Source organism: Streptomyces sp. NPDC040718 (assembly GCF_055593565.1).
In genome coordinates, this window is the sequence record NZ_JBVIXO010000019.1 from 1 (window position 1) to 56,266 (window position 56,266).

Below are 56,266 nucleotides of genomic sequence, written 5' to 3' on the forward strand. Positions count from 1 at the left end.
ACCGCGACGGCTACGGCAACGAGGACCCGAAGATCGCCGCCGGGGCCGCGGCCGAACTCCGCGCCCCAAACCCGGACCCCGCCTCCGTCTCCCCCGGTCCGGTTGACTCCCCCCCCCCCCCCCCCGGGGCCGCTGGGTCAGCTGCCGGCCGAGAGGTTGCCGGACAGGACCGGGATGTTCTCCACGAGGTGCGAGAGGGGCTCGTCGCCCTTCGCCTGGGTGGAGTTCTCGGCGCACTGCTGGTTCTGCGGGTTCGCCAGGACGTTGACGTCCTGGACGCCGATGTTGACCGCGGCGAGGATCCCCTGGAGGTTGACCTTGGCCGGCAGGCCGACGCAGAGCTTGTTCAACGAGCCCTGGACCGCGGAGAGCTGCGGGCTCATCTTGCCCGAGGTCTCCTGGTTGCCGTAGATCTGGTCGGCGTTGTTGCCGTTGACCGTGTTGATCCCGTTGTCATTGCCGATCGCCATCGCCGGGGAGGCCGCGAGGGCGCCCGTCCCCAGGACGGAGGCGGTGACGGCGGCGGTGGCCATGAACTTCTTGAGCATCGTGAGGATCCTTCTGTCGCATCTGCTGTCCCCGGCGGGACGACCTGCCCAACTGCCTCCCGGCCCAGGGGTTATCGCCGGTCACCCGAGCGGCCCAACGGATCCGCGGGGGCGCAGGCGCCGCCACCCGCCCGGATCGCGCGCAGCGCGGCCGTGTGGAGGGCGCGGGGGTCGCCGTGGGCCACGGGGCTGCCCGTGAGCGTGTACCACTCGTCCGCGTCCGTGTACTGGACCTCGAAGCGGACCTTGCCGTCCGCCCCGCCGGTGGTGCGCAGCGTGAGCGGGCCGGTGATGACGCCGACCTCGTCGGTCATGGCGCCGCCGGGACCCGCGAGGACCCCGTCCTGCCACTGCCGGGGGGCGGTCATGAGGCGCAGGTGTCGATCATGGTGGTGAGCACGGCCCTTTCGGCGTCGGTGACGGTCAGGCCGTAATGGGACTTCACGGTGGTCCAGGCCCGCCCGTACTGGCACCAGCTCGACTTGTCCGTCGGCTGCCACAGGTCGGGACTCTGGTCGCCCTTGGACCGGTTGGAGGAGGCCGAGACCGCCAGCAGCTGCGGCCGCGTCAGGTCGTTGGCGAAGGCCTTGCGCTTCGCGGCGTCCCACCCGGAGGCGCCGGAGCGCCACGCCTCGGCCAGCGGCACCATGTGGTCGATGTCCAGTTTGGCGGCCTCGTTGACGGCGACGCCGTCGTACAGGCTCTTCCAGGCACCCGTCAGGGCGCGGCACTCGGAGTCCTGCGTGACGTCGCTCCCGTCCCGCTTGAGGACGGTCTCACGGGTGTCGCACTTGTTGCCCTGTTCGGCCCAGTGCGTGAACTTGTCCCGGCTGTACCCGGCCATGGTGCCCGGCTTGCCGGTGGTCAGCCCGGTGAGCTGGGTCCGGGCGACGGCCGCGCTGACCATCCCCGGCAGGACGTCCCCGGAGGCCGGCTTGGCATCGCCGGCGGAGGGGGCGGCCGATGGCGGGGGCGCGGGGGCCGAGGCCTGTGCGGAGGGACTGGCACCGGCCGGCTTCCCGGCCGGTTTACCGTCCCCGGAGTTCCCCGGCCCCCCGCACCCGCTCACCCCGAGCAGCAGCGCGAGCGCCACCACCCCGCCGCGCACACCTGTGTGACGATTCATGACCCCACCCCGGACGAGACGCTTCGCGAACTGACCCGGGAAGACTACCCATAAGCGGACATCCAACCACGCACCGGTCCTGCCGTCGGGAGCGGATGAGGAACAACCGGACGACGGTGCACGCCACTTGTCGGGTCCGCCGGGGGTGTCCCTTCGGATCAGGCCCAGGAGGCGGCGACCAGGGAGCGGTGGGCCGCCTCCAGGTGGGCGGACGCCGCCAGCCAGGCCCAGGCGTAACCCTCGGACGAGGCTTCGGTGAGCCGGCCGAAGGCGTCGCGGGGGCGGCGGCCGGCTTCCGCCACGAGCGCGCCGGCCAGGTCGGCCGCCGACCCGAAGCCGGCCCGGCGCAGGGGTCCGTACGCCGCGAGCGGCTCCGGACCCCGGCCGGTCTCCGCCACCGCCCGGCGCCCGCCGGCCACCCCCGTCTCCAGCAGCCGGCGCACCCGCCACAGCGGCGAGTCGGCCACCGCGTCCGGACCCGGCCCGTCGGCGGCCGCCGGCCCCGCGGGGGCCCCGTCGTCCGGGAAGTGGCTGCCCTGGAGCCGGTCGTAGCCCAGGTCGGCGCGGTCGCGCCACTCCGGCGGCAGCCGCAGCGTGTACGCCGCCCCGGGCACCGGCCCCACGGAGAGGGGGCTCAGGGTGGCGGCCCGGTCCGGGTCGGGGCGGCCCAGGACGCGCACCGCCAGCCCCGGATACCCGGCCAGGCGGCGCAGGTTGGCGGTGTGCGCCAGCTCCGGATGCGGATGCGCCGGGCGCAGCCGCAGCAGGGGCGCGTCCGCGCGGAGCTCCCGCACCAGCAGGTGCTCGCCGGCCGCGCCGACCACCTGGACGTCGCAGCCCAGCAGGCCCGGTTCGGCGTCCCGCGCCAGCAGCTCCCGTACGGCCTCGGCCGCCGGGCGGGCGAACAGCGCGGCCAGCGGCTCCTCGTCCCAGGCCGCGCCCGGCGCGGGCACCGCCCGGACACCGCGCCCGGCGCCGAGCCGCCCGTCGGCCGAGACCGTCGCCCCGGTGATGCGCAGTCCGGCGCGGGCGAGCCCCGCGTGGTCGAGGGCGGCTCCGCCCAGGGCCACGGAGGCCGCCCCCGCGCCCCGGGCACGGGCGAGCCCGCCGGGGCGGACGTCCGACAGGGTGTAGCGGGCGCCGTCCTCGCCCAGCAGGTGGGTGACCACGCCGCCGTAGCCGGTCGCGGTCAGCACGGGCTCCCGGCACAGGCCGTGGACGCGCAGGCCGCCCCCGGCGCCGTAGGCGCGCCGGCCGCCGCCGGTCAGTCCGGGACCGCCCGTCCCGGAGGCCAGCAGCGCGGCGGTGCGCAGCAGTTCCGCGAAGGCGGCGGCCAGGTCGGTGAGCCGCTGGCCGGCGCGGCGCTCCCGCGCGGCCCGCAGTCCCCGTACCACGCGCAGCGCGGCTGCCTCCGCGCGCGGCAGCCCGGCGAGGCGGGCGGTGTGCGCGGCGCGCAGCAGTTCGGCCTGGACCACCGCGCCCCCGGCGACGACCCCGGCGGCCAGGGCCTCTGCCGACACGGCCCACAGCGCGGCCCCGGCCCGCACCTGAGCCGGCGTCGGCGGTGCGTCCGCGTCGGCACCCGCCCCGGCGTCGGCACCCGCCCCGGCGGCGTCGACCGCCGCGGCGGCCACCGACGGCGTCCCGCTCCCGGGGTCCTGCGCCGACGGCTCCGCCGCCCCGGCAGCCGGACCGGCCGCCTCCCCGGCCGGCGGCACCGCCAGGGGTTCGGCCAGTGGCGCGGCCCCCAGCACCGCCGCCCGGTGCAGGCAGCGCGGCGCCAGCAGGCAGCCGCAGACGGCCTGCCCGGGTTCCGTGACCGCCCCCGACGGGCCCGGCCGCAGGGTGACCACCGCGTCCTCACCGAAGCGGACGGTGACGCCCCCGTCGTCTCCGGTGGCCGCCGGGCAGCTCTCGATCGCGGCGTCCAGCTTCTTGCGCAGCCGGGCGCTCAGGTTCTCGACCGCGTCCGCGACCACCTCGGCGGTGACGGGCGGCAACAGCGGACTGGTCATCGGGGCTCCCCACGGAGTCGGTCGCCCACCCAGCGGGCGAGGGCGAGAGGGCTGAGCGCGGCCACCGGCATCCCGGCGGCCACGAGTTGCCGCGCGACCGGCACCGAGTAGCGGGGCGCGCCCGAGTCGTCGAGCGCGGCACAGCCCAGCAGATGGGCGCCGGACGCGGCCAGCGCCCGCACCTCGGCGAGCAGGCCGCCGAGCGGGGCGCCCTCCTCGAAGTCGCTGACCACGACGACCAGCGTGCGGCTCGGCACCGTGATCAGGCTCCGGGCGTGCGCGAGGCCCGCGGCGATGTGCGTACCGCCGCCGACGCGGACCTCCAGCAGCAGCGAGAGGGGGTCGTCGACGCGGCCGCTGAGGTCCACGACCTGGGTGGAGAAGGCGAGGAAGTGCGTGGACAGGGTCGGCACCCCGCCCAGCACCGCCGCCGTCAGCGCCGACCAGACCACGGACGCCTCCATCGAGCCGGAGACGTCCACCACCAGGATCAGCCGCCAGTCCGCCTCCTTCGACGCCCGCGTGCTGAACACCGGACGCTCCGGGACGACCACCACCCGGCCGTCGTCCAGCCGCCGGGTGTGCGCCAGGTTGGCCCGCAGGGTGCGCGCCAGGTCGAGCGGTCCGCCCGGCCGGCGGGTCGGGCGCGGGGTGGCCACGCCCGAGAGGGCCGGTCGCAGCCGGGTGGCCAGCTCCCTGGCCAGCTCGTCGACGAGCCGCCGCACCAGCGGCCGCAGCCGGGCCAGGTGCGCCTCGGACATGCCGCCGGCCAGCTGGAGCACCGAGGTCAGCAGCTCCACGGAGGGACGCACCGCCGCCGGGTCGAGCTGGGCCAGCACATCGGTGCGTCCTGCCCCGGCGGCGTCGGCGAGCACCTCCTCGCGCACGTCGGCGCCGAACAGGGACTCCAGCTCCGCCGACCACTCGCGGGCCGTCGGGAAGGAGGCCTCGTCCCCGCCGGAGCCGGGCCGGCCCACGTCCGCGGAGCCCTCCCCGCGCCCGGCGCCGTACAGCTCGTCCAGCGCGCGGGCGTAGGGCCGGGCGCCGGCCGGGAGCCGGTCGCGCTGGCGGCCCAGCAGCAGCCGCCACCGGTCGGCGGGCGCCAGCCGCCGCCCGTCCGCCGCCAGGGCGGGGGCCGCGGGACCCGCCGCGTCGGCGGACGCCGGGACGGTGGCCGCGTCCGGCGGACCGCCGGGCAGCGGCAGCTCCTTCAGCGCGGCCAGCCCGGCCGCGTCGGCGGCGGCCCACAGGGCGAGCAGGGCGGGCGGCGCGTCCAGCGAGAGGTCGACGCGGTCGCCGAGCCGCTCGGTGACCGTGTCCAGCAGCCGCTCCCGGGCGGCCGGGGTCAGTACGTCGAACCCGGCGCGCAGCGCCGGCAGCCGCTCCAGGAACGCCGCGTCGGCCAGCGAGTCCACCCGGTCCAGCAGCGGGGTGAGGGCGGCCGGGGAAGCGCCCAGCAGCGGTCCGGCGGCGGTGAGCAGCCCGGTGAGGCGGCGGGCCAGCGCGCGCCGCCCGTCGGGGGTGGCCGCTCCGTCCACCCAGGCGGCGGCGCGGGAGCCGAGCGCGGCCGCCGGGTCCAGATCGAGCAGCACCCGCACGGCCAGGGCCGCGCCGCGCATCAAGGGGCCCGCGCCGGAGGCGAGTCCGGCAAGGGCGGCGTCCATGCGCAGCCCCAGCCGGCGGGCGGCGGCCCGGTCGGCGAGGGCCACCAGGGCGCCCGCGTCGGCGGGGTCGTCGCTCCCGGCGAGGCCGGGCAGGGACCGCAGCGCCGCGTCGAGCAGCTCGCCGGTCAGCTCCCCGGCGACGGCCCGAGCCGCCTCCCCCGTACCGGGCAGGTGGCCGCGCCGCAGCCCCTCCAGCAGGTCCACGGCCTCCAGGAGCTCCGGAACGGTCGCGGTGTCCGGCAGTACGGCCGCCGTCTCCTCCAGTCGTACGCCGACCAGTTCGGGCAGGTCGCAGCGCGCGGCGGCGTCGAGCCCGGCCAGCACCTGGGCCGCCGTCGGGCCGCCTTCGGCCGCCTGCCGGCGCGCGATGTCACGCAGCGTCCCGGCGGCCGCCTGGGCGGCGGTGACGCCGCGGACCCCCGCCAGGTCGAGCCGGGCGGGGACGGACGGGTTCCAGGACAGCCGCCACTTGCTCCCCAGGGCGGTGCCGTCGCCGGTGGCGGCCGTGCCCACGGGCTCCCCGTAGGAGGCCCCGCAGACCACCAGCCGCCGCAGCAGCACCTCCCGGCGCCCGTCGAGCTCGGAGCGCAGCGGGTCCAGGCGGACCTCGCGCGGCTCCGGGTCCCCGGGACACGGCAGCCGCAGCGCGGCCAGCTCAGCCTCCACGGAGGGGCCGAGCCCGGAGCGCGGGGCGTGCGGGGTGGTCCGGCCGCGTCCCGTGCCGACGAACACGGCCTCCAGGGCGCGGGCCAGCGCCCGCCCCCGGCCGAGGGGTTCGCCCTGCCCGAGCACCGTGGTGACGGCCTCCAGCAGCTCGCCCCGGCCGGGGGCGGGCAGCCCGCGCAGCACTGCCAGGTCGCAGGCCAGCCGCAGGGTCTCGGCGGCCTCCCCGGTGCCCGCCGTGTGCCCGGCGCGGCGCAGCTCCCGGCACAGCCGGGTGAGGGCGGCCGCGGCCGCCTCCCGCAGCCGGCCGGGGTCCCCGCCCGCTTCGAACACGGCCTGCTGCCACAGCGGGTCCCGGATCCCGGCGGGGTAGCCGGAGCGGGAGTCGAGCAGGTCGTGGGAGTAGGCCACGAACGAGGTGACGACGGCCTCGGCCTCGGCACCGGCACCGGCCTCGGCCTCGGCACCGGTCCCGGAACCCGCCCGAGCGTCAGCGTCACCGTCACCGTCCGCGCCCGCCGTGAGCGCCGGGGCGTGGAAGGCGCCGATCACCGCGGCGACCCGGCGGCCTGCGAACCGCGCGAGCACGCCCCGCATGTGGGACTCCCGGGCCAGGTCCACCGCCGCCACCGCGCCCGCGTCCGCCCGCAGCGCCCAGCCGACGCCGAGCGCGGCACGGCGAACCGCCTCGGGGGAGCAGCCCGGAGCCAGGACCTCGACGGCCCGGTCCCACAGGTCCTCGCCCTCGCGCCCGGTGCCCGACGCGGCGAGCGCGCCCGCGTAGGAGCGGCCCCCCGGGGGCCCGGGGGCGGCCGGCGCGCCCTCCGGGGTCCAGCCCCGGTCGGACAGCGGCAGGTCGCAGCAGACGACCTCCACGCCCCGCCCGCGCGCCCAGCGGATCGCCGCCAGCTCGGGGGAGAAGTCCGCGAACGGGTAGAAGGCGAGGCGCCCTTCGGCCCCCAGGCCCGCCAGCGCGACGGGGGCGACGGTCTCCGGGTCGGCCAGGTGGGGCAGCCACGGCCGGAAGTCGGCGGGCAGCTCCACGCAGACGACCTCGGGGTCGGCCGCGTCCAGCAGGGCGGGGACCACCGCGGCCAGCGCGGGACTGTGGTGGCGCACCCCCAGCAGGTACGGCTCGCGGCAGGCGGCCAGCTCCTCCACCGCCGCCCGCGGTTCGGCGGTGTGCGTCAACGCAGGCTCCCGCGCAGGTCCCACAGCCGGCGCCACATCGCCGAGCCGTCCTCGGCGCGGCGGCGGACCGGGCCGTCCCAGTAGCCCAGCAGCCGCCCGTGGTCGGCGGGGTCGTCCTTGCGCACCACGCCCAGCAGGTGCCCCGGCAGCAGGTCCAGCACGTCACCGCCCGGCAGGTACGCGGCGGAGACCCCCAGGGAGGCGGCCACCTGGACGGCCTCGGCGGTGGACATGACCGTCCCCGGCCGCTCCACGTCCCAGCCCTCGGCGCTGCGGCCCGAACGCAGGTCCCGGAAGACGGTGACGAGCGCGTCCAGGACGGAGTCGTCCACTCCGAAGGCGGCGCCGGCCCGCTCGACGGCGGCGACGGCCTGCCGGCGGATCAGCGCGGTCTCGGCGTCCGGGTCGGCGATCGGGCCGACGGTCTCGAAGTTGAAGCGCCGCTTGAGGGCGGCGGACATCTCCGACACGCCCCGGTCGCGCAGGTTGGCGGTGGCGATGACCGTGAAACCGGGCGCGGCCGAGACCACCGCGTCCTCGGTGGCGGTCAGTTCGGGCACGCTGACCCGCCGGTCGGACAGGATCGACACGAGCGCGTCCTGTACCTCGGGCAGGCAGCGGGTGATCTCCTCGACCCGGGCCACCCGGCCCGTCCGCATCGCGGAGAGCACGGGGGAGTCGACCAGGGCCTGCGAACTGGGGCCCTGGGCGAGGAGCAGCGCGTAGTTCCAGCCGTACCGGAAGGCGTCCTCGGTGGTGCCCGCGGTGCCCTGGACGGTGAGCTCGCTCGTACCGCACACGGCGGCCGACAGCAGCTCGGACAGCATCGACTTGGCGGTGCCCGGCTCACCGGTGAGCAGCAGTCCGCGCTCCCCGGCCAGGGTCACCACGCAGCGCTCCACCAGGGCGCGTTCGCCGACGAACTTCGGGGCGATCACCAGCTTCGACGGGAGTCCGGCACGGCGCTTGGGCAGGGCCAGCTCCTCGCCCGCGCTCCCGCACACGAAGATCACCACCGCGCGCGGGGTGAGTGCCCAGCCGGGCGGGCGGGGGCCGGTGTCCTGGGCGGCGAGGAAGGCGAGTTCGGCGGCGTACCGCTCCTCGGCGGGCATCGCCTGCCGGGCGGGCGCGGACTGTTCGGTGACGGTCATCGGGTCTCAGGTCCTCTGGTCGGCAGAAGTACGGAGGAAGTCAGGAGTACGGAGGAAGCCAGGAGTGCGGAAAGAAGTCAGGAGGGGCAGGAGTACGGAAAGGAGTGCGGGCGGGGCCCGGTGGGGGCGCGGCGGCCGTACCGCGCGCCCCCACCGGAGCCGCTCGCCAGGGCAGGGCGGGTCAGCGGCGGCGGGCGCCGGCGCGCTTCACCTTCAGCTCCTCGAAGCGCGGTACGTCGCCCTCGCGGACCCGGGCCCAGGCCCGCCGGTACAGGTCGGCGGCCGGCTCGGCGGGCACCAGGACGCCCAGCGCCGGATGGCCGCCCGCGGCCAGGGCGTACATGGGCAGCTTCCACGTCTCGACCGGCAGGACCGGCGAACCGGGCTCGGACCAGCCGCCGGGCAGGAACAGGGAGCGCCCCGCCCGGGAGCGGCTGGCCTCCACCACCAGGTCGGTGGCGGCCAGTTCGGCGCGGGCGGCCTTCAGCCGGGCCGGCTTCCAGCCCGTCCAGCGGGCCGTGTTGCGGTCGGTGGGGTCGGGCATCGCCAGCAGCGCCAGGTACAGCGCGGCCGCGTCGGCGCCCAGTCCGTACGCCCCGGACACCTCCGCCACCAGCTCCGGCACGCTGCGCGACGGGTCCTGCGGCCACCAGGTCCCCTCCTTGTCGAGGCCGCCCGCGACGGGGGCCCCGGGGTCGGCGAGCAGCGCGGCGAACGCCGGGTCCTGGACCAGCCGCAGCGCCGTCTCGGCCCCGGAGGGCCGCTGGTCGGTGCCGCGCAGCAGCGGCAGGTACGGGTCGGAGCCCGTCGAGTCCAGCAGCGCGGGCCGTACCGCGGGCCGGGGCTGCGAGTCGTGCGTGGCCAGCACCACCGCCCCGTACCGCTCGTAGCCCTCGCCGCTCTCGGTGGGGGTGCCGGCCGCCTTGCGGAAGTCGGGCAGCCGGATGTAGTGCCCGACGCTCAGCAGCAGTCCGGGGGAGGCCAGGCGCTGGCGCAGCGCGGTGAGCGCGGGCGGCAGGCAGGCCCGTACCGGGTGCCCGGCGGGCAGCCGGTGCGCGAGCCAGGCCGTGAGGGCGGCGGCCCCGGCCAGCACTCCCGCGTCGAAGGGCTGGGCCACCGGGACGGCGGGTTCCACGTGGTCGCCCTTGACCGTCCACGCGACATCGGTGGACAGCACCTCGGAGGACGCCGTGTCGAGGAGCGCGGGCAGTGCCCGGTGCGGGGCCCAGCCGCCGCGCACCTCCTTGGCGGCCTCGGCGAGCAGCCACTCGGGCACGGGCGTACGACGGCCCACGCGCTCGTTCCACACCCGCGCGGCGGCGGCCGCGTCCGGGCCGTCCGTCCACAGCCGCGCCGGGTCGGCGGGCAGCAGCGCCGCGACCAGGGCGCGCCGGACGTCCACGCCGAGCTCCTTCAGGTCGTCGCGGGCGTTCGCGGCGTCGCCGGCCTTCAGCCGGAGCGTGTCGCGCAGTCCGGCGGGCAGGAAGGCGCGTTCGTACGAGTCCAGGTACGGCAGGCCCGCGAGGACCATCCGGGCCACGGCGGAGGAGACCCCGGTGAGCCGCGCGAACTCCTCGGCGGCCTCCGGGAACCAGGGTGCCGGGCCGCGTTCCGCGGCCTCCTTCAGGAAGGCGGCCACCCAGTCCGCGCCGCGCTCCCGGTCGCCGACCGGTCCGGCCGCCCCGGACCCGGTGTAGGGGGAGGGCACGGCGAATGCGCCCGCCGGGTCGTGCAGCAGTGCGTCGAACTCGCGGGCCTTCGGGAACTCCAGGGTCTGCTCGTTGAGGGCGAGCACAGCGCCGCCGCCGAGCGGGACGACGGCCCGGTGCCGGCTGCCCCGGCCGCGCTCGCGGCCGTCGGTTCCCAGCAGGTGGGCGGTGTCGATCCGCACGCGCAGGCGCCGCCACCGCTCGGCAGAGGCCCCGGCCGAGACCAGTCCCAGGGCGTCCACCCGGGCGAGGACCCGCAGCAGCGCCGCCCGCTCCTCCTCGGTGGTCTCGCCGGTGACGACCGCGCGGTAGGCGACCGCGGCGGGGGCGTCCAGGAACAGACCGGCCCAGGGGAAGGAGGAGTGGGCGATCTTCGGCGTGTCCACATGGACCAGGCCCGGGACCGCCTCTGCGGCGGTGTCGGCTGCGGCTGCCGCGAGCCGGCGCAGGAACTGGTACGTCCCGTCCGCGTCCCCGCCGAAGTAGCGGTGGTACGGGGTGCCCGTCAGGCCGTGCAGCGGGCGGTCGAGCAGGAAGTCGGCCGGGCCCCGCTCCACCGGGGGCTTCGGCCGTGCCTCGGGAGCCGGCTTCAGCGCCTCCGCCACCTTGGCCAGGGCCTTGCGCTGGGTCAGCGCGGAGCGGAGCGTGTCGACCACCCCGCCGAGCAGCGCGGGCGCGCCGACGGCGGGCAGGGCCGCGCTGACCAGCGCGGGCAGGTCGGTGCGGTTCTCCGCCCGGGCGGCGGCCTCCAGCAGGGCCCCGGCGGCGCGCCCGTCCATCGCGCGCAGCGCCGCCGATCCCTCGGGGTCCCGGGGCCGCAGGCAGTACCAGTAGGCGAGCTTCGGGAGTTCGGCGTGGCCGGTCCAGAACAGGCCGCCGTTGTGGTCGGAGGTGACCTTGCAGGTGACCGCGCCCTCGGGGTCGGTGAGGGACAGGGTCCGCCAGTCCCGGGAGACGGCGCGCGGCCGGTCGTCACCGGGGAAGGCGACGGCCGCGCGCGGGAGGGGGCCGCCCTCGCGCACGGTGACGGAGCGTCCGGTGTTGTCGGAGCCGTGCCAGCCCCCGCCCCGGACGTACACGACCCGCCAGCCGAGCAGCCCGTCGACGGGCGCGCCCAGCACGGAGCCCTCGACGGAGGGCGTCGGCCGCAGCCAGTTCTGGCCGACGTGGTCGTTCAGGACGCTGCCGCCCGGATGGCCGTCCAGGGCCTCGGCGAGGAAGCCCGGCAGGGAGCGACGCCCCACCACGCCCGTGGCCGGGTCGTACTCGGCCCAGCCCCAGTCGCCCGGCCGGCCGCCCTGGTCCCACACCCAGTACGAGGTCCCGTCGGTGATGACCGCCTGCTCGGCCGGCAGCCTGCTGTCGCCCGCGTGCAGCGGGGCTGCGCCGCCGGTCGTACGGCCGCCGCCGGGCAGCGCGAGGGTCACGTGCTCGGAGCGCACCGACCAGTAGTTGGCGCCGGAGTCCAGGGTGAGGACGTCGTCGGGGGCGCTCAGCCAGTAGCCCTGGACCGGGCCGTCGTAGGAGGCCCAGAAGACGAGGAGGTCGCCGTCGGTGTAGTGGAACCCGTGGTTGTACCGGTCGCCCGGCGGGATCCGCAGGTCGTGGGTGAGCACGGTGGAGTCGGCGCCGATGACCCGGACCTGCGTGGAGTTGGCGACGATGACGTACGGCCAGGCGTCCATCACGGTCAGCCGCGTGCGGCCCCGGCCGGGAGACAGCTCGCCGACGGCGGCCTCCCAGGCCGGCCAGACCAGTTCCTCGAACAGGCCGCCCCGCAGGGTGCGGGCCAGGATCTCGCCCAGGTCGACGGAGGCCGCCCGGGACACCTCCTCGGGGGCGAGGGCCAGGGCCTCGGACGGCAGCCAGGTGAGCCGGCGCAGCGCCTCGGGCAGCTCCGGCAGGGCCGCCGCCGTGGACTCGCCGGCCACCCGGCGGACCCACTCGGCCACCAGCGGGGCGCTGCCGGGAGCTGAGGCGAGGTGCCGCACCGTCCCGCGGTCGCCCGACATGTTGGTGTTGAACCGGTCCAGGGTGCGGAAGAAGGCCGGACGCATCCGCTCGTCCGCGCACAGCGCCCGCAGGTCGCGCCGCTCGGCCGAACGGGCCCAGCCGTCCAGGCCCAGCACCTCGTTCGGCCCGGGCTCGACGACGGCCAGGCCGGACGAGAGCAGCAGGTCCAGCAGGTCCACGTCCTGGAGGCCCAGGCGCAGGCCCTCCTCCCGCCCCGGCAGGGCGAGTTCGGCCCGCAGCACGTCGGCGCAGCGGCCGATCAGGGGGAGCAGCGCGGGCAGCGGGGGCGGGGTGCCCCAGCCGGTGTGCCGGGCGGTGTGGAAGCGCTCCAGCCAGCCGGCGGTACCGTCGGCGCAGCGCTCCTCGGCGGGCAGGCCCGCGTCCGCCAGCCCGGCGGTGGCACCGGACTCCTCCAGCACCTCCAGCCACAGGGCGGCCAGTTCACCGGCGTCGCCGCCGCCGGAGGGGGTGATGCCGAGCAGGGTCCCGCGTACCGAGGGCACCCGCTTGGCCAGCGCGACGAGCGCCGTACGGTGGGCCTTCCACCAGCCGGCCGCCGCGCGCAGGGTGGCGGGCAGCGGCAGCAGCTCGGCGAGGTACTCCTGCTCGGGCGCGTTGCCGGTCAGCCCGGCCGCGCGGGCCAGCCGGCGCAGCTCGACGGCGGCCTGCGCGGACGGCGCGAGCCCGCCCGCGGTGCGGCGTACGCACAGGCGGCGGAAGCGCTCGAAGGCCTGGTCGGGGGAGACCCGCTGGGCCAGCTCCTTGCCGTAGCCGGTGAGCACCTTCACGGGCAGGGCGCCGGCCAGGGCGAACTCCAGGAAGACGGCGTCGAGCCGGTCCTCGTCGACGGCCAGGCCGTAGCGGGCCTCGCTGGTGCGGGCGCGGCCGAACAGCTGGGCCGCGTAGGTGGTGTTGTCGACGGCGAGGAAGACGCGGGCGGCCTGCTCGTAGAAGACGGGCAGGAAGTGCGGGACGGCGGCGGCGAGCCGGTCGGCCAGCTCGGTGCAGGCGTCGAGGGCGGCCTTGGGCTTGGTCTTGGCCTGCCGGGCCAGCCGGTCCAGTTCGGGGACCACGGCCAGCGCGTGGTGTCCGTCCTCGGGGTGGTGCACGAGCACCCACTCCGGGAAGCCGAGCGCCTGGCGCCGGCCGAGGCCGACGACCTGCGGCTCGCCGTCCGGTACGAGGCCCAGGAAGCCGGCGGCGAGGTCCTCGGCGGCGCCGAGTTCGGCCGCGGCGAGCCGGATCACGACGCGCTCGTCCCCGAGGGCCGGGTGGCGGTACGCCCGCGCGGTGAGGGGGACGGCCGAGGAGCCCGCCCCGGTGGTGCCGGCGGGCAGGACGGCGCCCGCCGCCAGCAGTTCGGCGCCGCCGGCCGGGGCGTCCCCGGCCGTGCTGGTGGTGCTCGTGGTGTCGGTGGTGCTCACGCTTCGTCCCCGCCCTCTTCGATCCTGCGCCCGGCGTACAGCGCCGCGGCCATCCGCATGCCCTCGGACCAGGCCACCGGTCCGACCTCGCCGAGGCGTACCGCCCGGCCGTCCTCGTCGTGCCAGTTCAGCGCCCCGGTGGCGGTCTCCTCGTCGTAGTAGGGCTCGCCGATCCACACCGCGGCCTCCACGGCCCGCCCCGAGTCGTGGACCTTGCAGGTGGCGTAGCCGCCGGAGACCCGGTAGCCGAGGCCCGTGGCGCGGGCCGCGAGGCCGAACCGGGTGGGGAAGACCCCGCCCGCGAAGTCGCGCACCTCGGTCGCGGCCGGCTCCAGGTCCGCGGGCTTCCGCCAGGTGGCCCGGTGGATCTGCTCGACCCGCTGGGTGATGTCCAGATCGGCCGCGAACTCCCGTACGTCGTCCAGGTCGGGCAGCAGGACGGGGTGCGGCAGGGTCACCGTGCGCGGGGAGAGGCGTACGGTCTCGCCGTCCAGGTTGACGACCTTCAGCTCGCCGCCGGCGGTCGCGTCGCGCAGGAAGCCCACCTCGTCGGGGTCGCTGTCGGGGACGACCGCGAGGTCGCGCAGCGCGGCCTGCCAGGCCTCGTCGGGCCAGACCCGGGCGAGGAGCTCGGTCGGCACCGGCAGCGAGGACACCATCCAGGTGTCCACCTGGGCCGCGCAGGCCGCCTCGTGCCGCTCCAGCCACTCGGCGAGCCGGCGCAGCCGGTCCACCTCGGGGTGGTCGCGCAGCGCCTTCGGCAGTGCCTTCAACTGCCGCCCCGCGGGCCGCCGTACCGCGACCCTGCCCTCCACGAGGGAGATCTCGTACCCCTCGTCCAACGCCAGCCAACCCATCAGCGCGCGCCCCTCCGCCTGTCCGAAAACGGTCTTGCGCAGCCCGGAACAAGGCGCGAGCGCCTGCTGAACTGCGGTATGCGGGGAGACTAGCGAGCCCCACTGACAACGCGGATGGGAGGGTTCCGAGTGAGGGCCCCGGACATGCCGCTGCCCCCGGTCCACGGGGACCGGGGGCAGCGGGGCGGGGGCTTGACGCGGGGTCAGACCGCGTCGGCGGTCTCCGCGGCCTCCGCGGCCTCCGCGGCCTTCGCCGGCGCGGCGGCCGGGGCGGCGGAGCGGACCACGCGCGGGCCGTGGCCGGAGCGCAGGCCGAGCCAGCTGATCAGCGCGACCAGGGCGAACGCGGCGGCCCCGATCCAGAAGGTGAGGGTGAACCCGGACTCGGCCGGCAGCGGCGGGACGCCCTTGGGCAGGTGCTCGATGGTCTTGGACGCCAGGATCGTGGTGACGATGGCGCTGCCGATCGCGCTGCCGGTGGAGCGGGAGATGGAGTTGATGCCGTTGGCGATGCCGCTCTGGTGGTGCGGGACGCTCGACATGATCACCGCGGGCATGGCGGCGTAGCCGAAGCTGACGGCCGCGCCGACGACGAGGCCCGCGCCGATCACCGAGAAGGTGTGGCCGTGGTCGAGCGCCAGCCAGCCGAAGCCGACGGCGCCGAGCGCGGCGGCCACGGCGAGCGCGAGGCGGGGTCCGCGGTGGCGCACCAGCTGGCCGCCGACGGGGGAGGCGAGCAGCGAGACGATCGCGCCGGGCAGCAGGAACTGGACGGAGGCGCGCAGGATGGACGCGTCGAAGCCGTAGCCGGTGAGCTTCTCGGGCATCTGGACGAGGTAGGAGACGCCCAGGAAGTTGGCGAACATGCCGAAGCCGACGAGGATGCCGGCCAGGTTGGCCATCAGCACCGGGCGGTGGACGAACATCTTCATGTCGACCAGCGGCTCGGCGACCTTGCGCTCGACCAGGACCCAGACGGCCGTCATCACGGCGGCGCCGGCGAAGCTGCCGAGGGTGCGGGCGGAGGACCAGCCCCACTCGTGGCCCTGGGAGATGGGCAGCAGGAGCAGCAGCAGGGCGATGCCGAGGGTCAGCGCGCCGAGGAAGTCGGTGCGTCCGCCGGTCTTGTGCCGGGTGGCGGGGACCAGGAACACGACGGCCAGCAGGGCCACGACGGCGAAGCCGGTCGCCATCCAGAAGGCGTTGCGGTAGTCGGCGCCGTCGCCGGAGGTCAGCAGGCCGGTGGCGACCAGCGCCAGGCCGCTGCCGAACGCGAGCGTGCCGCTGACCAGCGCCATGGCGCCCGGCAGCTTCTGCGGCCGGACCTCCTCGCGCAGTACGGACAGGGCCAGCGGGAAGATCGCCGTGGCGGAGCCCTGGAGCACGCGGCCCAGGATCAGCAGGGGCAGGGAGGTCGCCAGCGCGGCCACGACGGAACCCGCCACCATCACGCCGAGGACGGCCACCAGGGTGGGCTTCTTGCCGTGCTGGTCGCCGAAGCGGCCGAGCAGCGGGGTGAACACGGCGGCGGAGAGCAGGGTGGCGGTGGTCACCCAGCTGACGTTGGCGGTGGAGGTGCCGAGGTCGTTGCGGATCAGGCCCAGGATCGGTACGGGCAGGGTCTGCATCATCGACACGACCATGGCGGCGAGGCTCAGGGCGAAGACGATGACCGTCTCGTTCCCGTTCCTCGCTTCGGCGGGGGCGGATGCGGCGGAGCTCATGCTGGGGGACCTTCTCAATGCTTCAGGGCGCAGATGTTTTATGTCATCAAGTACTTCGACGAAGGTAGCCAGAGATGGTTAAGGTGGTCAAGTAAAAGGTTGATAATGTCAACGATTCTCGGCTAGGCTCCCGGTCATGAGCACCACCGCCCCGCACCGCCCCGCCAAGCTGGAACTGCTGGAACTCCTCGCGGCCATCGGCACCGCCCAGTGGCGCGACTTCGCGGCCGCCGCCGCCCGTCACGGGCTCACCTCCACGCAGGCCAAGGTCCTCGCCCAGCTCGACGGGCCCGTGCCGATGCGAGGCCTCGCGGCCCTGCTGGCGTGCGACGCCTCGAACGTCACGGGCATCGTGGACCGGCTCCAGGCGCGCGGGCTGGTGCGGCGCGAGCCCGCGCCGCGGGACCGCCGGGTCAAGAACGTCGTGGCGACCGACGAGGGCCGTGACGTCATGCGGCGGGTGCGTGAGGAGATGCAGGCCACCCACGGGGCGCTGGACGCGCTGGACGAGGCGGAGGGCGCGACCCTCTACGCCCTGCTGGAGCGCCTGCGCCCCGCCATGGAGCGCGACCCCGCCTCCTGATCCCGCCCGGCCGGTCCGGGGGGAGTGGCCGGTCAGTCCCCGGAAGCGGCGTCGGCCGACTCGACGGCGGCGTCCAGGGCGGCCGTGAGGCGGCCCAGGCGCTGCTGGAGCTCGCGGATCTCGGCGAGCTCGAACCCGGTCGCCCGCGCGATCCGGCGGGGCACCTCCACGGCCCGGTCGCGCAGGGCCGAGCCCTCCCCGGTGAGTACCGCGTGCACGGACCGCTCGTCCTCCGCGCTGCGCTCGCGCCGGATCAGGCCGGCCGCCTCCAGCCGCTTGAGCAGCGGCGAGAGCGTGCCCGAGTCCAGCCGCAGGTGCTGTCCCAGCTGCTTGACCGGCATCGTGCCGTGCTCCCAGAGCACCAGCATCACCAGGTACTGGGGGTAGGTCAGCCCCAGGTCCTTCAGGACGACCCGGTAGAGGCCGCCGAAGGCGCGGTTCGCGGCGCCCAGTGCGAAGCAGACCTGTCCGTCGAGGCGGAGGAAGTCCTGGTCGCGAAGGGGTTCGCGGAGGATGTCGGCGGGCTGCTCGGTCATGTGCCCCAGTGTACCGGAGGCTGCTTGCGAGCCATTGAGTTGTGCACAACTGAATTGTGTGCTCTATTTGTGGTCGAAGGTCGGCCACCGGCCGCCCCGCCCCTCTGAAAGGACCTCCGATGGACGCGCTGTACACCGCCGTCGCCACCGCCAACGGCCGCGAGGGCCGCGCCGTCAGCTCCGACGGCCAGATCGACCTGCCCCTCGCCATGCCCCCGGCGCTCGGCGGCAACGGCCAGGGCACCAACCCCGAGCAGCTGTTCGCCGCCGGCTACGCCGCCTGCTTCGCCAGCGCCCTCGGCCTGGTCGGCCGCCAGGCGAAGGTCGACACCGGTGACGTGTCCGTCACGGCGGAGGCCTCCATCGGCCAGGACGCCGGCGGCTTCGGCCTCGCCGTCACCCTGCGCGTCGAGCTCCCCGCCCACCTGGAGGGCGAGACCGGCACCCTGCTGGTCAAGCAGGCCCACGAGGTCTGCCCCTACTCCAAGGCCACCCGGGGCAACATCCCCGTCGAGCTCGTCATCGAGTAGCAGCGCCCCGGACGCCGTCAGGCGGTGCGCCGCGCGGCCACCACCGCGCAGGCCGCCGCCAGCGGCAGCTCCGCGGCGAGCGCCAGCAGCACCGCCGCTCCCTGCCCGGCCGTACCCGCCGAGGTGGTGACGTCGAGCCAGGCGTCCGCCGCCAGCAGCGCGGCCGTCGCCCCCGCCACCGCCGGGACCCGCGGATCGCCCGTGCGCAGCAGCACCCCCGTCCCGGTCAGGCCGGCGGCCAGCAGCGCGTCGAAGCCCACCCAGGCCGTGGACCAGTTGGACACCTCCGCCGTCCGCGGCAGCGTCCGCGCCAGCACCACCATCCACGGCAGCAGCGCCAGACCGGCCCCGATGAGCACCGTCGCGAGCCGCGGGGCACGTCCGCGCATTCCCCCGGAGCGGGGGCGGGCCGGGAACTGCGGGGCGGTGACGGCCATGGCTGCGGGCCTCCTTCCGGTCCGGCGGTCCGTCCGCCGGGCACACCACAACCCTGTCGGCCCGCAAGGGGAAGATCAGTAGCTCCACCGTCCCGACCCGAGGTGGTGCCAGGTACACCCCCGGCCGGACACCAGGGGGATGGCCACCCCATGATCCATCCGATTACCGTACGGACATGGCAACCCGCGGCGCGCTGAGGCGTACGTACACCTGGATCGCGTCGCACACCCCCTGGTCGGCGTGGGCCTGGCGCAACACGGCCTTCGCCACGGCCGCGATCCCGCCCGCCCTGCCCCTCGTACTCGGCGCCGTCACCCTGGTCGCCCTCCCCGGCCGCAGCCCCCTCCCGCTGGTCCTCGTCCTCGCGCTCCGCCCGCTGCTCACGCTCCTCCAGCGCAGCCGCTTCCGTACGCTGCTCGGTCTCGACGTGCCGCCCGTCGTCCACGAACACCGCTGGACGACACCACGCGGGCTCGCCGAGCGGCTGCGTTCCGAGTCGACCTGGCGCCAGTACGGCTACCACCTCGTCGTCAGCCCGCTCGCCGCAGCCGGCGCGGTCGTACTCGTCCTCACCTGGGCCGGCGGCGCCGCCGCGGCCTCCGTCTACGCCTGGTACTGGCTGCTCCCCACCGACGGCGAACTCCCTTCTCCGGGCTGGACGACCCAGTACGACGTCGCCACCGGCCTCGGCGTACTCGCCCTGCTCGCCGCCCCCTGGCTGGCGGCGGCCCTCACCCGGCTCGACGCCACCGCCGCGGCCGCCCTCCTCGGCCCCAACCGGGCCCGCGAGCTCCAGCGCCGCGTCGAGGACCTCGCCGAGAGCCGGGCCGGCGTCCTCGACGCGGCCGACCTCGAACGCCGCCGCATCGAACGGGACCTGCACGACGGCGCCCAACAGCGCCTGGTCTCCCTCGCGATGAACCTCGGGATCGCCCGCGCCACCCTCACCGACCTGCCCCCCGAGGCCAGGGCCGTCATCGACGAGGCCCACCGCGAGGCGAAGGAGGCCATCGAGGAACTCGGCAACCTGGTACGGGGCCTGCACCCGGCCGTACTGGAGGACCGCGGACTCGACGCCGCGCTCTCAGGGATCGCCGCCCGCGCCCCGCTGCCCGTCGAACTGACCGTGGACCTCGCCGAGCGGCCCGGCCCCACCGTCGAGGCCGTCGCCTACTTCGTCGTCTCCGAAGCACTCGCCAACGTGGTCAAGCACGCCCGCGCGAAACGCTGTTCCGTGCGCGTCACCCGCGTCGCGGGCGGCCGCCGGGGCGACCTGCTGCGCGTCGTCGTCACCGACGACGGCGTCGGCGGCGCCGACCCGGCGGGCGGCACCGGACTGACCGGCCTGCGCAAGCGCGTAGGGTCGGTCGACGGAACGATTCTGATCAACAGCCCCCTCGGGGGCCCGACCGTCGTCACTGTGGAGCTGCCGTGCGGGCTGTGATCGCGGAGGACTCCGTCCTGCTGCGCATAGGTCTTGTCAAAGTCCTGGAAATGGCCGGATTCGAGGTGGCCGCCGAAACCGGCGACGCCGAAGGCCTGCTGGCCGCCGTCGAGGAACACCGCCCCGACCTCGCGCTCGTGGACGTCCGGATGCCGCCCGGATTCACCGACGAGGGCGTCCGGGCCGCCCTGATGATCCGCAGTCAGCACCCGGGGACCGCCGTGCTGCTGCTCTCCCAGTACGTGGAGGAACGCTACGCCGCCGACCTGCTGTCCTCCCAGAGCGGCGCGGGCATCGGCTACCTGCTCAAGCAGCGCGTCGCCGACGTCGAGGAGTTCATCGACGCCCTGCGCCGCGTCGCGGCCGGCGGCACCGCCCTCGACCCGCAGGTCGTCGCCCAGCTCCTGCTGCGCCGCGGCGGCCCCGACCCGCTGGAGCGGCTCACCCCGCGCGAGCGCGACGTCCTGGCCCTGATGGCGGAGGGCCGCTCCAACGCGGCGATCGCCACCGGCCTCGTCGTGAGCGAGAGCGCGGTCGCCAAGCACATCAACAACATCTTCGCCAAGCTCGACCTGCCCCCGGCCGGCGAGGCCCACCGCCGGGTCCTCGCCGTACTGCGCTTCCTGGACGGCACGCCGTGACCCGTTCCGCCGCCGGGGGGCGCGGACCGCGCCTCGCCTGGTACACCGCCGCCGCGCTCAGTGCCGTCCTGGTCGTGACGGCGGCCGCCTGGCAGGCGGGGACCGGGGTCGGAGTGCGCAGGAGCACGGCCGTCGGGGGAAGCGGCGGCCGGGCGGTGACCGCCGTGGAGGTCGTGGCCGGCTCGTCCGACGTGGACGTCACCCCGCGCGGGGACGCGCAGGTCGGCTACCGGGCCGACCTCACCTGGTCGTTCGGGGAGCCGGTCGTCGAGGAGAGCTGGCTCGGCGACACCCTCAGGCTCACCCCGCACTGCCCGGTCGATTCCTTCACCACCGCCGCCGGGCTCGGCTGCTCCGTGCGGCTCGCCGTCACCGTGCCCGCCGGGGTCCCGGTGAAGGTCTCCGGCGGCTCCGGCCGGATCGGCGTGAGCGGCCTGGCCGGGACGGTCGACGCCGAGACGGGCGCCGGCACGCTGGTCCTGGCCGACCTGCGCGGGCCCCTGCGGGCGCGGGTCGGCGACGGCACCCTGCGGGCCACGGGCCTGACCGTCCCGCAGGCCGACATCCGCGCGGGGTCCGGCCGGGCGGACGCCCGGTTCGCGGCACCGCCGGAGCGGGTCACCGCACGGGCGGGGGCCGGCCGCCTGGCGCTGGTCCTGCCCCCGGACACCCGCTACCGCGTCGGCTGCCGGGCCGGCCTGGGGCGCTGCGAGGCGGACGACGCCCTGAACGACCCCGCCGCCGACCGGAGCCTGGACCTCGCCGCCGAGGCGGGCCACGCCACCGCGTCCTACCGCCCGGACGGCCCCTAGGCGGTCCGCTGGAGGACTCCCCGGACGTAGGAGGCCTGGCCCGCGTGCTGGAGGTCGTCCGTCAGGACGCTGACGAGGCGCACGCCCAGGCTGACCGGCGGGTCCCAGCGCTCGTCGACGATCCGCTCCAGGTCGGCGGCGGCCAGGCCCCGCACGAAGCGCAGGCTCTGCTCGTGGACCGCGTCGTAGTAGCCCAGCAGCAGCTCGGGGGAGTCGACGCGGACCTTGCCGACCTCGGCGGCGGTGTGGCCGTAGCCGATGCCGTCGGCCGGCAGCGGCAGGCCGAAGCGGTCGGCCCAGCCGCCCGCCCGCCAGACCTGGTCCAGCCCCGCGACCTCGGCCACGTGGTCGTCCTGCACCCGGGTCAGGTGCCAGACCAGCCAGGCGATCGAGTTCGCCGCCGGGTCGAGCCGGGCGTTCAACTCCTCGGCCGTGAGCCCCTCGACCGCCTCGTGCACCACCTCCCGGATGCGTCCGAAGCCGTCCGCCAGTACCTCCGTGGCCTTCATGAGCAGTCCCCAGCCGTGTTTCTCGTCGTGTACGCCGTCGAGCCGTTCCGGGGACCACCATGCTCGCCCGCCGCCGGGCGGGGCGGGCGACACTCCGTCAGCGGCGGGAGCGGCGAAGGAAGATGCCGGCCGCCGCGCCGACCAGGGCGATCCCGGCCACTCCGGCGGTGGTCCACCAGGCGCCGGAGCCCTCGGACGCGCCGGCCGGCGCGGGCGCCGGGGAGGAGGGGGAGGCGGGCGGAGCGGAGGGACCGGAGGGGCTCGCGGGTGCCGAGGGGGCCGGAGAGGGGGGTGCCGAGGGGGCCGGGGCCGCCGGGGCCGGGTCCACGGCCGGTACCGCCACCTCTCCCTGCGCGTGACCGAGCGAGGGGAAGCCCGCGTCGACGGTCACCTTCCACGTGCCGGGCGGGAGTGCCTCGGCCGTGATCCACCCCGCGGCCCGGCCGGTGTCGCGCAGCAGCCGCCACGGGCCCTGCGTACGGCTCCCGTCGGGGCTGACGGCGTTCACGGTGGCGGCCACGGCCTCCTCGACGGCGTCACCGTCGTTCTCCCAGGTGACGTCGGCGGTGACCCGGCCGTCCCGCTGACCGGTGAGGGCCACCTTCAGCGTGTCGCCGTGGGCGTGTGCGGGCCCCGCGGCGCCCATGGCCAGGACGAGGCAGAGCAGGGGGAGGGTGAGTGCGGCCAGGGCCAGCGCGGGGAGGTTCGGGAGGTGTCGGCGCATCGGCACGGTGCTCCAGGTGAGGGGAGGTGCGGGAGGGGAAGGCGAGGGGGCGGGCGGCCGTAGGGGAGTACGGCCGCCCGCCGGTTCGAGGGGTCGGGGGTGCCCGCGAGGCGGCGTCGTCCGCCCGGAGGGCGGGCGCTGCTTCGCGGACACCCCCTGGGTCAGCCGGCCTTGCGGGCCGTCCAGACCTGGGCCTGACGGCCGTCCGCGCGCTGGAGGTCGAGCAGCCAGGTCCCGTAGTAGGGGCGGTTGCTGACCGTGAGGGCGAAGCCGCCGCTCGGGTCGGTGATGGTCACCGCGCCGTCGCGGGAGGCCACCCGCCACTGCTGGGCGGCGGAGTTCCCGCAGGGCTGCTGCGCGACCCACATGCCCGCGGCGGGAGCGCCGCCGGGCTGGAGGCACTTGCCGGACGCCGCGGACTTGATCCGTACCGTTCCGTTGCCCGCGTCGTCGAAGTACCACTGCTGCTGCGCGTAGCCGTTGGACCGGTTCGCGACGAGCACGGTTCCGTCGGCGGTGCGTCCGCCCCACAGCTCGGCGGCCATGCCGCTGCTGCCGTTGCCGAGCACGTAGCGGGTGCCCGGGGTGGTGGCGCCGCCGCCCGTGTCGGCCGTGCGGAACGACGCGGCCTTGCCGGGGCCGCTGTCACGGCCGGAGCCGTCGCGGACCGAGACGGCGGCCGTGTACGCGGTGCCGGGCTTGAGGTTGTAGACGCGCAGGGAGGTGGACTGGACCCAGGTCAGGTGCTTGTCGTTCAGCAGCACCTGGTACCAGGCGGCGCCCTCCGTCTTCGGCCAGCTCAGGACCACCGAGTCGGACTGGATCTGGCCCGCCGTCACCGCCGGTGCGCCCGAGGGCTTCTTGGTGGGGGACGGGCTGGGCTTCGCGGTCGGCGACGGGTTCGGGCCGGGGTCCGGGTTGGTGCCGCCACCGCCGGCGTTCCGCATCAGGAACTGGTTGTCGGCGATGTTCCAGTGCGTGGCCAGGTAGCTGCCCGGCTTCGGACTGGTGTGGAAGTAGTCGTCGTGGTTGCAGTCGAGGATGTTCTCGGCCGCCTTGTTGGTGCAGATGTTGCGCATCTGCGGGTAGTACGGGGTGTCCGAGTAGCACATCACGTCCCACTCGTCCGTGCAGTGCGCGCCCCGGCTGGTGTTGGGCGCGCTGTTGTTGACCGCGCCCAGGTTGTGGCCGAGTTCGTGCGCGGCCGTGTGGCCGCCCCAGCAGCCCGAGTCGGTACGCCCGTAGGACGGGCCGAAGTTGCTCAGGTTGTTCTGGCCGGGCCGCTCGTCGCCGTTGAAGGTTCCGATGCCGCAGTACACCTGGGTGTCCGCGAAGATCATGTACTTGCGGTCGCGGCGGTCCAGGCCCTTGCCGGCCAGCGCGTTGTTGGTGGCGCTGAACTCCGAGAGCGCGGAGTCGGGGAGCTCGATGTTGAGCACCGACGGCGTGCAGTCGGCGGCCGTCACGTAGCGGATGTGCCGGACGCCGCCGGTCTCCTTGGCGCTCGCCGAGTAGATGAGGTCGGCGTCGGCGGCCCACTTGCGGAACGAGGCCACGTACTCGGCGTACCGGTCCCGCCCGGGGCCGTGCACGTACACGACCTGGACGCGGTTGCCGGTGCTGCCGTCGCCGTCGCACTGGACGGTCTGTCCGGCCGGCCCGGCGGCCACCGCCTGGCTTCCGGAGGCCGGCGGGGCCGGGGCCTTGGCGCTCGCGGCGCTGCGGGCGTCGGCGGCGGGCGCGTCCTGAGGACGCCCGCCGCCCTCGCCGGCCGCCGGGTCGGCGCTGGCCGGGGAGGCGGGGTCGGCCGCGGGGGCCTTGGTGCGGACGACGGGCTCGACGTCCTTCTTGATGTCGACGCCCCCGGGGGGAGCGTCGGGCCCGTGGGTGCACAGGCCCGCCTTCGTGCGGTAGACGCCGACGCAGCGGTCGCCCTTCGGGGCCGTCTCCAGCCCGTCGTAGACCAAGCCGCGCTCGCCCTCGTTCGCGGGCGCCTTGGCGAGGGGGGCCGGTTCCGCGTCCCGGGCCGGTGCGGCGGCCGGTTCGGCGGCCGCGGCGGGTGCCTCGGCCAGTGCGGTCGTGGTCGCCTCGGCGTCGCCGCCTATGCGGGAGTAGGCGATGCCTCCCGCGAGCACCGCCGCCGATGCCATGGCGGCGGTGAGGAGTATCAGCTTCCGGGGTTTGCGCCGGTGGCCGGGCTTGCGGCGCCGGCCGGGGGTTCGTGCTGTCATGCGCACCTCAAGTCCGTGTCAGGAGAGTGGGTGCGCCGCAGCTTGCCAGATGAGCGGCTCGGAGAATTCGGACAAACGGGAGACCGGTCCGAGAAATCTATCCGTTACCTTGGTGTCTGATTTGATGAACTGTCAATTCGCTTTGAAATCAAGCAAGTTACGCGCGTTGCAGATCAAAGGTCCAGGCCTTTTCCGGGATCTCGTTACCAAATCGAGATACGAGGCGGAACCTTGTTGACGGGAATTCAGTCAGGTATTCATTCAAAAACTACCTGCCGAATTCCCACCGTCACGAGCCGTGAAGCGGGAGGCCCAGGCGCGCGCCGTCATGGGTGCCCAGGCCGCCCGGAAGGTGCGGAGCCGGCTTGGGCACCCCGTACGGACTACCGGGCGGCGTCCCGCTCCCAGAGGTAGAACCGCTGGGCCATCGCGTCCTTCGGGCTCCGCCACGTCTTCGGGTCGTGGGGGCTGACGAAGGCCGAGAGCCGCTCGCTCAGGTCGACGAACTCCGGGTGCCGGGTCACCTGGGCGATGGCCGGCCCCGGTTCCCGGTCGGCCTCGATCAGATGCATGTACACGTCCCCGAACTGGAAGAGACTGCGGCGGCTGACCCCCACCAGGTGGGGCAGCTCACCCGCGTCCGAGGCGGCGAACAGGCCGGCGATGTCGGGCGCCGAACCGGGTGCCATACGGGCCACGATGAGGGCTTGGTGCATCGGGAGGTGTGCCTTTCGACTCGGGGAGGGGAGCGGTCGGGGAGTGCTCGCGGGAGGGGAGGAGCAGCCCTCAGCGGCGGCCGGCCGGGGCCTTGCGCCCGTCCCGCCCCTCGATCTTGTCCCGGATGAGTTCCATCTGGATCCGGGAGTTGAGGTTGATGCGGTCGGTCATCCCCGCGTCGTCGATCGGAGCGTCCGGCTTCATCGCGAAGTCCTGCACCCACCGCATCCGGGTCCCGCCCGGCACCTCGCCGTACTCCCAGTGGATGTCCATGTGCGCGAACGGACCGGTCTCCACGCGGCGGGCCTTCACCGTCAGGCCCGCCCGGTCCACCGTCCGCTCCGAGACCCAGCTCCACACCACGCCGTTCTCGTCCGGGTGCATGGCGAGCCGGAACCGGGTGGTGTTCCCGGTCTTCTCCAGGATCTCGATCGAGGCGTACTCGCTGAACAGCTTCGGCCAGTTGGGCAGGTCGTTCGTCACGTCCCACACGATGTCCACGGGCGCTTTGACGACGATCTCGTTGTCGGTGTGTCCAGGCATGTCAGGCTCCGGTCATGAGGCTGTTGTTGACGAGGTCGACGAACTCGCGCGGGCTCTTGCAGCGGTCCGCGTCCGTGGGCAGCGCGCGGCCCCGCCGGTTCTCCAGCTCACCGACGATGCCGAGCAGGCCCAGCGAGTCCAGGCCGTAGTCGTCGAACCGGGAGTCCGGGCGGCTCGCCAGCTCCGTGGGGTCGACGGTGATGCCGGCGGTCTTCATGAGCGTCGCCAGCTCTTCCAGGGTCAGTCGGTCGGACATGGTGCCTTCTCTCTCTTTCCTGCTTCCGGGGGCCGGGCCCTTGACCGCGCCCGGCCCTGACGAACGGGGGTACCGGTCACCGCGCTCCGGATCCGGGCCCCTTGCGGAGGACGAGGGCCGCGTTCGAACCCATCCGGCCCCGGCTCAGGACGAGCGCGGTCCGGAGGGGGGCGACGCGGGCGCTGCCGGTGACCACGTCGAGGTCGTGGCAGACGTCGAAGACGTTCGGGGTGGGAGGGACGACGCCGTGCTCCAGCGCCAGCACGGCGGCGGCCGCGTCGAGGGTGCCGGCCGCGCAGTACGCCCGCCCGGTACCGGTCTTGGGAGCGGTCACGGGCACCTTCGCGCCGTGCGCGCCGAGCGCCTCCCGGATCGCCCTCGCCTCCGCCGCGTCCGCCTCGGGCGTGCCCAGGGCGTCCGCGAAGACCACGTCCACCTCCTCGGGAGCCAGCCCCGCCTCCCGCAGCGCGCCGCGGATCGCGTGGGCCAGGCCCTCTCCCGACTCCTCCGGCCGGCCCGGCCCGGTGAAGGTGGCGGCGTGCCCGGCCAGCAGGGCCCGCACCGGCGCGCCCCGCCGCTCGGCCGCCGCGGCGTCCTCGACGGTGAACATCGCACCGCCCTCGGCCGGGACGAACCCGCACGCCTTCGCGGTGAACGGCCGGTAGGCGCGCTCCGGGTCCTCGGCCGTGCTGAGCCCCTCGTACCCGAGCTGGCAGACCACCGAGTACGGGGCGAGCGGCGCCTCCGTCGCGCCGACCAGCATCGCCCGGCTGCCCTGGCGGATCCCGCGGGCGGCGTGCGCGAAGGCGTCCAGCCCGCCCGCCTCGTCGCTCGCCACCACCCCGCAGGGGCCCTTGAAGCCGCGCCGGATGGAGACCTGGCCGGTGCTGGCCGCGTAGAACCAGGCGATCGACTGGTACGGGCCGACGTAGCGGGGGCCCTGCCCCCACAGCCGTTGCAGCTCGCGCTGCCCGAACTCGCCGCCGCCCGAGCCGGCAGCGGTGACGACGCCCACCGCGTACGGATCGTCCTCGTAGTCCGCCCGGCCCAGCCGGGCGTGTTCCAGCGCCAGGTCCGCCGCCGCCAGCGCGTAGTGGCTGAACCGGTCGGTCTGCACGAGGAACCGGTCCTCGACCAGCTCCCCGGGCTCGAAGCCCCGCACCTCGCCGGCGACGCGCACCGGAAGGTGCTCGCACCCCTGCCGGGTCACCCGGTCCAGGACGCTCTCGCCCGCCTGGGTCGCCTTCCAGAAGGCGGCGGCGCCGATCCCGTTGGGCGCGACGACACCGATGCCCGTGACGGCCACCGGCGCGCCGGCGGTAGGTCTGTTCACGTGCGTACCTCCTTGGGCTGGGTCATGACCACGGCGGACTGGAAGCCGCCGAAGCCGCTGCCGACGGACAGCACGCTGCGCAGGGTGTGACTGCGGGCGGTGCGCGGCACGTAGTCCAGGTCGCATTCGGGGTCCGGGGTCTCGTAGTTCGCGGTCGGCGGCACCACGTGGTGCTTCATGGCCAGCACGCAGGCCGCGAGTTCGATCGCCCCGATGGCGCCGAGGGAGTGCCCCACCATGGACTTGATGGAGGTCATCGGCGTCTTGTAGGCGTGGTCGCCGAGCACCCGCTTGACGGCCGCCGTCTCGTGGCGGTCGTTCTGCTTGGTGCCGGAGCCGTGCGCGTTGACGTAGTCGACGTCCGCGGCGTCGATCCTGGCCTGCGCCAGGGCGGTCGATATCGCCCGGGCCATCTCCAGGCCCTCGGTGGTCAGCCCCGTCATGTGGTGGGCGTTGCCGAAAGTGGCGTAGCCGCCGATCTCGCAGTAGACGCGGGCCCCGCGGGCCCGGGCGTGCTCCAGCTCCTCCAGGACCAGCACCGCGCCGCCCTCGCCGAGGACGAACCCGTCCCGGTCGGCGTCGAAGGGGCGCGAGGCGTGCGCCGGGTCCTCGTTGTTCGCCGAGGTCGCCTTGATGGCGTCGAAGCAGGCCACGGTGATCGGGGAGACGGGGGAGTCCGACGCCCCGGCGACGCACACGTCCATCCGGCCCTCCTGGATGGAGTGCACGGCGTACCCGACGGCGTCGAGCCCGGACGTGCAGCCGGTGGAGACGGTCTGTACGGGGCCGCGCGCCCCGGTCTGCTCCGCCACCGCCGAGGCGAGGGTGGCCGGGGTGAACGCGCGGTGCAGGAACGGGGAGGAGAGGCGGTGGTCCACGTCCCACCACGCCCCCCGCTGGCTGACCGCGACGTAGTCGTGCTCCAGCCGGGTGGTACCGCCGACCGCGGTGCCGAGGGAGACGCCCGTGCGCCAGGCGTCCTCGCCGTCGAGCTCCAGCCCGGCGTCGGCCATCGCCTCGCGGGCGGCGACCAGGGCGAACTGGATGTAGCGGTCGGCCCGGGCCGCCTCGTCCTCGGTGAGGCCGTGCTCACGGGGGTCGAAGTCGACCTCGGCGGCTATCCGGGAGCGGAACCCGGCCGGGTCGAAGAGGGTGATGCCACGGGTCGCCGTACGCCCGTTGGACAGCAGGTCCCAGAAGGCGGCGGCGCCGATGCCGCCCGGGGCGACGACGCCCACCCCGGTGACGGCCACCCGCCGGCGCGTCACGAGACCACCCCGGAGCGCTCCGGCGGACGCTCCGCCCACGCGGTGGCGTCCGGGTTCGGCGCCTCCTCGGTGTCCACGTGCCCGAGCTTCGGATCCGGGGCGAGGGGGCCGAGGTGGAACACCATCCGGGCCTCGGTGCCGCCGACGTTGCGGAACCGGTGGCGCACGTTCAGCGGGACCAGCAGGCCCTGGTCGGTGCGCAGCGGGTGGGTCTCGCCGTCGAGGTCGACCTCCAGAGAGCCGGCGACCACGTACACGAACTCCTCGGAGTACGGATGGTAGTGCTCGGCGATCGACTCGCCGGGGGCCATCACCGCCAGGCCCATGAAGCCGCTGGTCGAGCCCACCGAGGTCGGGGTGAGCACGGCGCGCAGGTCCCCTCCGCGCCTGCGGTTGGGCTGGGTCTCGCTGAGGTCGACGATGCGCGGCTGATGTCTGGTCATGCTGACTTCCTCCTGGCGGATCGGAGCCTTGGCGTGCGCGTGGGCTGCCGGGTGGTGACGGGAGTGGTGCGGGGTCCGGGTCCGGGGCGTGCCCGGGGCGGGCCCGTCCGGATCAGGACTCCACCGGAGCCCGGCGGTCGGTGATCAGGTCCATGGGGTGGGGCGCGGGGCCGGCCTTCCCGGCCAGCAGGCGGTTCAGCACCGCCGCCTTGCGGGGCCCCTCGATGCCGAAGCCCGCCGCGAAGCGGCCGTCGGCCGGGCCCTTGACGTCGAGGAGGCGCACCACCACGTCGTCGCGCTGGAAGATGCTGCTGCTCAGCACCGGGGAGGTGGGGACCTTCGCGGCCGTCTCGTCCTGGCGGGCCAGGAAGCGGGCGACGAGCGGCCCGCAGCCCGGCTTCGCCGGGTAGAACAGCGCGTGCCGGGTCACCTCGTCGGGCCGCGGTCCGTGCGCGGCCACGTGGTGGACGGCCGGCATGCCCGCGCGCATGAAGAACATCCGCGCCGACTCCGGGTCGGACAGGTCCCGGTCCTGCTCCAGATAAGGGTTGATGGCCTGCTCCACGGCCCGCACCTCGGGCTGCTCCGACACGTGCCGCAGCGCCGCCGTCAGGTCTCCCTGCACCTCCACGGCCCGCACGACCCGGTTGCCGTGCATGAACAGCGAGGTGCGCAGGAGCCGGGTGTGGTCGTCGACCCGGGCGGCCGGCGAGGAGTAGGAGGAGAGGATCTCGGCGACCTTCTCCTCGCTGCCCGGCTTCACCGTGAAGGTCAGCGCGTGCCGGACGACGCCCTCGCCCAGCCGCGGGGCGCCCTGGAGCCGGCCCGACGTCCGCTCCGGCGCCTCGTACCGCTTGCCGGTCTCGCGCAGGACGGTGAAGGTCAGCGGCCGCATCGAGCGGGCACAGGCGCCCAGCGGCTTCACCTGCGCGACGTGCTCCTCGCTGTTCACCCAGGCGAGGTACTGCGGGGCGCTCTCCCACTCGCTGGTGATCAGCCACTGGGAGGGGTTCGCGAAGGACTGGCAGAGCTGGTCGCCGAGGTGGCCGGGCACCGAGGCGATGTCGTGGCGAAGCTGCTCGTAGGCGTCGAAGAACCGCTGCTGGGCACCCTCGTGTAGGTCCATCAGCAGGACGACCCGCAGCATGGAGCCGTCGAACGCGGACTGAGACACCCGTTCGGACAGGGTGGTTGTCATCTGCTCACTCCTTCGTGAGGGCCCGGGACCGGCGCGTGGGCGGCTCGGTGCCCGTCGGCGGCGACGGCCGGTGGCGCGGGCCCCGCGGGCCTGCGCGGTGGGGAACGGCGGACGGTGTGGCCCAAGTGGGTCCGCCGCTGTCGCTCATCGTCATCCGGCCGGGTACGGATCGCGACATCTCCGGATCAAGCGGGTGACAAGACGCGACTCGCCAGGGCAAGAACCCTGATCGGGGGCATAAGGCGTCCACTGCCCCCCACACGAAACAGGAGTCCGCATCCGATGGAAGAGCATGCCGATGTCCGCGTACCGGTCCTCGTCGTGGGCGGTTCCCTCGTAGGCCTCTCCACCTCGCTGTTCCTGAGCCGCCACGGCATCAGGCACATGGTGGTCGAGAAGCACGCCGGGACCTCCGTCCACCCGCGCGGTCGGGGGATCAACGCCCGGACGATGGAACTGTTCCGGACGGCGGGCGTCGAACCCGCCATCCGAGAGGAGGCCTCCGCCCTGGAGGCCAACCAGGGCATCCTGCAGACGCAGGCCCTCGTCGGCGGCGAGCACAAGTGGCTCATCAAGGCCGTCGACCCCTCCGGCGCGCTGGCCCGCTTCAGCCCGACCGGCTGGTGCCTGTGCAGCCAGAACAACATCGAGCCGGTCCTGGCGGCGCACAGCCGCGCCCAGGGCGCCGACGTGCGCTTCGCCACCGAACTGATGAGCTTCGACCAGGACGCCACGGGAGTGACCGCCCTGGTGAAGGACCGGGAGACCGGCGAGCACATCACCGTCCGCGCCGACTTCCTGATCGCCGCCGACGGCCCGCGCAGCCCCGTCCGGGAGGCGCTCGGCATCCGCCAGACGGGCAACGGCGAGCTCTTCCACAACGTGAGCATCGTCTTCCGCTCGGAGCACCTCGCCGAGGCCCTCGGCGACCTGCGCTTCATCGTCTGCTACCTGATGCGTCCGGGCGCCGACGGAGCACTGCTGCCCGTCGACAACGAGACCCAGTGGGTCTTCCACGCCCCCTGGCACCCGGAGACCGGCGAGACCCTGGAGGACTTCACCGAGGAGCGCTGCGCCACCCAGATCCGCGAGGCCATCGGGCTGCCCGACCTCGACGTGGAGATCGGCGGCAAGGCCCCCTGGCACGCCGCCGAACGGGTCGCCGAGCAGTACTCCGTCGGCCGGGTCTTCGTGGTCGGCGACGCCGCCCACGAGATGTGCCCGACCGGCGCCTTCGGCTCCAACACCGGCATCCAGGACGCGCACAACCTCGCATGGAAGATCGCGGCGGTACTGAACGGCTCCGCCGGCCCCCGCCTGCTCGACAGCTACGAGGAGGAACGCCTCCCCGTCGCCCGCGCCACCAGCGAGCGCGCCTCCGCCCGTTCGGCCGAACACAGCCACCCCGGGTACGTGCCCCCGCCCACCATGGGCGGCGGCCCCGGCAGCGGGGTCCTCACCACGGCCATGGGCTACTGCTACCCGAGCGGCGCGGTCATCGGCGGCGACCCCGCGCGGCCGGTCATCCCCGAGGAGATGCGCCTCAAGGGGGACATCGGCACCAGGGCACCGCACATGTGGCTCACCCAGGCCGGCCGGCGGATCTCGTCACTGGACCTGTACGAGACCTCGTTCGTGCTGCTCAGCAGCCCGGGCACGCCCTGGCAGGAGGCGGCACGGCAGGTCGCGCGGGAACTCGGCGCGCACCTGGACGCCTACACCGTCGGCTCCGCGCCGGACGCCGACCTGGTCCAGCCGGACGGCGCTCCCGGCTGGTCCGAGCTCCACGAACTGCCCGCCGACGGCGCCGTGCTCGTCCGCCCCGACGGGTTCGTCGCCTGGCGCTCCGAGGGCCCGGCGGGCGACCCGCGCGCGGAGCTCATGGACGCCATGACGCGGCTGCTGCGCCGTTCCTGAAGCACACCGGGCCCCGCTCAGCGGCAGACCCAGCACCCCGCCCAGCAGCCGTGGCCCGCGGGCCGCGGCGGCGGGCGGTGGTGCGCGCCCCGGCCCGGCCGGGGCGCGGCCTGCCCGGCCCGGCCCGCGAGGCAGGCGACCACCACCGTGATCGCGGCCAGTTCCTCGGGTTCCGCGCTGCCCCGGTGGATCCGGAGCAGGCCGGCTATGGAGTCGTCGCTTCCCATCGGTACGGCCTCTCGTCGGGAGACCCCCCTGACCCGGTCCTCCGGATCCGTCCGGGACTGAGGCCCGGGTGCTGACGACGCTACGAGCCCCCCGGCGGCGTGTCGTGCCGGGGGGGCCCGCCGCACACCCATCCGGGCGACCCGCCCGGCGGACGCCCAGGTCAGGACGTCAGCGCAGGCCCAGCTTCACCCACTTGGCCGTACTGGGCACGCCGCGCGCGTCGAGCAGGAACAGCATGTAGTACCCGGGCGGGGCGTCCGCCGCGGTCGGCGGGGTCCGCAGCCCGATGGTGTCGCCGCGCACCCCGGTGATGGCCAGCTCCAGGTGCCGCTGGCTGGTGTTCACCGCGTGGGTGACCGTGGTCGGCGCCAGCAGGACGGCCCGCCGGACGACGGCGGCGGTGGAGCTGCGCACCTCGAAGGCGGCGCCGTGGGCGAGTTCGCCCCGGGGCGCGCGGTCCAGGGCCGGCCGGCCGCCGCCCTTGTGCAGGTACGCGGGCTCGTAGATCTCGATGCTGCCGTCCATCGAGTCCCGGATGTCGGGGTCGTTGGCGATCTGCTGGAGCTCGTCCCCGGTCACCATCACCCGCCCGTCGGGCATCACCAGGGCGTTGGAGTGGTAGCCCCGGGGCAGCCGCTGGGCCGGGCCGAGCCGCCACCGCCCGGCGGCGTCGCGCAGCTCGGTCTGCCGGTACTTGAGGTCGGCCTTCGGGTTGAAGGGGCCGTTCCCGTAGTCGCGGGTGCTCAGCGCCCCGTTGACGGTCAGCAGGGTCGCGTCCGGCAGGATCAGGGTGTCGTCCTGGGTGCGGCCGAAGGCCCGGGGCCGCTCGGTGGTCCACCGGCCGCCCGCGAGCCGGTAGGTGTTGGGATCGTGCGGGTCCCCGCCCAGCACCAGCACGGAGTCCGGACCGCGCAGCCCCGCGGGGAGCGGCACGGCGGATCCGTAGCCGCGGAAGTCCGCCGGGCGCCGGGGCAGGTCGCGGCGGGTCTCCTTGACGGGGTCGAACAGCCACTGCTGGTCGGCGTCCCGGCCCAGCCCGTAGATCATGCCGTCCCGCAGCGAGAACAGGTGGGGGTAGTCGTTGCGGAACGGCGCGTCCGCCCGGAACCGGTCGACCGCGACGTCCAGCGGGATGTCGAACGGCCGCCAGGGCACCGGCAGCCCCTTCGCCGGGAAGCGCTCCACCACCGGGGTGGGGGTGCCCGTACCGCGCTCGGACTGGCCGGACATGATGATCTGGCGGCCGTCGGCGCCGGTGACGGCCGACGGGTACCAGCGGCCCACCGACATGTCCCGGTTGCGGTACCAGAGCTCGGTCCACGGGTCGAAGACGAAGGACAGCTTCGCGCCGCTGCCGCCCTTGCCGCCGGTGTTGCCGCCGAAGACCGCGAGCATCCCGTTGGGCAGGAAGGCGTGCCCGGCGCAGAAGAACGGGGCGGGGCGCGGGGCGTACGTGCCGTCGGGCATCAGCACCGTCGGCGGCCGGACCTCCTTGAAGGCCCGCGCGCCGGTTCCCTTGGAGGGGTCCCAGAGGAAGGCGCGGCCCGCGTTGGTGCGGCCGATCCGGTCGGTGGGGCCGGTCTCCTTCGTGGGGTCGGTCTCGACCCGCTCGAAGGAGAAGAGCAGCACCTTGCCGGTCGGCAGCTGGGCGAGGTGGACCCCGAAGTCGGGGGAGGGGAAGAACTCCGCGAACCTCCCCGACTCGGCGGGGCGGAAGGCCTTGTTGGCCAGCGCCTGCGAATCGGCGAGCGAGGCCAGGCTCGCGGTCCGGGTGGTCTGCGGGTACTCGCCGGCGCCCCGGGCCGCCTGTCGCCGCTCGGCGTGGGCCCGGGCGTGCTCCTCGCCGATCAGGGCCGCCTCCCCGGCCGTGAGCTCGGCGTCGGTGTCCGCGCGGTCGTGGGCGGGGGCGGCCGCCGCGGCCGCGCCGGACGGAGCCGACAGGAGGACGGCCGCGGCCAGCGCGGCGGCCAGGGCGGCGGAGCGCGCGGCGGACCGGTGGGCTGCTCGGGACATGCGACTCCTCGGTGTGCGACGACCGCCGGGACGGGAGGGACGCCATGCTAGAAGATCAGGTGGATATCACTACATATGACGCGAACCGGCTGCCTCGTACGGGTGCCCGCCGCGGCCCATCCGCCCGTATCGGGACAATCGGCGGCAGCCCGCCCGGCTCCGGCCACCCGCGGGGCTTCGGCCACACCATGCGGCCGGGCGCCCCCGCACCGGCCGGCGACCGGCCCGGGAGCCGCTCCGCGCGGCCGTGATCACGCCAGCGGCGTACGGGTCCGTCCGGCGCGCCGGGCCGTAAGAAACATGCCACCGGCACCTGCGCGTCCTGGACGGGCGGATATGCCGCGTTGTTGGGTGATGTCGCGCTTCAGTTCCCAAAGGTCCCTTCGGTGAACGGGGCGCCCTGTCCGCATACTTGAGGAGCATCCATGCGCATGGTCCGATCCGCCCTCGCGCTCGCCGCCACGTCGCTCGTGCTGGCCGCCGCCGTCAGCCCGGCCTCCGCCGCGACCCCGCAGCCGGCCCCGAAGCCGGCCAAGTTCTGCGCCCTCGTCATCGACACGGGCGAGGGCGGCTGCTTCGCGACCGAGGCGGAGGCCGCCTCGCTCGGCGCGGCGGCCGAATACAAGGACCTCGGCAAGATATGGAGCGACGCGAACTCCGGCGGCAGCGAGTTCACCTTCCGCGGCAGCGTCGGCTGCGACTGGCGCTACCCGGAGTTCAACAGCCTCTCCAAGTGGGGGTGGAACGACACGGTGAGCTCCGCGCAGGGCATCGCATGCCCGATCACCCTGTGGGAGCACGGCGACTTCCGCGGTGCCCACCAGACCTACTACGGCTACAACGCCTACGTCGGTGACGGGATGAACGACAAGGCCTCCTCGGTCAGCTTCGACGTGCGCTGACCGGAGCGACATACCAAAAACGCCCCGGACGAATTGACGTCCGGGGCGTGCTTCCGCGTATATTCGATGGTTCACGCCCTCTTGCGAATGAGGGCGTAGTAAAGCTTTACGGGGACATCGTATCGCGCTGGGAGCGAAATTGTCAAACACCGAATTTCAGAGCGAGCAGGAATTCCTCACCGAGCTCTACGCGCGCCTCGAGCACCTGCGTGACCAGGCCGAACGGGCCGTTCAGGGCGCCCTGGGGGAGGGCGGCACCGGCTTCCAGGCACGGCTGGAAAGGGACGTCCTGGTCGCCGAGCAATCCGGTCTGCTTTCGGCCCTGAACTCCGCCGAACACGGTCTGTGTTTCGGCCGGCTGGAGTTCTCCGACGGCCGCGACCACCACATCGGCCGAATCGGGATCAGGCAGGACGACGCCGAACGCACCCCGCTCGTCCTCGACTGGCGCGCCGAGGCGGCCCGCCCCTTCTACCTGGCCACCGGACACGTACCGATGGGCCTGCGCCGACGGCGCCACATCACCACCAAGGGGCGGCGGGTCACCGCCCTGCACGACGAGATCCTCGACCTCGCCGACACCGAGCGCACCGGCTACGAGGGCGCCGACGCCGACGCCGTACTGCTCGCCGCCCTCGACGCCGCCCGCACCGGCCGCATGCACGACATCGTCCGGACCATCCAGGCCGACCAGGACCGCATCATCCGCTCCCCGCACCAGGGCGTCCTCGTCGTGGAGGGCGGCCCCGGCACCGGCAAGACCGCCGTCGCCCTGCACCGCGCCGCCTACCTCCTCTACGCCCAGCGCGAGCTGCTCGCCAAGCGCGGCGTGCTGATCGTCGGCCCCAACCCCGCCTTCCTCGGCTACATCGGCGAGGTGCTGCCCGCCCTCGGCGAGACCGGGGTGCTCCTCGCCTCCCCCGGGGACCTGTACCCGGGCCTGAGGGCCACCGGCACCGACCGCCCCGGCGCCGCGGCCGTCAAGGGCCGCGCCGCGATGGCCGACGTCCTCGCCCGGGTCGTCGCCGACCGGCAGACCCTCCCCGAGGCCGTGCCCGCCGGCAGCGGCGAGGACAGCTCCGTGGTCCCCGAGCCGGCGCTGGAGATCGACCACGACGACTACGGCACCCTCCTGCTCGACCGGACCATCGCCCACGCAGCCCGCGACCGGGCCCGCACCACCGCCCTGCCCCACAACCTGGCCCGCCCCTACTTCGCGTTCGCCGTCGTCGACGCCCTCACCGAGCAGCTCGCCGACCGGCTCGGCGCCGACCCCTACGGCGGCCCCAACCTGCTCGGCCCCGACGACGTCGCACAGCTCGGCAAGGAGATCGCCACCAGCTCCGAGGTGCACGCCGCCATCGACACCCTCTGGCCGCACCTGACCCCCGAGCAGCTCGTCGCCGACTTCCTCGCGGACCCCACCCACCTCCCCGCCGGGGACGCCGAGCTGATCCGCCGCACCTCGGGGGAGTGGACCCCGGCCGACGTCCCGCTCCTCGACGAGGCCGCCGAACTCCTCGGCGTCGACGACACCGCCCGCAAGGCCGCCGCCGAGCGCGACCGGCTGGAGCGCATCGCCTACGCCCAGGGCGTCCTCGACCTCTCCCAGGGCTCGGAGTCCTACGAGTTCGAGGACATGGAGAGCGAGTACCTCGCCGCCCACGACATCATCGACGCCGAACGGATGGCCGAGCGGCAGGAGGAGGCCGACCACCGCACCACCGCCGAGCGCGCCGCCGCCGACCGCACCTGGGCGTTCGGGCACCTCATCGTCGACGAGGCCCAGGAGCTCTCCGAGATGGCCTGGCGGCTCCTGATGCGACGCTGCCCCACCCGCTCCATGACGCTGGTCGGCGACCCCGCGCAGACCGGCGACGAGGCCGGCTCCGGCTCCTGGAAGCAGATCCTCGACCCGTACGTCGGCGACCGCTGGGAACACGTACGGCTCGGCGTCAACTACCGCACCCCCGCCGAGATCATGGAGCTGGCGGCCGGCGTGCTCCGCGCCCACCGGCCCGGCTTCGAACCGCCCCGCTCGGTACGCTCCACCGGCGTACGCCCCTGGGTGCGGGCGGCGGCCGACCTCCCCGGCGCCGTCGCCGCGGCCGTCCGCGACGGCGCACCCGCCGAAGGCCGGCTGGCGGTGATCGCCCCGCGCCCCCTGCACCCGGCCCTCGCCGCGGCGCTGCCCGGCGTACGGGCCGGGGAGCAGCCGGACCTCACCCGGCCGGTGGTCCTGCTGGACGCCCGCCAGGCCAAGGGGCTGGAGTTCGACACGGTGATCGTGGCCGAACCCGCGGACCTCGACCCCAGCGACCTCTACGTCGCCCTCACCCGCGCCACCCAGCACCTCGGGGTGGTGCACACCGGCCGCCTCCCCGACGGACTGCGCGACTGACGGAACGAGTCCGGCCACCCGCCCCGGAGGAGTGGCCGGATTCGCCCGTCTCCAGGGGGCTTTGGCCGTCGTAGTGTGGCCGGATGCCTGTAGTTGACATCAGTTCCAGCGCACCCGACTTCGACTCCGACCCCCACTCCTTCTACGCGGCGCTGCGCGCCGCCGGGCCGGTGCACCAGGTCAGGGGCGTCACGCCCGGCGAGGATCCGTACTGGCTCGTCGTCGGCTACGACGAGGCCCGCCAGGCCCTCACCCACCCGGACCTGCTGAAGGACTGGCGCAACTCCGGGCTGTATCCGGACATCGAGCCCAGCGCCTCCAACTCCAACATGCTGGAGTCGGACCCGCCCCACCACACCCGGCTGCGCCGGCTGGTGGCCCGGGAGTTCACCGCCCGCCGGGTGGAGGCCATGCGCCCCCGCGTCCAGCAGATCACCGACGAACTGCTGGACGCGATGGCGGCCCGCCCCGAGCGCTCCGCCGACCTGATCGAGGCCCTCGCGTTCCCGCTCCCCATGACGGTGATCTGCGAGCTCCTCGGCGTCCCGGACCTCGACCGCGAACGCTTCCGCCGGTGGTCGAACGACATCGTGGCCCCCCGCCCGGAGGCCACCAACGCCGACGCGCACGTCCAGCTCAGCCTCTACCTCACCGACCTCGTCGCGGAGAAGGCCAAATCCCCCGGCGACGACCTGCTCAGCGCGCTGATCCGCACCCGCGACGAGGACGGCGACTCGCTCTCCCCCGACGAGCTCATCGGGATGGCCTTCCTGCTGCTGGTCGCCGGCCACGAGACCACCGTCAACCTCATCTCCAACGGGGTACGCGCCCTGCTCGCGCACCCCGACCAACTGGCCGCGCTGCGGGCCGACCCGGACGGGCTGCTGGGCAGCGCAGTGGAGGAGATGCTCCGCTACGACGGCCCCGTACAGAACGCCACCTACCGCTACACCGCCAAGGACGTGGAGCTCGGCGGCGTGGTCATCCCCGCCGGGTCGGTCGTGCTCGCCTCGCTCTCCGGCGCCGCCCGGGACCCCGGCCGCTTCGCCGAGGCCGACGTGTTCGACATCCGCCGCGCCCCCGGAGGCCACCTCGCCTTCGGGCACGGGCTGCACTTCTGCCTCGGCGCCCCGCTGGCCCGGATGGAGGGCGCCATCGCGGTCCGGGGCCTGCTGGAACGGTTCCCCGGCCTGGAGACGGACCCCGACGGCGGCCCCCTGGAGTGGATCCCGGGCAGCCTGATGCACGGAGTGAGCCGGCTGCCGCTGCGCTGGTGACGGGCGCCACCGCCGGGCGGCACGCCACCCGCGAGCCGCCCGGCCGGGGCGGATACCGCCTGCCGGCACACGTTTTGGATTGGTGCCGGATCCTCAATACGATCCGGCGATGATCACAAGAAAACGACTGGCGGCAGGGGCCTGCGGCCTGTTCGTCGCCTTGACCGCGGGACTCCTCCCGTCGACCGCGGCCGCCGCCGACGGACCGGCGAAGGAGCCGCCGAAGGTCGAGCTCGTGCTCGACGTCAGCGGCTCCATGCGCGCGAACGACATCGACGGCCAGTCCCGCATGGCCGCCGCGAAGCAGGCCTTCAACGAGGTCCTCGACGCGGTACCCGACGAAGTCCGCCTGGGGATAAGGACCCTGGGCGCCACCTATCCCGGTGACGACAGGGCGCTCGGCTGCAAGGACACCAAGCAGCTCTACCCCGTCGGCACGGTGAACCGCACGGAGGCCAAGACCGCCGTCGCCACCCTCGCGCCCACCGGCTGGACCCCCATCGGGCCGGCCCTCCAGGCCGCCGCCCAGGACCTGGAGGGCGGCAACGCCACCCGCCGGATCGTCCTCATCACCGACGGCGAGGACACCTGCGCCCCGCTCGACCCCTGCGAAGTGGCCCGCGAGATCGCGGCCAAGGGCATCCACCTCGTCGTCGACACCCTCGGCCTCGTCCCCGACGCCAAGACCCGCGCCCAGCTCACCTGCATCGCGGAGGCCACCGGGGGCACGTACACCTCGGTGACGCACACCGCCGAACTCTCCGGCAGGGTCAGACAGCTCGTCGACCGCGCCGCCGACCCCGTCGCCACCCCGGTGGCCACCGAGGGCGCCAAGCAGTGCGCGAGCGCCCCGCTGCTGAAGGCCGGCCTCTACAGCGACCGCGAGACCTTCGGCGAGCACCGCTGGTACAAGGTCGACGTCCGCCCCGGCCAGGAGCTGCGCGCCTCCGTCAGCATCGGAGCCGACCGGGCCGTCAACAACGACTACGGCGTGCTGCTGCGCGCGACCACCGTCCACGGGCGGGAGATCGTGCGCGGCTCCGAGGCCGGGGACGGCCGTACCGACGTGATCTCCACCGGCCTGCGCTACCCGAAGCCCGAACTCGACGGGGACGCCGCGGAGAAGACCGAGACCGTCTGCCTCCAGGTCAGCAACTCCTTCGCGGCCGGCCCGGCCGTCAAGACCACCCCCGGCATGCCCGTCGAGCTGACCATCGACCTCGTCGACGGCCCCGACGGCGGCTCCGACGCGGCCTCCTTCGGCCTCGGCCGGGGCTGGTGGCTGATCGGCCTCCTGGTGCTGACCGGCCTGCTCGCCGGTCTGGTCTGGGGCTGGATCTCGCGCTGGCGCATCTCCGTCTGGAGGACCAACTGATGCGTACCGTACGCACCCTGACCGCGGCCCTGCTGGCCGGAGCCGCGCTCCTGGCCCCGGCGGCCGCCGCCACCGCGGCCCCGAGCCCCACCCCCACGCCGAGCGCGGGCGCGGGGACCGGCAAGGACGGCAAGGCCCCGACCGAGGCCGGTACGGGCTTCCGCACCGCGGCGCTCTTCAAGCCCGGCCAGAGGGCCACGGCCTCCGGGTCCACCGGCGACTACCTGTACTGGGCGTTCCCCGCCGACACGGGCCAACGGGCCACCGTACGGGCCTCGGTGACGCTCCCGGCGTCCGCGGCCCGGCACGGCGCGCAGACGTGGCAGCTCGACGTGTACGACGGGCTGCGCCGCCGCCAGCCCTGCATGTACGGGCACCAGAGCGCGGCCGCCGCCAAGGAGACCGCCGCCGTGGAGCTCACCTGCACCCTGCGCACCGTCCGCTCCGGGGCCGAGACCTGGTCCAACGATCCGCTCCCGGGCAGCTACTACGTCCGCCTGACGGTCGTCGGGGCGCACGAGGAGGACCTCGGGCTGCCCGTGAAGGCGCAGGTCGAGGCCGAGATGAAGGAGACGGGCGGGGCGCGGGCCGTGGACGCGGCCCTGTCCGAGCCCCTGGTTCCGGGCATCGCGGGCGCCTCCGAGCAGCAGCGGGAGGCGCGCGCCCCGGAGGGCGGCTGGTCCGGCGGCTGGTGGTCCGACCGCTGGCTGTGGACGGCCGCCGGCGGGGTGCTCGGAGCCCTCGCGGGCATCTACGGGTACACCCTCACCCGCGGCTCGGGCCGCCCCTCCAGGCCCCAGGCCTGACCGGGTGCCGCCGTGCCCCAGGGGTGCGGCGGCGCCCGCCCCCCAAATGATCATTCGGCCACGGAGCGTGGGCTATGTTGGAGGGAGAGTGACGTGAGAAGGAGGCCGCCGGTGTCATCGGGGCAGCAGGCACGCGCGCAGGCGGCCGCGATCACGCCCGGCGGGACCCCGCCGGGGCAGGAGAAGCCGCCGGCCGACCGGCTCCTCGCGCTCTTCGACGGCCACCGCCTCTCGCCGGGTCAGCGGCGGATCGCCCAGTACCTGATCGACCACCTCACCGAGGCGGCCTTCCTCTCCATCACCGAGCTCGCGGAGCGGGTGGGCGTCAGCCAGCCCTCGGTGACCCGGTTCGCCTCCTCCCTCGGCTTCAGCGGCTATCCGGCCCTGCGCGACGTGCTCCAGCCCATCGCCCTGTCGGCGGTGGCCGGCACCCCGGACAGCCGGGAGCAGATCCGCCGGAACGAGCTGCAGGCCGCCGTCGACGCCGAGATCGAGAACCTGGAGCACGTGCGCCGCCTCCTGGCCGATACCAACCAGGTACTGGACATCGGCCGCGAGCTGGCCCGCTCCGTCCCGCTGACCGTGCTGGGCCTGCGGATTTCGGTCTCGCTGGCGGAGTACTTCGCCTACGCCGCCCGCCGCATCCACCCCGACGTCCGCCTGGTGACCCGGGGCGGCAGCGTGGCCTACGACGCCCTGCTCCAGTGCCGGGCCGCCGGCGGGAGCTGGGTGCTGGCCTTCGCCATGCCCCGGCACGCCAACGAGACCCTGGCCGCCCTGCGAGCGGCCCGCAGCACCGGGCTGAAGGTCGTCCTGATCACGGACCCCACCGTCGGGCCGCTGGTGGAGGCGGCCGACCTGGTGCTGACCGCCGGCACCGGGTCCCGGCTGGTGTTCGACTCGTACGCGGCCCCCGGCATGCTCTCCGCCGCCCTGCTCCAGGCCATGGCCGACGCGGACCCCGAGCGGACCCAGGCGCGGCTCGAACAGTACGAGCAGGTCGCCGACCAGCATGGTTTCTTCTTGTAGGGCCTGACTCGGCCCACTGTGCACCCGCCCGCCGTTGCGAGATATTCAGAGCCAGGGCGTGCATGAAATTTTTCATACCCTTGATTACTCGACGGTATATATGTTTACTGACGGCGGCGCTCCGGATCCCTCAGACGCCAAAGGCGGACGTTCCCCGCGCCCGCCTCGAACGGCCACCCAGTACGCCGAACCTCCTCACGGCGGGACCGGGTGCCGCGTCAAGGCTTGTGGATCCCCCGGAGGAGCGCCCCTGGCGGCCTCGGTCAACCCCTGGGCCGAGGCCGCCCCCCCCAGCAGTGTCTCGATCAGAGTTCGACACCACTCGGAAGTGACGAGAATGCCCCAGACGGCCACCCTCACGCGCAGCCCGGACTGGCCCCTCCAGGTCAAGGCCCCCGGCACGCACGACTGGGAACGCAGCGCCACCCGATGGCTGCGGGACCTCCTCCCGGCCCGCTACGGCAGCTACCTGACGCTGACCCGTCACCACGCGCTGCTCGCGCGGCACGTGCAGCTCCAGCTCCAGCACGAGATGCGCGCCGTCCGCGTCGCCCTGCACACCAGCCGGGCCGAGCTGCCGACGATGGGCGTCGCCGAGTCGGTCATCGAGAACACGATCAGGATGTACGCCATCGAGCTCGAACAGCTCGGCCGCCTCTCCCGGGGCGCCCGCCTCGTGTCGGAGGCGCTGGTGCTGGCGGCCACCCCGGGTCAGCGCAGGCGCTGACCCGGAGCCGCACTCCGGAAGCCGGGCCGTCAGGCCTGGCAGAGGCCGCGCGCGTAGTCGTACGTCGCGGTCGCCTGCGAGTACTTCCACTGCGGGGCCAGCAGGGAGTCCTTCAGCTGGTTCGCGGCGGCCGGGCTCTCGACGACGTAGCCGAAGTCCTGGAGCCAGGACGGGTACAGGTTCTTCGAGCCGATGTAGAAGGCCGAGTCGTCCACCGAGACGAGCTTGTGGTGCTGGGCGTACGGCTTGCCGTCCGCCCACGTCGCCTTGTCCGAGGCGCGGAAGGTCGCCAGCTGGAGGTTCTGGCACATCGCGGCCTTCGACTTGCGCTCGTCGCCGGTGAGGGCCGTGAGGCGCCCGCGCAGCGCGTCGCTCACCTCGTTGAGGGACTTGATCTGCGAGTAGCCGTCGCTGCCGACCGCCCCGCGGTTCGCCGGGTCGCTGACGACGATGCGGACCTTCACCCCGCCCGCGAGCTTCGCGGCGAGCGTGTCGTAGAGCCGGATGTCGTAGCGGGGCAGCGGCGGGCAGGTCGCGTTCAGGTCCTGCTGGGAGATCTCGATGTGGCTGTTCGCGCCGGCGACCAGCGCGCGCAGGGCGCTCTCCTCCGGGTTGACCGTGTCGTAGTCCCGGTCGGCGTTGGTGTTGTCGTGCACGCCGATGCCGCACTTGGTGTCGGGGGCCGTCGGCAGGACCGGCTTGAACGCCGACGCCGGGTCGCTCTGGCGGATGCCGACGCCGAGGCCGCCGACCGCGATGGCGGGCACGTCACCGCCGCCGGTCGGGGCGGTCGGCCGGGGCAGGGTGGGCATACAGCCCGCGTTGTTGGAGGACGCGAACCAGACGCTGCTCCAGCTGGTCTTGTTGCGGCAGGTCCAGTCCCACAGGGTGTCGAGGTAGCGGCCGGCGGAGCCCGCCGCCGGACCGGACAGCGCGAGGTCGACGTCGTTCACCGGGTGGGCGGTGTCGAGGTAGTCGTCCTTCCAGCTGTTGATGCCGCCGGTGATCACGGAACCGCCGTCCACCACCACGAGCTTGGAGTGGTTCCAGGAGAAGGCGGTCTTCGAGGTGGTCATCGAGGCCACGTTGAGGGTGACGTTCGCGGCCGCCGGACCGAGCTTGGCCACCATCTCGTCGCGGTACGAGGACGGGATCACGTTGGCGTGGTAGATCGGCGCGGCGCCCACCAGGATGCGGACCTGGAGCCGGTTCCCCTTCTGAACGGCCTCCTTGAGGCCGGCCACGATCGCGTCCTGGAAGCCGCCGTTGGGGAAGGGCGCCAGGGTGGATATGTCCACGCTCTGCCGGGCCTGGGCGATGTCCTGCCGGGTCTTCTCCAGCAGCCGGCGCGAGCCCGGGCGGTCGGCGCAGGACGGGTCGCCCCAGCAGCCGGGGGTCTGGAGCAGCCAGTCGGAGCCGCCGGGCGCGGAGGAGCCGAGGGTGTTCCCGGCCGTGCGCTCCCAGACCGAGCCCTCCAGGCCGGGGGAGACCTGGCGCAGGGTCTGCTCGATCGAGTCGAGGTGCGGGGTCGGCGAGTCGGCGAACGCCGGCGCGGCGGGGAGCAGGGCGAAGGAGAGGGTGAGCGAGAGGGCCGTCGTGCGGACGGTGCGTGCCAATGTGGTTCCTTGGTACTGGGGGGTGGCTCCGGCCGGGCGGCATGGTGAAACCGGGCCCCGGCCTTGATCAACTCGCGCAAGTTACCAGCCCGTAAGGCCCTGTTCATCCGGGCACGGTCGGCTTCCGGCCACCGGTCGGAGCCGCCGGTCGGACCCCGCCGGGTGCCGTCCGGCCATTCACCCCGGCCGCGTGGCCGAAACCGGCCTCCGGAGCTCGGCCGTCCGCCTGGTGGGCCGCCGCCCACGGGATGGGATCATGGCCGGATGCCGGATGCCGGATGCCGGATGCCGGATGCCGGATGCCGGATGCCGGATGCCGGATGCCGGAGACCCCGACGCCCGTGACCGCCCAGTGGCCGTTCGCCCCCGAAGGCTCGACCGCCTGGCTGGCCGAACTCTGCGAGGACGACGGCCTCACCGGCTTCATGCCCCCCGCGCTGCCCGACGCGGCCTGGGTCTTCCACTCCATGTACGAGCACGAGCAGGGCCCGGCCGAAGTACCGGACGCCGTCGGAGACGGCCTCGGCCGCGCCGAACACCCCGGCTCCGGCCGGCGCAGCCTGCGCCGGACCGAACTGGCCCGGCGGCTCGGGGACCCCGTCGCCACCCCGGAGCTGCCGCCCTGCTACCGCAGCTTCCCCTCCTTCAAGGCGGATCCCGGCCGCCCGTCCGGCATCTGCCGGCCCACCGAGGGCAGCCTCGACCGCGAGTGCTGGAACCGGCTGGTCGAGATCCTGCTGCGGCACAGCCCCCCGTAACGCGCCTGCGCCTGCCCGCGGCTACCGGGGCGCGGCGTAGCAGTGCACGCCGACGACCCGGTCGGGGCCCCAGCGCTGCTCGACCGTCGCCAGCAGGCTCCAGCCGAGCCGCTCGTACAGCGCGGCGGCCGCGGTGTCGGAGGCCACCACGTCGAGCACCGGATGCAGCCCGAGCTCCCGCGCCCCGCGCACGGCCCGCGCCATCAGCAGGGCGCCGATCCCGTGCCCGCGCGCGCCGGGCGTGACGAACAGCCGGCTGACGACGGCCGTGCCCTCCACGGGCATCCCCGTACGCCGGCTCCACAGCTCCGGCGCCGAGTCGCCCGGCCCGCTGCGGCACAGGCCGACGTGGCCGGCCACCGCGCCGTCCCGCTCCGCGACCCAGCCGCCGATCAGGCCGGGCGGCGACAGCCACTCCCGCGGCCGCTCGGGCCAGTCCACCGGGTAGCCGTCGCCGTGGTGGACCTCGGCGAGTGCGCGCACGCACGCGCCGAGGTCTTCGGGTTCGCGCCGCCGGATCTCCATCCTGTCATGCAAGCACAGCGGGTCCGGTCTCAGGACAGGCGGGTGACCCTGGCGCCGAAGGAGGGCTCGGCCAGGTCCGAACCCACCGCGACCGGCACGCTCTTGGCGCCTTCCCCGTCCCCGACGGTCAGGACGCCGACCTCGGTCCCCGCCTTCGCCTCGTGCGGCACCGGCTTGGCACCGGCGCCGAGGGAGAGCCGCAGCCGCTGGCCCGGTACGCCGATCACGGTGAGGTCCTTGGCGGCCACCAGCGGGGTCGAGCCGCCGAGTCCGTCGGACACGTGGCCCACCTGCTGCCCCTTGCGGATGACCGTGGCAGGGGCGAGGGCGTTGCGGACCGCCTCGATGACCTTGCGGCTGTTCTCCTTCACCATCTCCAGGCTGTTCTCGCCGTCGCGGTCCGGGCCGTTGAAGTGCTGGTCCATCATCGTGCCGAGGATCAGCTGGGTCTCGCCCCCGACCGTCTTGTACGCGGCCCACGACAGGGTGCCGCCGGCGGGGGTGCTCGATCCGGTCTTGATGCCGTTGATGCTCAGACCGGAGAGGAGCAGGCTGCCGTTGTTGTTGATCAGCGGCTTGGAAAGACCCTCGATCGGCGCGCTGGCCATCACCACGACCGAGCGGAAGGCCTCGTCCTTCATCACCGCCTCGGCGAGTTTCAGCTGGTCGACGGCGGTGCTGACGGTGTCGGAGTCCAGGCCGCTGGGGTCCGTGTACGTGGTGTCCTTCATGCCGAGTTCTTTCGCCGCGGCGTTCATCTTCGCGACGAAGGCGGCCTCGTCGCCACCGGTGTCCCAGCGGGCCAGCAGGCGCGCGATGTTGTTGCCGGACGGGATCATCAGCATCTTGACCATGTCCAGCTGGCTGAACTTCTGCCCGGCGGTCAGCCCCTCGATCCGGGACTCGCTCCCGGCGTTGCCTTCGGCCACCGCCTTGGCGTCGACCTCGATCTTCGGGCCCGGGTCGTTCTTGCGCAGCGGGTGGCCCTTGAGGATCACGTACGCCGTCATCACCTTCGCCACGCTGGCGGTCGGCACCGGCTTCTGCTCGCCGAACGTGCCGATGTCTCCGGAGCCGGGCAGGCGCACGGCCGCCTGGCCCTTGGCCGGCCAGGGGAGGGGGGTCGAGCCTTCGAGGGTGTGCGAGGCCTGCGCGGTGACGAGCTGCGGTGCGGGGAGCGGACGCAGCATCTGGGCCCCCGCTACGGCGGCGCCGAGCAGCAGCACGATCGGCGTCCACACCTTGACGCGGCGCGTGAGGGTGCGGCGGGGGGTCTCCGGCGGGGGAGCGGTGTTGGTCAGCTCGGCCAGCAGTTCCAGCGGCGGCAGGGGGGCTTCGCGGGTGGGCTCCAGAACGACCGGCGGGGCCGGGGCCGGCGTCGGCGCCGGCTTCGGGGCCGGCGGCTTGGGGGCGTCGGGGTCCTTGAGCGCGACGAACTCGCTGGTGCGCTCGGGGTCGTGCGGTCGCGCTGCCGCGCCCTGGGGTGCGGGCCGGGCGGCTGCTCCCTCCGGCTCGGCCTCGGCTTCGGCTTCGGGCGTGGGCATGCCGGCCCGCTGCCGCGCGGGCGTGCGCGGATCCGGCATCTCCCCGCCCTTCGCCCAGGACGGGCGGGGACGTTCCTTCGCGCCGGCGGCCGCTGCGCCCGGCCGGCCGTCGTTCCGCGCCCACGAGGGGCGGGGGCGCGCGTCGGCGTCGTCCTCCTCCGGCCGGGCGGGTTCCGCCGACGGCCCGGTGCCGCCCGGCGTCTCCCGCGCAGCGGAGCCCCCGGTGCGGCGAGGGGTGTCCGAGGCGGTCCCGTCGCGCCGGGCATCCGGTCCGTCGGCGTCGGTCCGGGTGCCCGCCCGCTCGGCTCCGCCGTCAGCCTCCGCCTCGGCGGAGCCGTCGTCGGACCCGGCCGGTTCCCGCCGGGCGGGGCCGTCGTCGTTCGGCTCGGGCCCGGTGTCGGTCGCCTCGCCACCAGCGCGGGCGCCGGCAGCCTTCCCCGGGGCGGGGGCGTTCTCCTTCGGGGCCGGGCCGGTCGCCTCCTCCCGGGGGCGGATGTCGGACCCGGCGCTGTCGTTCGGCTCGGGCTTGGCGCCGGTTGCCCCTGCGCCGGAAACCTCCTCCTCGGCGGCGGCGCGGTCCTCCGGGTCGGGGCCGGTCGCGTCCTGCCGCGGAGGGGCGTCGGACGTCGGTTCGGGGTCGGATCCGGCCGGTTCCCGCCCGTCCAGGGCGCCCGCCCCCTGCCCGCCGACGGGTGTGGACAGCTCACGCCCGGCCGGGGCTTCGGTGGTCTCGGGGTCGGGGCGGCCCGGTTCACGCCGGGTCGGGGCGTCGGTCGACTCGGCGTCCGGTACGCCCGTCTCGCGCCCGGCCGGAGCATCGGCGCGGGGGTCGGCCCCGGGCTCGTCGTGTTCCGGTTCACGCCGGGCCGGGGCGTCGGTCGACTCGGGGTCGGGGCCGCTCTGTTCACGCCCGGTCAGGGCAGCGGTGCGGGGCTCGTTCCCGGGCTCGCTGCGCTCCGGGTCCCGCCCGGTCGGGGCGTCGGCCCCCTCGTTGTGCTCCCGGTCCCGCCCGGCCAGGGCACCGGTACCGTCCGCCACCGTTTCCGCCTTCATCCACGCCCCACCTTGCTGTTCACACCCGGCTGCGCCGGTTCTCGCCGTCACGTCGGCGCGGCCGTCACCGGCCCGCCGATCACCTAGATGCCCGGCCCGGCCTCCGCGTTCCCGTCCCGGCGGGCTGTGACGGTTCGGTCATACTCCGCCGGTTTGACGGGCCCTCACCAAGTCTGCACTATTCCACTAACATGTTAGTGGAATGAGGTGGAGGGGTGGAGTTCCGAGTGGACCGGCGCAGCGGCGTCGCCACCTATCTGCAGCTCGTCACGCAGGTCAAGCAGGCCCTGCGGCTGGGCGTGTTGGAGCCGGGCGACCGGCTGCCGACGGCCCGGGAGGTGGTGGCGGCCACCGCCATCAACCCCAACACCGTCCTCAAGGCGTACCGGGAGCTCGAACGCGAAGGGCTCGTCGAACCCCGCCCCGGCGCGGGCACGTTCGTCCGCCGTTCCCTCTCGCACCCCGGCGCGGCCCCCGATTCGCCGCTGCGCCTGGCCCTGGCCGCCTGGATGGCGCGGGCCCGCGAGGAGGGACTGGACCGAGAGGACGTCACGGCGCTCATCGCGGCCGCCGTGGACGAAGGCTTCAACCCCTCCGGGCCAGGACGGCCCGGACAGTCGAGAGAGGAAACGGCGTGAGCGATCCGACCCACGCGCCGGCACTACGGGCCGCCGGGCTCGGGCGGGAGTTCGGCGGCCACCGGGCCCTGCACGCGTGCGACGTCGAGCTGCCCGCGGGCCGCGTCACGGCCCTCGTCGGCCCCAACGGCGCCGGCAAGAGCACCCTGCTCCAGCTCGCCGCCGGCCTGCTGCGCCCGACCAGCGGGGAGATACGCGTCTTCGGCGAGGTCCCCGGCACTCCAGCGGCCCGCCGGCGCACCGCCTTCCTCGCCCAGGAGAAGCCGCTGCACGCGGGCTTCACCGTCGCCGACACCCTGCGCATGGGCCGCGAGCTCAACCGCGGCCACTGGGACCAGGACGCCGCCGAGCGGCTGCTCACCGGCTCCGGGATCCGCCGCGAGGCCCGGGTCGGGTCGATGTCCGGCGGCAACCGGACCCGGGTCGCGCTGGCCCTCGTACTCGGCAAGCGCGCCGACCTGCTGCTCCTCGACGAGCCGCTCGCCGACCTCGACCCCGTCGCCCGCCACGACGTCATGGCCCTGCTCATGACCGAGGCCGCCGAGCACGGCACCGGCATCGTGCTGTCCTCGCACGTCCTGGCCGAACTGGAGGACGTCTGCGACCACGTGGTGCTCCTCAAGGACGGGGCCGCCCGGCTCTGCGGCGACGTCCAGGAGCTCTGCGTGGCGCACACCCGGATCACCGGCAGGGCCGACCCGTTGGAGGCCGACGGACTGCCCCGCTCCATCGACCGCCGCGAGGTCGTGCACTCCGCCGTCGGCGGCCGCCAGGTCACCGCGCTCGTCCGTACGCCGCCCCCGGGCGACGACGGCCGCTGGATCACCGAGACCCCCTCCCTGGAAACCCTGTTGCTCGCCCACCTGCGCGCCCCCCGCCCCGCCGAGAAGGAGGCCGCCGCATGAAGGGCGTCCTGTGGCTGGCCTGGCGCCAGCAGCGACTGATGATCCTGTCCGCGCTCGCCCTGCTGGCGCTCTGCGCGGCGTACGTGGCGTACCGGCGCTCCGAGATGGCGGAGCTGATCGACGCCACCGGCTGGGTGCCCTGCCCCGGCTGGAACGGGGGCTGTGAGAGCCCCGCCACCTTCCAGATCATGGAGGGCAACTCCGCCGGCATCCGCACGCTCGGCGCGCTCGGCATCGCGGTACCGGCTCTGATCGGCGTGTTCTGGGGCGCCCCGCTCATCGGCCGGGAGCTGGAGACGGGCACGTTCAAGCTGGCCCTCACCCAGGGCGTGGGCCCGCGCCGCTGGTTCGCGGCCCGGTTCGGCCTCGCGGCGATGGTCGCCGTACTGGCGGCGGCCGTCGTCGGGGGGCTCGTCGCCTGGTGGTGGCTGCCCATCGCCAACACCCTCGACGGCCCCTACTGGCACGACGCCGCGGTCTACAACGCGACGGGCCCGGCCCCGGTGGCCTGCGCCCTGTTCGGCCTCGCCGCAGGCACCCTCGCGGGCCTGCTGGTGCGCCGGACGCTGCCCGCCATGGGCGCGGCCCTGGCCGCGATCGGCACCGCGATGGTGCTCGTGACGTACTTCCGCACCTCCTGGATCGCCCCCGAGACCCGGATCACCCCCGGCGACACCCCGAAGCGGCTCGTTGGCAGCGCCTGGTCCACCGGGCAGTTCGGCTACATCACGCCCGACGGCCGCGAGTACTCCATCGAGAAGGTCTGCCAGACCTCCGGTGACGAGATGCGGGCGTGCATGGCCGAGCACGGCTTCACCGGCCGCTACCACAAGGTCTACCCCAGCGGCGACTTCTGGACCTTCCAGTGGATCGACACCGCCCTCTACCTCGGGGCCGCGGCCGCGCTCGTGGGCCTGACCCTCCTCGTCCTGCGCCGCCGCACGGCCTGACGCACCCGTTCCGTCCACACCTCTGGGGGACCCCTCGGGGCCACCGGGGAGAACCTCACCGCCCACCGCGCCGGCCCCCGGCCGGTCCGGGATCCGCGTCACCGCCGGCCGAGGCGGGCCCGGCCCGGGCGGGAAGCCGATGTGAAGGCTTCCCGCCCGGGCCTCTTCCTGCTCAAATCTGCTTGGTACCGGACTACTTCGAGCACGTTCCTTCAAATGGGCCGCCCGAGTCCGCTATCTTGCCCGGTGCATGCCAAGGCGGTGTGTCCGCGATCCGGACCGCACGAGGAGCTGCCCGATGAGTCCGACGAGACTGTCCCTGAGGCGCGACCGGCACGACCCCCCACCCCCGCACCGCCGCCGGGGCCGCCCCGGCCGCCACCGGACCCGCCTCGCCGCCCTGCTCGCCGCCGCCCTCGCGGCCGCGGGCCTCGCCGCGGCAGGGCCCGCCACCGCCCGCGCGGAGGCCGCCGCCCCGGCCGCCACGGCGGGATCGGTCACCGGCCTGTCCCAGTCGGGCGGCACCTTCACCGTGAGCACCTCCAGCGGGGCCAAGGCCCGCGTGGTCGTCGCCCGCGCCGACATCTTCCGCCTCTGGCTCTCCCCCGACGGGGCCTTCACCAACGACCCGGCCGGCTCCGACCTCGCCCCCACCACCGACTTCGGCCCGGTGAACGCGAGCTACACCGACGCCGGCACCCACTTCCGGATCACCACCGGGGCCCTGTCCATCCGGGTCAACAAATCGCCCCTGCGGTTCTCCGTCTACCGAGCCGACGACACCACGCCCGTCTGGCAGGAGACCCAGCCCACCAGCTGGGGCGGCGGCAAGACCACCCAGTACCTGGCGCGCGGCACCGACGAGCAGTTCTACGGCACCGGCCTGCGCCTCGGCGAGTGGGCGCTGCGCGGCAAGACGGTGCCCGTGGCCGTCGACAACAAGTGGCGCGAGAACGACAACGCCAGCCCCGCCCCCTTCTACATGTCCACCAACGGCTACGGCGTCATGCGCAACATTATCCCTGCACTAGTTGTGTCCCCCGCAGGTCATGTCGCATAGAGGCCCGATCGACCACCCCGCCCGTGTCCCGTAGGGAGGAGGGCTCTGTGTCGCATTCGAAGGCGCCGCAGACCATAGCACAGTGGCTGACATCACACCTGGAAGGGTGAACGCCGATCCAGCAGAGGTCAGTTGGAGCGGCCGCCTGGCCCGGCTGAGTGTCAGACACGCGCCCTACCCTGACGGGTTAGTCTCCGCTCGGCTACCGCTGGGGGTCCTGGGCGTCTGGCAAGCCCAGGGCCCGCAGCACCGTACGGGCCAGCTCTGGCGTCCAGGGTTCGGCCGGGGACAGCTCGTCCGCGCGCATCGCGGCGATCTGCCACAGCCGGTCCAGCTCGATGCGCCGGACCCCGCCCGAAGTGCGGGTGAGGACGATCCCGTCCTCACCCTGCTTGGCCGTAAGGCCGTGCACCCCGGTCTCGACCCAGCTGCTCACGTCCATGGCGCCATCATGCCCGCTGACGGCGGGGAACTCGCGGAAGACGTGTCGAGGCGGCGTCAGACGAGAGCCTGGCCGAGGAGGTCGCGGGGGCGGCCGGTCAGGGCTTGGTGCAGAGCTTCGGTGCGTGAGCGGATCAGGCCTTCGCGGTAGGCGACCGGGAGGCGGTCGAAGATCCCGGCCGCCATGTCTGCAGCACCGGACGGGTCGCCGTCGATGCGGAGGCATGCGGCGGTGTCCACGGCGATCAGGGCCCGGGTCATCACGGAGGGCGAGGTCGTCAGGTACAGGGCTTCGTCCTGGGCCGTGTACGCGGCCTGGGTGTCTCCGAGGAGCGTGTACGCCTGTGAGAGGTGTACGAAGTGCTTCTGCGCCGGGTACCCGAACCAGGTGTCGTCGGCTTCCGGCCCGTCAAGGCGCTCGACTAGCAGCTGCACGTCCGTGACAGCTGCCTTGGCCCCGCGGTGGTCGCCGATGGCGGCCAGCGAGCGGGCCGTGACGGCCGCCGCCAAGGCCCCGGCCCCGGTAGGGGTTCGTCCGGCTGCCCGGCGGGCCCGAGCGGCGAGCCGCACGGCTACCTCAGGGGCACCGTAGTTCAGCGGCACCATCGCGTGCCGGGCCAGCACCCAGGCGGTCATGCGGCGGTCGCCGGACTCGCGTGCGGCCTTCTCCGCCGTCGCGAACCACCCGCGGGCTTCGTCCTTCGCGCCCCGGTCGTGCTGGATGATCGCGACCAGCCCGGCGATGCCGGCCGTGGTGCGGGCCAGATCAGCCCGGGAGGAGGCCGGGTGGGGCCGGTTAAGGGCCTGTTCGAGGATGGCGAGGTCCGCCTGCATCTCGGTCAGCACGTCCTCGGGGGAACGGCCCCGGTAGCCGCCCCGGTGACGTTCGAACGCCGTCGCCAGGTAGTCGAGATCACTGGTGCCGGCGCCGGTCAGGGCCCCGTTGATGCCCTGGTGGGCCTGCGCGATGCCGGGCAGTGCAAGCGTCGCGCCGACCGCGACGGCCGCCGCCCCGAAGTTGCGTCGTTTCACGTCCTCTTTCTCCCTGCGCTGGCTGCGTCGGTGCTGCCGCGATGCGGCGACTGCCCGCTGCACGTCCGCGACGGTCAGCCCGTACACGCGGGCGATCGTCTCGTGCCAGTCCGGGACCGGTAACCGCTTCTCCGTCTCCCACCGCTTGATGTTCTCCCAGTCGAACCACCGCCCGTCCTGGGCCTGTTGCACGAGCTCGGCCTGTTCGTCACGGGTGCGGCCGGCATCTTCGCGGATCGTCCGCAGTAAGACGCCGATGCCGTTCGGAGCCACCATGGCACTTTCCCTCCGTCGCCGTCGGGTGCGGCCCCCATCCTGGCCCCCCACAGCGGCCCCCCGCTCGAAAACGCACCCCCTCCTGGCCCCTCATTCCTTGTGTTCCCCGGCAGTTCAATGGGCGAACGCCGCTGAACCCCTCGGCCCGCTCCGCCGGATTCGCCGCATGACCCCGGAGCGGGCTGAGGTTCCAACCGTCCGCACGGCACCACCAGTTCTGACCACCTGGAGGGGAACATGGACACCGAAGCACCCGTGGATCGGTCCCCGGCTCGCGCCGACTGGGAGAAGACGGGAACGGCCCTCGTACCCGGCGTCCTCGAGCCGGACCGCTTCAAGGCACTGGTGGAAGAGGCCCACGGCCGGCTCGACCTGGTCACGCCCCACATCCACGACCACACAGCCGCCCACCGCGACGGCAGCTTCGCCTCCCCGGTCCACTGCGGGTTCATCCCGCCCGGCCCCGTGCTGGAAGGCCTGGCCTACGACAAGCCCCTGCTGCTGGCCCTCCGCGAGGCGACTGGCATCCCCCGGCTGGTCCCCCGCGGCGGTGCCGTCGTCCTCTACCGCGAGGGCGACTTCCAGGGCCTGCACACCGACTCGGTGAAGTCCACCGTCACCGTCGGACTCGCCCTGACCGAGGACCTGCCGCCGATGGGCTGGGCGCCCGACCTGATGGGCGTCTTCCCCGACAAGCTCGGCAAGGTCGTCACCGAGCACGGGATCTTCCCCGAGGGCGAGGGCTTCACCACCCTGGCCCACCCGTACGGGGACGGCAGCGTCCGCGCGTTCGCCGGCTACCACGTCCCGCACTGGCGGCCGCCGCTCACGGTGCCGATGGGCTTGCTGGTGACGATGGAGTACATGGACCTGTGATGACCATGAACCCGCGCCAGCTCTGGCTGGCCCAAGGCCGGGCCGAAGTCCCCGAGGACGCGGTCGAGCCGGGGCTGTGGGACGAGATCGCCGAAGAGGCAGCCCGGTGCGAGCCGCACGCGGTCGTCCGCCACAACCAGCGCCCCGGCCTGCTGGTGATGAGGGACGGGTCGATCACTTCCCCCCAGCGGTGCAAGGTCCACACCGGCGGCAAGGCCCTCAGCGCACTGGCCATGTCCAAGGCGCTGGCGGAGGTCGCGGGGGAGGCCACCGGCCGGGCCCGCATGACCCCGATCCGCTTCGGGCTGAAGTTCTACGCGCCCGGCGACTACATGCACGTACACCGCGACGACGGCAAGTGCGAGATCACGTTCTCGTGCGGCCTGACGCCCGGACTGGCCTCGATGGGCTGGCTGCCTGGCCTGCGCTGGCTGACCACACAGGAGGTCGCCGACCGCCTTGCCAGCACCCCCTACCCCGACGGCGGCGAGACCTTCCCGGTCCGCCACCGCCACCTCACCGGATTCGACGGAAGTCGAATCCCCCACTGGCGTACCCCGCTCGACTCCGAATCGCGCGAGGTGCTGATCACCATCTGCTTCACCGACCTCTCGGTGTAGCAGCGTCCCTTCCAGAACAAGGAGGAACGACCATGTCCCAGAACATCCAGTCCGCGACGACGAAGGCCGTTGACCCGGCCGACTTCGTGGTCGAACTGCACGCCGAGGGCAACATGCCGCAGAACTCCGGCGGCGACCCGGCTGTGCCGGACTCCGCCTTCCCCGACACCCACACCTACGAGCTGCCGACCGTCTGACCGGCAGCCCTGGGACACCGCCGCCGGCCCTGTTCGCCGGTAGGCGGTAGGTGAACCCGCCCGGCCGACGGGCGCCCTCCGTGACCGGGGCGCCCGGCGGCCGGGCCTTTGTCTGCTGCGAAGGGAACAGCCCATGCGCAAGACGTACTTCCACGGAACCCACCGCACCCGTCACCCCGAACAGACCTGGGAAGCGATCCGGCCGCTGCTGATGGCGTACGGCATCACCCGCGTCGCCGATGTGACCGGCCTCGACGACATCGGCATCCCCGTCACCATGGCCGTCCGGCCCCTGGCCCGCACCCTGTCCGTCGCCCAAGGCAAAGGCGCCACGCTGGCAGCCGCCCGCGTCTCCGGCGCCATGGAGGCGATCGAGGCCTGGCACGGCGAGCGGGCCGTCCCGCCCTCCGAGGTCCGGGCCCCCGCCCAAGACCTCAACTTGCCCTACCCCGTCACCGAGCTGGAGAGCCACCCCGGCTCCCTGGTCACCGACCGCACCGTCATGGACTGGACGACCGCCCGCTCGGCGCTCGACGAGGAACCCGTGCTCGTCCCGGCGGCCTGCGTACGGCTCGGCCGCGAAGTCCACGACCAGTGGCGGCTGCACCTGCCCAGCGCCTCCACCAACGGCCTGGCGTCCGGCAACACCCGCGCCGAGGCGATCGTCCACGGCCTGGCCGAGCTGATCGAACGCGACACCATCAGCTCCCTCACCCTTTCTGGCCAGGCCCGGGGCCAGCTCATCGACCCCGACAGCATCCAGGACGAGCACTGCGCGGCCCTGATCGCCCGGCTGCGGGCCGCGGGGG

General features: G+C 74.4%; 50 protein-coding genes (1 of these 50 cut by a window edge). 22 read left to right on the plus strand and 28 right to left on the minus strand.

The features are described 5' to 3' along the window. Positions 1-137: 137 nt before the first annotated feature. The 9 genes from ACZ597_RS31815 to ACZ597_RS31855 all read right to left on the minus strand — a co-directional run bounded on the left by ACZ597_RS31815 (position 138) and on the right by ACZ597_RS31855 (position 16,085). Positions 138-548, minus strand: a complete 411-nt coding sequence (locus ACZ597_RS31815) for a rodlin (RefSeq protein WP_471337818.1) — start codon at positions 546-548, stop codon at positions 138-140. Between the two features lie 71 nt (positions 549-619). Further along, positions 620-916: a hypothetical protein gene (locus ACZ597_RS31820; protein ID WP_471337823.1), complete on the minus strand. Its 297-nt coding sequence runs from the start codon at positions 914-916 to the stop codon at positions 620-622. Then, positions 913-1,674, minus strand: a complete 762-nt coding sequence (locus ACZ597_RS31825) for an HNH endonuclease family protein (protein ID WP_471337830.1) — start codon at positions 1,672-1,674, stop codon at positions 913-915. Before ACZ597_RS31825 ends, ACZ597_RS31820 begins: the two co-directional genes overlap by 4 nt. Before the next feature lie 158 nt (positions 1,675-1,832). Continuing rightward, complete coding sequence (locus ACZ597_RS31830) at positions 1,833-3,689, minus strand: hypothetical protein (RefSeq protein WP_471337837.1); 1,857 nt, start codon at positions 3,687-3,689, stop codon at positions 1,833-1,835. Further along, positions 3,686-7,207: a DUF5682 family protein gene (locus ACZ597_RS31835; protein ID WP_471337844.1), complete on the minus strand. Its 3,522-nt coding sequence runs from the start codon at positions 7,205-7,207 to the stop codon at positions 3,686-3,688. Before ACZ597_RS31835 ends, ACZ597_RS31830 begins: the two co-directional genes overlap by 4 nt. Further along, entirely contained in the window at positions 7,204-8,358 is a 1,155-nt protein-coding gene (locus tag ACZ597_RS31840) for an ATP-binding protein (protein WP_471337849.1), read from the minus strand. Before ACZ597_RS31840 ends, ACZ597_RS31835 begins: the two co-directional genes overlap by 4 nt. Positions 8,359-8,539: 181 nt before the next feature. Continuing rightward, positions 8,540-13,504, minus strand: coding sequence for a DNA-binding protein (locus tag ACZ597_RS31845; RefSeq protein ID WP_471337855.1), 4,965 nt, complete (start codon positions 13,502-13,504; stop codon positions 8,540-8,542). Next, the gene (locus ACZ597_RS31850; protein WP_471337862.1) at positions 13,501-14,361 is read right to left on the minus strand and encodes a DUF4132 domain-containing protein; all 861 of its coding nucleotides are present in this window, start codon (positions 14,359-14,361) and stop codon (positions 13,501-13,503) included. Before ACZ597_RS31850 ends, ACZ597_RS31845 begins: the two co-directional genes overlap by 4 nt. A gap of 203 nt (positions 14,362-14,564) precedes the next feature. After that, on the minus strand, positions 14,565-16,085 hold the full coding sequence (locus ACZ597_RS31855; protein ID WP_471337866.1) for an MFS transporter: 1,521 nt from the start codon (positions 16,083-16,085) through the stop codon (positions 14,565-14,567). Between the two features lie 136 nt (positions 16,086-16,221). Between ACZ597_RS31855 and ACZ597_RS31860 the strand changes: the two genes are divergently transcribed. Continuing rightward, positions 16,222-16,668 carry a MarR family winged helix-turn-helix transcriptional regulator gene (locus ACZ597_RS31860; RefSeq protein WP_471337871.1) on the plus strand — a complete coding sequence of 149 codons (447 nt, stop codon included), beginning with the start codon at positions 16,222-16,224 and terminating at the stop codon, positions 16,666-16,668. Positions 16,669-16,700: 32 nt separating this feature from the next. Here ACZ597_RS31860 and ACZ597_RS31865 read toward each other — a convergent pair whose 3' ends face one another. Beyond that, positions 16,701-17,204, minus strand: coding sequence for a MarR family winged helix-turn-helix transcriptional regulator (locus tag ACZ597_RS31865; protein WP_471337876.1), 504 nt, complete (start codon positions 17,202-17,204; stop codon positions 16,701-16,703). Between the two features lie 119 nt (positions 17,205-17,323). Between ACZ597_RS31865 and ACZ597_RS31870 the strand changes: the two genes are divergently transcribed. Further along, the gene (locus ACZ597_RS31870) at positions 17,324-17,734 is read left to right on the plus strand and encodes an organic hydroperoxide resistance protein (RefSeq protein ID WP_007262362.1); all 411 of its coding nucleotides are present in this window, start codon (positions 17,324-17,326) and stop codon (positions 17,732-17,734) included. A gap of 17 nt (positions 17,735-17,751) precedes the next feature. Here the strand turns inward: ACZ597_RS31870 and ACZ597_RS31875 are convergent, their stop codons facing one another. After that, complete coding sequence (locus ACZ597_RS31875) at positions 17,752-18,171, minus strand: hypothetical protein (protein WP_471337879.1); 420 nt, start codon at positions 18,169-18,171, stop codon at positions 17,752-17,754. A gap of 176 nt (positions 18,172-18,347) precedes the next feature. Between ACZ597_RS31875 and ACZ597_RS31880 the strand changes: the two genes are divergently transcribed. Genes ACZ597_RS31880 through ACZ597_RS31890 form a run of 3 tightly spaced genes read left to right on the plus strand, consistent with a single transcriptional unit; the run spans position 18,348 to position 21,069 of the window. After that, entirely contained in the window at positions 18,348-19,616 is a 1,269-nt protein-coding gene (locus tag ACZ597_RS31880) for a sensor histidine kinase (RefSeq protein ID WP_471337882.1), read from the plus strand. Further along, a complete protein-coding gene (locus ACZ597_RS31885) occupies positions 19,604-20,257 on the plus strand; it encodes a response regulator transcription factor (protein ID WP_471337887.1) in 654 nt (217 codons plus the stop codon). Before ACZ597_RS31880 ends, ACZ597_RS31885 begins: the two co-directional genes overlap by 13 nt. Continuing rightward, a complete protein-coding gene (locus ACZ597_RS31890) occupies positions 20,254-21,069 on the plus strand; it encodes a DUF4097 family beta strand repeat-containing protein (RefSeq protein WP_471337890.1) in 816 nt (271 codons plus the stop codon). The genes ACZ597_RS31885 and ACZ597_RS31890 overlap by 4 nt, the downstream gene beginning before the upstream one ends. On the opposite strand, the gene ACZ597_RS31895 is transcribed toward ACZ597_RS31890, so the two are convergent. From ACZ597_RS31895 to ACZ597_RS31940, 10 genes are all read right to left on the minus strand, one after another. Beyond that, on the minus strand, positions 21,066-21,578 hold the full coding sequence (locus ACZ597_RS31895) for a mycothiol transferase (RefSeq protein ID WP_471337893.1): 513 nt from the start codon (positions 21,576-21,578) through the stop codon (positions 21,066-21,068). The genes ACZ597_RS31890 and ACZ597_RS31895 overlap by 4 nt on opposite strands. Positions 21,579-21,675: 97 nt before the next feature. After that, the gene (locus ACZ597_RS31900) at positions 21,676-22,302 is read right to left on the minus strand and encodes a hypothetical protein (RefSeq protein WP_471337896.1); all 627 of its coding nucleotides are present in this window, start codon (positions 22,300-22,302) and stop codon (positions 21,676-21,678) included. Positions 22,303-22,463: 161 nt separating this feature from the next. Beyond that, positions 22,464-24,533, minus strand: coding sequence for an RICIN domain-containing protein (locus tag ACZ597_RS31905; RefSeq protein WP_471337899.1), 2,070 nt, complete (start codon positions 24,531-24,533; stop codon positions 22,464-22,466). A gap of 383 nt (positions 24,534-24,916) precedes the next feature. After that, on the minus strand, positions 24,917-25,249 hold the full coding sequence (locus ACZ597_RS31910) for a TcmI family type II polyketide cyclase (RefSeq protein ID WP_471337903.1): 333 nt from the start codon (positions 25,247-25,249) through the stop codon (positions 24,917-24,919). Positions 25,250-25,319: 70 nt separating this feature from the next. Further along, positions 25,320-25,793 (minus strand): SRPBCC family protein, encoded by a 474-nt coding sequence (locus ACZ597_RS31915; protein ID WP_471337905.1) that lies wholly within the window; start codon positions 25,791-25,793, stop codon positions 25,320-25,322. Position 25,794: 1 nt separating this feature from the next. After that, the gene (locus ACZ597_RS31920) at positions 25,795-26,049 is read right to left on the minus strand and encodes an acyl carrier protein (RefSeq protein WP_007262353.1); all 255 of its coding nucleotides are present in this window, start codon (positions 26,047-26,049) and stop codon (positions 25,795-25,797) included. A gap of 76 nt (positions 26,050-26,125) precedes the next feature. Next, positions 26,126-27,382, minus strand: coding sequence for a beta-ketoacyl synthase N-terminal-like domain-containing protein (locus tag ACZ597_RS31925; RefSeq protein WP_471337908.1), 1,257 nt, complete (start codon positions 27,380-27,382; stop codon positions 26,126-26,128). Continuing rightward, complete coding sequence (locus ACZ597_RS31930; protein WP_471337912.1) at positions 27,379-28,650, minus strand: beta-ketoacyl-[acyl-carrier-protein] synthase family protein; 1,272 nt, start codon at positions 28,648-28,650, stop codon at positions 27,379-27,381. Before ACZ597_RS31930 ends, ACZ597_RS31925 begins: the two co-directional genes overlap by 4 nt. Continuing rightward, on the minus strand, positions 28,647-29,093 hold the full coding sequence (locus ACZ597_RS31935) for a cupin domain-containing protein (RefSeq protein WP_471337915.1): 447 nt from the start codon (positions 29,091-29,093) through the stop codon (positions 28,647-28,649). Before ACZ597_RS31935 ends, ACZ597_RS31930 begins: the two co-directional genes overlap by 4 nt. Positions 29,094-29,205: 112 nt before the next feature. Then, on the minus strand, positions 29,206-30,291 hold the full coding sequence (locus ACZ597_RS31940; RefSeq protein ID WP_471337918.1) for a SchA/CurD-like domain-containing protein: 1,086 nt from the start codon (positions 30,289-30,291) through the stop codon (positions 29,206-29,208). A 282-nt stretch (positions 30,292-30,573) separates the two neighbouring features. Between ACZ597_RS31940 and ACZ597_RS31945 the strand changes: the two genes are divergently transcribed. After that, a complete protein-coding gene (locus ACZ597_RS31945; RefSeq protein WP_471337923.1) occupies positions 30,574-32,208 on the plus strand; it encodes an FAD-dependent oxidoreductase in 1,635 nt (544 codons plus the stop codon). A 17-nt stretch (positions 32,209-32,225) separates the two neighbouring features. Here ACZ597_RS31945 and ACZ597_RS31950 read toward each other — a convergent pair whose 3' ends face one another. Together ACZ597_RS31950 and ACZ597_RS31955 are read right to left on the minus strand one after the other, a co-directional pair. Then, positions 32,226-32,435 carry an acyl-CoA carboxylase subunit epsilon gene (locus ACZ597_RS31950; protein ID WP_471337927.1) on the minus strand — a complete coding sequence of 70 codons (210 nt, stop codon included), beginning with the start codon at positions 32,433-32,435 and terminating at the stop codon, positions 32,226-32,228. 169 nt (positions 32,436-32,604) lie between these two features. Continuing rightward, positions 32,605-34,449 (minus strand): galactose oxidase-like domain-containing protein, encoded by a 1,845-nt coding sequence (locus ACZ597_RS31955; RefSeq protein ID WP_471337931.1) that lies wholly within the window; start codon positions 34,447-34,449, stop codon positions 32,605-32,607. 425 nt (positions 34,450-34,874) lie between these two features. On the opposite strand from ACZ597_RS31955, the gene ACZ597_RS31960 reads away from it, so the two are divergent. The 7 genes from ACZ597_RS31960 to ACZ597_RS31990 all read left to right on the plus strand — a co-directional run bounded on the left by ACZ597_RS31960 (position 34,875) and on the right by ACZ597_RS31990 (position 42,966). Continuing rightward, positions 34,875-35,351 carry a hypothetical protein gene (locus ACZ597_RS31960; protein WP_471337934.1) on the plus strand — a complete coding sequence of 159 codons (477 nt, stop codon included), beginning with the start codon at positions 34,875-34,877 and terminating at the stop codon, positions 35,349-35,351. A gap of 139 nt (positions 35,352-35,490) precedes the next feature. Continuing rightward, on the plus strand, positions 35,491-37,752 hold the full coding sequence (locus ACZ597_RS31965) for a HelD family protein (RefSeq protein ID WP_471337938.1): 2,262 nt from the start codon (positions 35,491-35,493) through the stop codon (positions 37,750-37,752). An 83-nt stretch (positions 37,753-37,835) separates the two neighbouring features. Next, positions 37,836-39,029, plus strand: a complete 1,194-nt coding sequence (locus tag ACZ597_RS31970) for a cytochrome P450 family protein (protein ID WP_471337942.1) — start codon at positions 37,836-37,838, stop codon at positions 39,027-39,029. Positions 39,030-39,138: 109 nt separating this feature from the next. Beyond that, positions 39,139-40,404: a VWA domain-containing protein gene (locus tag ACZ597_RS31975; RefSeq protein ID WP_471337945.1), complete on the plus strand. Its 1,266-nt coding sequence runs from the start codon at positions 39,139-39,141 to the stop codon at positions 40,402-40,404. Continuing rightward, entirely contained in the window at positions 40,404-41,210 is an 807-nt protein-coding gene (locus tag ACZ597_RS31980; protein WP_471337950.1) for a hypothetical protein, read from the plus strand. Before ACZ597_RS31975 ends, ACZ597_RS31980 begins: the two co-directional genes overlap by 1 nt. 111 nt (positions 41,211-41,321) lie before the next feature. Next, a complete protein-coding gene (locus ACZ597_RS31985) occupies positions 41,322-42,239 on the plus strand; it encodes a MurR/RpiR family transcriptional regulator (RefSeq protein ID WP_471337955.1) in 918 nt (305 codons plus the stop codon). A gap of 337 nt (positions 42,240-42,576) precedes the next feature. Continuing rightward, positions 42,577-42,966, plus strand: a complete 390-nt coding sequence (locus ACZ597_RS31990; RefSeq protein WP_385771272.1) for a hypothetical protein — start codon at positions 42,577-42,579, stop codon at positions 42,964-42,966. Between the two features lie 29 nt (positions 42,967-42,995). On the opposite strand, the gene ACZ597_RS31995 is transcribed toward ACZ597_RS31990, so the two are convergent. Next, positions 42,996-44,582 (minus strand): phospholipase D-like domain-containing protein, encoded by a 1,587-nt coding sequence (locus tag ACZ597_RS31995; RefSeq protein WP_471337958.1) that lies wholly within the window; start codon positions 44,580-44,582, stop codon positions 42,996-42,998. A 320-nt stretch (positions 44,583-44,902) separates the two neighbouring features. On the opposite strand from ACZ597_RS31995, the gene ACZ597_RS32000 reads away from it, so the two are divergent. Further along, on the plus strand, positions 44,903-45,340 hold the full coding sequence (locus ACZ597_RS32000) for a hypothetical protein (protein ID WP_471337961.1): 438 nt from the start codon (positions 44,903-44,905) through the stop codon (positions 45,338-45,340). 21 nt (positions 45,341-45,361) lie between these two features. Here ACZ597_RS32000 and ACZ597_RS32005 read toward each other — a convergent pair whose 3' ends face one another. Further along, a complete protein-coding gene (locus ACZ597_RS32005) occupies positions 45,362-45,865 on the minus strand; it encodes a GNAT family N-acetyltransferase (RefSeq protein WP_471337964.1) in 504 nt (167 codons plus the stop codon). 29 nt (positions 45,866-45,894) lie between these two features. Beyond that, on the minus strand, positions 45,895-48,462 hold the full coding sequence (locus ACZ597_RS32010) for a serine hydrolase (RefSeq protein WP_471337968.1): 2,568 nt from the start codon (positions 48,460-48,462) through the stop codon (positions 45,895-45,897). Positions 48,463-48,677: 215 nt separating this feature from the next. On the opposite strand from ACZ597_RS32010, the gene ACZ597_RS32015 reads away from it, so the two are divergent. From ACZ597_RS32015 to ACZ597_RS32030, 4 genes are all read left to right on the plus strand, one after another. Next, entirely contained in the window at positions 48,678-49,100 is a 423-nt protein-coding gene (locus tag ACZ597_RS32015; RefSeq protein ID WP_471337970.1) for a GntR family transcriptional regulator, read from the plus strand. Continuing rightward, entirely contained in the window at positions 49,097-50,005 is a 909-nt protein-coding gene (locus ACZ597_RS32020) for an ABC transporter ATP-binding protein (protein ID WP_471337973.1), read from the plus strand. The genes ACZ597_RS32015 and ACZ597_RS32020 overlap by 4 nt, the downstream gene beginning before the upstream one ends. Further along, positions 50,002-50,955, plus strand: a complete 954-nt coding sequence (locus tag ACZ597_RS32025) for a transporter (protein ID WP_471337976.1) — start codon at positions 50,002-50,004, stop codon at positions 50,953-50,955. Before ACZ597_RS32020 ends, ACZ597_RS32025 begins: the two co-directional genes overlap by 4 nt. Before the next feature lie 298 nt (positions 50,956-51,253). Further along, positions 51,254-52,015: a hypothetical protein gene (locus ACZ597_RS32030; RefSeq protein ID WP_471337981.1), complete on the plus strand. Its 762-nt coding sequence runs from the start codon at positions 51,254-51,256 to the stop codon at positions 52,013-52,015. A 202-nt stretch (positions 52,016-52,217) separates the two neighbouring features. On the opposite strand, the gene ACZ597_RS32035 is transcribed toward ACZ597_RS32030, so the two are convergent. Together ACZ597_RS32035 and ACZ597_RS32040 are read right to left on the minus strand one after the other, a co-directional pair. Continuing rightward, positions 52,218-52,457, minus strand: a complete 240-nt coding sequence (locus ACZ597_RS32035) for a hypothetical protein (protein ID WP_471337984.1) — start codon at positions 52,455-52,457, stop codon at positions 52,218-52,220. A 56-nt stretch (positions 52,458-52,513) separates the two neighbouring features. Further along, positions 52,514-53,764 carry a transcriptional regulator gene (locus tag ACZ597_RS32040; RefSeq protein WP_471337988.1) on the minus strand — a complete coding sequence of 417 codons (1,251 nt, stop codon included), beginning with the start codon at positions 53,762-53,764 and terminating at the stop codon, positions 52,514-52,516. Positions 53,765-54,001: 237 nt separating this feature from the next. On the opposite strand from ACZ597_RS32040, the gene ACZ597_RS32045 reads away from it, so the two are divergent. The 4 genes from ACZ597_RS32045 to ACZ597_RS32060 form a co-directional block, all read left to right on the plus strand. After that, positions 54,002-54,640, plus strand: coding sequence for a hypothetical protein (locus tag ACZ597_RS32045; protein WP_471337992.1), 639 nt, complete (start codon positions 54,002-54,004; stop codon positions 54,638-54,640). After that, positions 54,640-55,260, plus strand: coding sequence for a hypothetical protein (locus ACZ597_RS32050; protein ID WP_471337995.1), 621 nt, complete (start codon positions 54,640-54,642; stop codon positions 55,258-55,260). The genes ACZ597_RS32045 and ACZ597_RS32050 overlap by 1 nt, the downstream gene beginning before the upstream one ends. Positions 55,261-55,292: 32 nt before the next feature. Then, positions 55,293-55,457 carry a hypothetical protein gene (locus tag ACZ597_RS32055; protein ID WP_471337998.1) on the plus strand — a complete coding sequence of 55 codons (165 nt, stop codon included), beginning with the start codon at positions 55,293-55,295 and terminating at the stop codon, positions 55,455-55,457. A gap of 133 nt (positions 55,458-55,590) precedes the next feature. Then, a protein-coding gene (locus ACZ597_RS32060; RefSeq protein WP_471338002.1) for a YcaO-like family protein crosses the window boundary here: on the plus strand, positions 55,591-56,266 show its 5' portion. 494 nt of this gene lie beyond the right edge of the window; only the first 676 of its 1,170 coding nucleotides appear in the window; the start codon lies at positions 55,591-55,593; the stop codon falls past the right edge of the window.

What these genes read in the sequence shown, in the direction of transcription:
- ACZ597_RS32040 (WP_471337988.1), bottom strand. Translation starts at nt 53,764, where the DNA reads ATGGTGGCTCCGAACGGCATCGGCGTCTTACTGCGGACGATCCGCGAA.
- ACZ597_RS31815 (WP_471337818.1), bottom strand. Translation starts at nt 548, where the DNA reads ATGCTCAAGAAGTTCATGGCCACCGCCGCCGTCACCGCCTCCGTCCTG.
- ACZ597_RS32045 (WP_471337992.1), top strand. Translation starts at nt 54,002, where the DNA reads ATGGACACCGAAGCACCCGTGGATCGGTCCCCGGCTCGCGCCGACTGG.
- ACZ597_RS31940 (WP_471337918.1), bottom strand. Translation starts at nt 30,291, where the DNA reads ATGACAACCACCCTGTCCGAACGGGTGTCTCAGTCCGCGTTCGACGGC.
- ACZ597_RS31955 (WP_471337931.1), bottom strand. Translation starts at nt 34,449, where the DNA reads ATGTCCCGAGCAGCCCACCGGTCCGCCGCGCGCTCCGCCGCCCTGGCC.
- ACZ597_RS31945 (WP_471337923.1), top strand. Translation starts at nt 30,574, where the DNA reads ATGGAAGAGCATGCCGATGTCCGCGTACCGGTCCTCGTCGTGGGCGGT.
- ACZ597_RS31960 (WP_471337934.1), top strand. Translation starts at nt 34,875, where the DNA reads ATGCGCATGGTCCGATCCGCCCTCGCGCTCGCCGCCACGTCGCTCGTG.
- ACZ597_RS31905 (WP_471337899.1), bottom strand. Translation starts at nt 24,533, where the DNA reads ATGACAGCACGAACCCCCGGCCGGCGCCGCAAGCCCGGCCACCGGCGC.
- ACZ597_RS32000 (WP_471337961.1), top strand. Translation starts at nt 44,903, where the DNA reads ATGCCGGAGACCCCGACGCCCGTGACCGCCCAGTGGCCGTTCGCCCCC.
- ACZ597_RS31910 (WP_471337903.1), bottom strand. Translation starts at nt 25,249, where the DNA reads ATGCACCAAGCCCTCATCGTGGCCCGTATGGCACCCGGTTCGGCGCCC.
- ACZ597_RS32005 (WP_471337964.1), bottom strand. Translation starts at nt 45,865, where the DNA reads ATGGAGATCCGGCGGCGCGAACCCGAAGACCTCGGCGCGTGCGTGCGC.
- ACZ597_RS31900 (WP_471337896.1), bottom strand. Translation starts at nt 22,302, where the DNA reads ATGCGCCGACACCTCCCGAACCTCCCCGCGCTGGCCCTGGCCGCACTC.
- ACZ597_RS31895 (WP_471337893.1), bottom strand. Translation starts at nt 21,578, where the DNA reads ATGAAGGCCACGGAGGTACTGGCGGACGGCTTCGGACGCATCCGGGAG.
- ACZ597_RS31855 (WP_471337866.1), bottom strand. Translation starts at nt 16,085, where the DNA reads ATGAGCTCCGCCGCATCCGCCCCCGCCGAAGCGAGGAACGGGAACGAG.
- ACZ597_RS31875 (WP_471337879.1), bottom strand. Translation starts at nt 18,171, where the DNA reads ATGGCCGTCACCGCCCCGCAGTTCCCGGCCCGCCCCCGCTCCGGGGGA.
- ACZ597_RS32035 (WP_471337984.1), bottom strand. Translation starts at nt 52,457, where the DNA reads ATGGACGTGAGCAGCTGGGTCGAGACCGGGGTGCACGGCCTTACGGCC.
- ACZ597_RS31990 (WP_385771272.1), top strand. Translation starts at nt 42,577, where the DNA reads ATGCCCCAGACGGCCACCCTCACGCGCAGCCCGGACTGGCCCCTCCAG.
- ACZ597_RS31915 (WP_471337905.1), bottom strand. Translation starts at nt 25,793, where the DNA reads ATGCCTGGACACACCGACAACGAGATCGTCGTCAAAGCGCCCGTGGAC.
- ACZ597_RS31920 (WP_007262353.1), bottom strand. Translation starts at nt 26,049, where the DNA reads ATGTCCGACCGACTGACCCTGGAAGAGCTGGCGACGCTCATGAAGACC.
- ACZ597_RS32050 (WP_471337995.1), top strand. Translation starts at nt 54,640, where the DNA reads ATGACCATGAACCCGCGCCAGCTCTGGCTGGCCCAAGGCCGGGCCGAA.
- ACZ597_RS31830 (WP_471337837.1), bottom strand. Translation starts at nt 3,689, where the DNA reads ATGACCAGTCCGCTGTTGCCGCCCGTCACCGCCGAGGTGGTCGCGGAC.
- ACZ597_RS32025 (WP_471337976.1), top strand. Translation starts at nt 50,002, where the DNA reads ATGAAGGGCGTCCTGTGGCTGGCCTGGCGCCAGCAGCGACTGATGATC.
- ACZ597_RS31975 (WP_471337945.1), top strand. Translation starts at nt 39,139, where the DNA reads ATGATCACAAGAAAACGACTGGCGGCAGGGGCCTGCGGCCTGTTCGTC.
- ACZ597_RS31865 (WP_471337876.1), bottom strand. Translation starts at nt 17,204, where the DNA reads ATGACCGAGCAGCCCGCCGACATCCTCCGCGAACCCCTTCGCGACCAG.
- ACZ597_RS31820 (WP_471337823.1), bottom strand. Translation starts at nt 916, where the DNA reads ATGACCGCCCCCCGGCAGTGGCAGGACGGGGTCCTCGCGGGTCCCGGC.
- ACZ597_RS32055 (WP_471337998.1), top strand. Translation starts at nt 55,293, where the DNA reads ATGTCCCAGAACATCCAGTCCGCGACGACGAAGGCCGTTGACCCGGCC.
- ACZ597_RS32030 (WP_471337981.1), top strand. Translation starts at nt 51,254, where the DNA reads ATGAGTCCGACGAGACTGTCCCTGAGGCGCGACCGGCACGACCCCCCA.
- ACZ597_RS31980 (WP_471337950.1), top strand. Translation starts at nt 40,404, where the DNA reads ATGCGTACCGTACGCACCCTGACCGCGGCCCTGCTGGCCGGAGCCGCG.
- ACZ597_RS31970 (WP_471337942.1), top strand. Translation starts at nt 37,836, where the DNA reads ATGCCTGTAGTTGACATCAGTTCCAGCGCACCCGACTTCGACTCCGAC.
- ACZ597_RS32010 (WP_471337968.1), bottom strand. Translation starts at nt 48,462, where the DNA reads ATGAAGGCGGAAACGGTGGCGGACGGTACCGGTGCCCTGGCCGGGCGG.
- ACZ597_RS31935 (WP_471337915.1), bottom strand. Translation starts at nt 29,093, where the DNA reads ATGACCAGACATCAGCCGCGCATCGTCGACCTCAGCGAGACCCAGCCC.
- ACZ597_RS31880 (WP_471337882.1), top strand. Translation starts at nt 18,348, where the DNA reads ATGGCAACCCGCGGCGCGCTGAGGCGTACGTACACCTGGATCGCGTCG.
- ACZ597_RS31870 (WP_007262362.1), top strand. Translation starts at nt 17,324, where the DNA reads ATGGACGCGCTGTACACCGCCGTCGCCACCGCCAACGGCCGCGAGGGC.
- ACZ597_RS31825 (WP_471337830.1), bottom strand. Translation starts at nt 1,674, where the DNA reads ATGAATCGTCACACAGGTGTGCGCGGCGGGGTGGTGGCGCTCGCGCTG.
- ACZ597_RS31950 (WP_471337927.1), bottom strand. Translation starts at nt 32,435, where the DNA reads ATGGGAAGCGACGACTCCATAGCCGGCCTGCTCCGGATCCACCGGGGC.
- ACZ597_RS31860 (WP_471337871.1), top strand. Translation starts at nt 16,222, where the DNA reads ATGAGCACCACCGCCCCGCACCGCCCCGCCAAGCTGGAACTGCTGGAA.
- ACZ597_RS31840 (WP_471337849.1), bottom strand. Translation starts at nt 8,358, where the DNA reads ATGACCGTCACCGAACAGTCCGCGCCCGCCCGGCAGGCGATGCCCGCC.
- ACZ597_RS31850 (WP_471337862.1), bottom strand. Translation starts at nt 14,361, where the DNA reads ATGGGTTGGCTGGCGTTGGACGAGGGGTACGAGATCTCCCTCGTGGAG.